General features: G+C 64.5%; 56 protein-coding genes, 1 other RNA gene and 1 pseudogene (1 of these 58 running past the window's edge). 19 read left to right on the top strand and 39 right to left on the bottom strand.

Going from position 1 to position 55061, the window contains the following annotated elements; genetic code table 11:
- Nucleotides 1-442: the 5' portion of an adenylosuccinate synthase gene (locus N5A92_RS19965; RefSeq protein WP_260905747.1), read on the bottom strand. The gene continues 857 nt to the left of window position 1, outside the view; only the first 442 of its 1299 coding nucleotides appear in the window; it begins with the start codon at nt 440-442; its stop codon lies beyond the left edge, outside the window.
- A 207-nt stretch (nt 443-649) separates the two neighbouring features.
- Here N5A92_RS19965 and N5A92_RS19960 point away from each other — a divergent pair, with 207 nt between their 5' ends.
- Complete coding sequence (locus N5A92_RS19960; RefSeq protein ID WP_260905746.1) at nt 650-1576, top strand: DMT family transporter; 927 nt, start codon at nt 650-652, stop codon at nt 1574-1576.
- A 37-nt stretch (nt 1577-1613) separates the two neighbouring features.
- Here N5A92_RS19960 and serA read toward each other — a convergent pair whose 3' ends face one another.
- The 18 genes from serA to ruvC all read right to left on the bottom strand — a co-directional run bounded on the left by serA (nt 1614) and on the right by ruvC (nt 20141).
- Complete coding sequence (gene serA / locus N5A92_RS19955) at nt 1614-3212, bottom strand: phosphoglycerate dehydrogenase (RefSeq protein ID WP_260905743.1); 1599 nt, start codon at nt 3210-3212, stop codon at nt 1614-1616.
- Between the two features lie 65 nt (nt 3213-3277).
- On the bottom strand, nt 3278-4450 hold the full coding sequence (locus tag N5A92_RS19950) for a phosphoserine transaminase (protein WP_260905741.1): 1173 nt from the start codon (nt 4448-4450) through the stop codon (nt 3278-3280).
- Between the two features lie 166 nt (nt 4451-4616).
- Nucleotides 4617-5312, bottom strand: a complete 696-nt coding sequence (locus N5A92_RS19945; protein WP_260905739.1) for an outer membrane protein — start codon at nt 5310-5312, stop codon at nt 4617-4619.
- A 174-nt stretch (nt 5313-5486) separates the two neighbouring features.
- Nucleotides 5487-6338: an outer membrane protein gene (locus N5A92_RS19940; protein WP_260905737.1), complete on the bottom strand. Its 852-nt coding sequence runs from the start codon at nt 6336-6338 to the stop codon at nt 5487-5489.
- Between the two features lie 237 nt (nt 6339-6575).
- Nucleotides 6576-7928: a phosphoglucosamine mutase gene (gene glmM, locus N5A92_RS19935; protein ID WP_260905736.1), complete on the bottom strand. Its 1353-nt coding sequence runs from the start codon at nt 7926-7928 to the stop codon at nt 6576-6578.
- Between the two features lie 250 nt (nt 7929-8178).
- A complete protein-coding gene (gene ftsH / locus N5A92_RS19930; protein WP_260905734.1) occupies nt 8179-10116 on the bottom strand; it encodes an ATP-dependent zinc metalloprotease FtsH in 1938 nt (645 codons plus the stop codon).
- Nucleotides 10117-10240: 124 nt separating this feature from the next.
- Complete coding sequence (tilS, locus tag N5A92_RS19925; protein ID WP_260905732.1) at nt 10241-11512, bottom strand: tRNA lysidine(34) synthetase TilS; 1272 nt, start codon at nt 11510-11512, stop codon at nt 10241-10243.
- Nucleotides 11513-11577: 65 nt separating this feature from the next.
- Entirely contained in the window at nt 11578-12531 is a 954-nt protein-coding gene (gene ybgF / locus N5A92_RS19920) for a tol-pal system protein YbgF (RefSeq protein ID WP_260905730.1), read from the bottom strand.
- A gap of 157 nt (nt 12532-12688) precedes the next feature.
- Nucleotides 12689-13201 carry a peptidoglycan-associated lipoprotein Pal gene (gene pal, locus N5A92_RS19915; RefSeq protein WP_260905728.1) on the bottom strand — a complete coding sequence of 171 codons (513 nt, stop codon included), beginning with the start codon at nt 13199-13201 and terminating at the stop codon, nt 12689-12691.
- 180 nt (nt 13202-13381) lie between these two features.
- On the bottom strand, nt 13382-14698 hold the full coding sequence (tolB, locus tag N5A92_RS19910; RefSeq protein WP_260905727.1) for a Tol-Pal system beta propeller repeat protein TolB: 1317 nt from the start codon (nt 14696-14698) through the stop codon (nt 13382-13384).
- Between the two features lie 38 nt (nt 14699-14736).
- Complete coding sequence (locus N5A92_RS19905) at nt 14737-15795, bottom strand: cell envelope integrity TolA family protein (RefSeq protein ID WP_260905726.1); 1059 nt, start codon at nt 15793-15795, stop codon at nt 14737-14739.
- 5 nt (nt 15796-15800) lie between these two features.
- Nucleotides 15801-16253, bottom strand: a complete 453-nt coding sequence (tolR, locus tag N5A92_RS19900; protein WP_260905725.1) for a protein TolR — start codon at nt 16251-16253, stop codon at nt 15801-15803.
- Nucleotides 16253-16981, bottom strand: coding sequence for a protein TolQ (gene tolQ / locus N5A92_RS19895; protein WP_260905724.1), 729 nt, complete (start codon nt 16979-16981; stop codon nt 16253-16255). The genes tolR and tolQ overlap by 1 nt, the downstream gene beginning before the upstream one ends.
- Before the next feature lie 259 nt (nt 16982-17240).
- Nucleotides 17241-17711: a tol-pal system-associated acyl-CoA thioesterase gene (gene ybgC / locus N5A92_RS19890; protein WP_260905723.1), complete on the bottom strand. Its 471-nt coding sequence runs from the start codon at nt 17709-17711 to the stop codon at nt 17241-17243.
- Between the two features lie 6 nt (nt 17712-17717).
- On the bottom strand, nt 17718-18758 hold the full coding sequence (gene ruvB, locus N5A92_RS19885) for a Holliday junction branch migration DNA helicase RuvB (RefSeq protein ID WP_260905722.1): 1041 nt from the start codon (nt 18756-18758) through the stop codon (nt 17718-17720).
- On the bottom strand, nt 18755-18961 hold the full coding sequence (locus N5A92_RS19880; protein WP_260905721.1) for a hypothetical protein: 207 nt from the start codon (nt 18959-18961) through the stop codon (nt 18755-18757). Before N5A92_RS19880 ends, ruvB begins: the two co-directional genes overlap by 4 nt.
- A gap of 47 nt (nt 18962-19008) precedes the next feature.
- Nucleotides 19009-19629: a Holliday junction branch migration protein RuvA gene (gene ruvA, locus N5A92_RS19875; protein ID WP_260905719.1), complete on the bottom strand. Its 621-nt coding sequence runs from the start codon at nt 19627-19629 to the stop codon at nt 19009-19011.
- Nucleotides 19626-20141 (bottom strand): crossover junction endodeoxyribonuclease RuvC, encoded by a 516-nt coding sequence (gene ruvC, locus N5A92_RS19870; protein ID WP_260905717.1) that lies wholly within the window; start codon nt 20139-20141, stop codon nt 19626-19628. The genes ruvA and ruvC overlap by 4 nt, the downstream gene beginning before the upstream one ends.
- Before the next feature lie 123 nt (nt 20142-20264).
- Here ruvC and N5A92_RS19865 point away from each other — a divergent pair, with 123 nt between their 5' ends.
- Nucleotides 20265-21041: a sulfite exporter TauE/SafE family protein gene (locus tag N5A92_RS19865; protein WP_260905715.1), complete on the top strand. Its 777-nt coding sequence runs from the start codon at nt 20265-20267 to the stop codon at nt 21039-21041.
- Nucleotides 21042-21049: 8 nt separating this feature from the next.
- On the opposite strand, the gene rcdA is transcribed toward N5A92_RS19865, so the two are convergent.
- The 3 genes from rcdA to N5A92_RS19850 all read right to left on the bottom strand — a co-directional run bounded on the left by rcdA (nt 21050) and on the right by N5A92_RS19850 (nt 24385).
- Nucleotides 21050-21580, bottom strand: a complete 531-nt coding sequence (rcdA, locus tag N5A92_RS19860; protein ID WP_260906031.1) for a protease adaptor protein RcdA — start codon at nt 21578-21580, stop codon at nt 21050-21052.
- Between the two features lie 339 nt (nt 21581-21919).
- Nucleotides 21920-23563, bottom strand: coding sequence for an acyl-CoA synthetase (locus N5A92_RS19855; RefSeq protein WP_260905714.1), 1644 nt, complete (start codon nt 23561-23563; stop codon nt 21920-21922).
- 48 nt (nt 23564-23611) lie between these two features.
- Nucleotides 23612-24385, bottom strand: coding sequence for a sulfite exporter TauE/SafE family protein (locus N5A92_RS19850; RefSeq protein WP_260906029.1), 774 nt, complete (start codon nt 24383-24385; stop codon nt 23612-23614).
- Between the two features lie 179 nt (nt 24386-24564).
- Between N5A92_RS19850 and N5A92_RS19845 the strand changes: the two genes are divergently transcribed.
- The 4 genes from N5A92_RS19845 (at nt 24565) to N5A92_RS19830 (ending at nt 27755) form a co-directional block, all read left to right on the top strand.
- Complete coding sequence (locus N5A92_RS19845) at nt 24565-25221, top strand: thiamine phosphate synthase (RefSeq protein WP_260905712.1); 657 nt, start codon at nt 24565-24567, stop codon at nt 25219-25221.
- Nucleotide 25222: 1 nt separating this feature from the next.
- Complete coding sequence (locus N5A92_RS19840; RefSeq protein ID WP_260905710.1) at nt 25223-26206, top strand: tetratricopeptide repeat protein; 984 nt, start codon at nt 25223-25225, stop codon at nt 26204-26206.
- A gap of 153 nt (nt 26207-26359) precedes the next feature.
- Nucleotides 26360-26923, top strand: coding sequence for an elongation factor P (gene efp / locus N5A92_RS19835; RefSeq protein WP_163265515.1), 564 nt, complete (start codon nt 26360-26362; stop codon nt 26921-26923).
- Nucleotides 26924-26960: 37 nt separating this feature from the next.
- A complete protein-coding gene (locus tag N5A92_RS19830; RefSeq protein ID WP_260905707.1) occupies nt 26961-27755 on the top strand; it encodes an inositol monophosphatase family protein in 795 nt (264 codons plus the stop codon).
- A gap of 22 nt (nt 27756-27777) precedes the next feature.
- On the opposite strand, the gene N5A92_RS19825 is transcribed toward N5A92_RS19830, so the two are convergent.
- A complete protein-coding gene (locus tag N5A92_RS19825; RefSeq protein WP_260905705.1) occupies nt 27778-28698 on the bottom strand; it encodes an NAD-dependent epimerase/dehydratase family protein in 921 nt (306 codons plus the stop codon).
- A gap of 235 nt (nt 28699-28933) precedes the next feature.
- Here N5A92_RS19825 and N5A92_RS19820 point away from each other — a divergent pair, with 235 nt between their 5' ends.
- The 3 genes and pseudogenes from N5A92_RS19820 to N5A92_RS19810 all read left to right on the top strand — a co-directional run bounded on the left by N5A92_RS19820 (nt 28934) and on the right by N5A92_RS19810 (nt 32693).
- Complete coding sequence (locus N5A92_RS19820; protein WP_260905703.1) at nt 28934-29950, top strand: MotA/TolQ/ExbB proton channel family protein; 1017 nt, start codon at nt 28934-28936, stop codon at nt 29948-29950.
- Complete coding sequence (locus tag N5A92_RS19815) at nt 29950-30981, top strand: peptidoglycan -binding protein (RefSeq protein ID WP_260905702.1); 1032 nt, start codon at nt 29950-29952, stop codon at nt 30979-30981. The genes N5A92_RS19820 and N5A92_RS19815 overlap by 1 nt, the downstream gene beginning before the upstream one ends.
- 54 nt (nt 30982-31035) lie before the next feature.
- A pseudogene (locus tag N5A92_RS19810) lies at nt 31036-32693 on the top strand (FAD-binding dehydrogenase).
- 3 nt (nt 32694-32696) lie between these two features.
- Here the strand turns inward: N5A92_RS19810 and N5A92_RS19805 are convergent.
- Nucleotides 32697-34502 carry an ABC transporter transmembrane domain-containing protein gene (locus tag N5A92_RS19805; protein ID WP_260905701.1) on the bottom strand — a complete coding sequence of 602 codons (1806 nt, stop codon included), beginning with the start codon at nt 34500-34502 and terminating at the stop codon, nt 32697-32699.
- A 194-nt stretch (nt 34503-34696) separates the two neighbouring features.
- Here N5A92_RS19805 and rpmE point away from each other — a divergent pair, with 194 nt between their 5' ends.
- Nucleotides 34697-34918, top strand: coding sequence for a 50S ribosomal protein L31 (gene rpmE, locus N5A92_RS19800; protein WP_260905700.1), 222 nt, complete (start codon nt 34697-34699; stop codon nt 34916-34918).
- 69 nt (nt 34919-34987) lie between these two features.
- On the opposite strand, the gene N5A92_RS19795 is transcribed toward rpmE, so the two are convergent.
- Nucleotides 34988-35263 (bottom strand): Rdx family protein, encoded by a 276-nt coding sequence (locus N5A92_RS19795; protein ID WP_260905699.1) that lies wholly within the window; start codon nt 35261-35263, stop codon nt 34988-34990.
- 10 nt (nt 35264-35273) lie between these two features.
- Nucleotides 35274-36023, bottom strand: a complete 750-nt coding sequence (locus tag N5A92_RS19790) for a YebC/PmpR family DNA-binding transcriptional regulator (RefSeq protein WP_260905698.1) — start codon at nt 36021-36023, stop codon at nt 35274-35276.
- A 181-nt stretch (nt 36024-36204) separates the two neighbouring features.
- On the opposite strand from N5A92_RS19790, the gene N5A92_RS19785 reads away from it, so the two are divergent.
- Complete coding sequence (locus N5A92_RS19785; protein WP_260905697.1) at nt 36205-36999, top strand: MBL fold metallo-hydrolase; 795 nt, start codon at nt 36205-36207, stop codon at nt 36997-36999.
- A 7-nt stretch (nt 37000-37006) separates the two neighbouring features.
- Here N5A92_RS19785 and N5A92_RS19780 read toward each other — a convergent pair whose 3' ends face one another.
- The 4 genes from N5A92_RS19780 to ssrS form a co-directional block, all read right to left on the bottom strand.
- Complete coding sequence (locus tag N5A92_RS19780) at nt 37007-37774, bottom strand: TerC family protein (RefSeq protein WP_260905696.1); 768 nt, start codon at nt 37772-37774, stop codon at nt 37007-37009.
- Between the two features lie 68 nt (nt 37775-37842).
- Entirely contained in the window at nt 37843-38667 is an 825-nt protein-coding gene (locus tag N5A92_RS19775) for a TIGR00282 family metallophosphoesterase (protein ID WP_260905695.1), read from the bottom strand.
- A gap of 9 nt (nt 38668-38676) precedes the next feature.
- On the bottom strand, nt 38677-39267 hold the full coding sequence (locus N5A92_RS19770) for a 5-formyltetrahydrofolate cyclo-ligase (RefSeq protein ID WP_425248614.1): 591 nt from the start codon (nt 39265-39267) through the stop codon (nt 38677-38679).
- Nucleotides 39268-39370: 103 nt separating this feature from the next.
- Nucleotides 39371-39526: non-coding RNA, 6S RNA (gene ssrS, locus N5A92_RS19765), on the bottom strand.
- A 731-nt stretch (nt 39527-40257) separates the two neighbouring features.
- Here ssrS and N5A92_RS19760 point away from each other — a divergent pair.
- Nucleotides 40258-40698, top strand: a complete 441-nt coding sequence (locus N5A92_RS19760; RefSeq protein WP_260905694.1) for a GNAT family N-acetyltransferase — start codon at nt 40258-40260, stop codon at nt 40696-40698.
- A gap of 43 nt (nt 40699-40741) precedes the next feature.
- Here N5A92_RS19760 and N5A92_RS19755 read toward each other — a convergent pair whose 3' ends face one another.
- The gene (locus N5A92_RS19755) at nt 40742-41536 is read right to left on the bottom strand and encodes a class I SAM-dependent methyltransferase (RefSeq protein ID WP_260905691.1); all 795 of its coding nucleotides are present in this window, start codon (nt 41534-41536) and stop codon (nt 40742-40744) included.
- 77 nt (nt 41537-41613) lie between these two features.
- Between N5A92_RS19755 and N5A92_RS19750 the strand changes: the two genes are divergently transcribed.
- Nucleotides 41614-42747: an AraC family transcriptional regulator gene (locus N5A92_RS19750; RefSeq protein ID WP_260905689.1), complete on the top strand. Its 1134-nt coding sequence runs from the start codon at nt 41614-41616 to the stop codon at nt 42745-42747.
- A 24-nt stretch (nt 42748-42771) separates the two neighbouring features.
- On the opposite strand, the gene N5A92_RS19745 is transcribed toward N5A92_RS19750, so the two are convergent.
- From N5A92_RS19745 to hemC, 6 genes are all read right to left on the bottom strand, one after another.
- Nucleotides 42772-43557 carry a glutamine amidotransferase gene (locus N5A92_RS19745; protein ID WP_260905687.1) on the bottom strand — a complete coding sequence of 262 codons (786 nt, stop codon included), beginning with the start codon at nt 43555-43557 and terminating at the stop codon, nt 42772-42774.
- Between the two features lie 8 nt (nt 43558-43565).
- A complete protein-coding gene (locus N5A92_RS19740) occupies nt 43566-44039 on the bottom strand; it encodes a tellurite resistance TerB family protein (protein ID WP_260905685.1) in 474 nt (157 codons plus the stop codon).
- Nucleotides 44040-44170: 131 nt separating this feature from the next.
- Nucleotides 44171-45784: a heme biosynthesis protein HemY gene (locus N5A92_RS19735; protein ID WP_260905684.1), complete on the bottom strand. Its 1614-nt coding sequence runs from the start codon at nt 45782-45784 to the stop codon at nt 44171-44173.
- Between the two features lie 12 nt (nt 45785-45796).
- Nucleotides 45797-47188: a COG4223 family protein gene (locus N5A92_RS19730; protein WP_260905683.1), complete on the bottom strand. Its 1392-nt coding sequence runs from the start codon at nt 47186-47188 to the stop codon at nt 45797-45799.
- A 92-nt stretch (nt 47189-47280) separates the two neighbouring features.
- Nucleotides 47281-47997 carry a uroporphyrinogen-III synthase gene (locus tag N5A92_RS19725; RefSeq protein WP_260905682.1) on the bottom strand — a complete coding sequence of 239 codons (717 nt, stop codon included), beginning with the start codon at nt 47995-47997 and terminating at the stop codon, nt 47281-47283.
- 3 nt (nt 47998-48000) lie between these two features.
- Nucleotides 48001-48930: a hydroxymethylbilane synthase gene (gene hemC, locus N5A92_RS19720; RefSeq protein WP_260905681.1), complete on the bottom strand. Its 930-nt coding sequence runs from the start codon at nt 48928-48930 to the stop codon at nt 48001-48003.
- Between the two features lie 97 nt (nt 48931-49027).
- Here hemC and tsaD point away from each other — a divergent pair, with 97 nt between their 5' ends.
- The 6 genes from tsaD to N5A92_RS19690 all read left to right on the top strand — a co-directional run bounded on the left by tsaD (nt 49028) and on the right by N5A92_RS19690 (nt 53209).
- Nucleotides 49028-50113, top strand: a complete 1086-nt coding sequence (tsaD, locus tag N5A92_RS19715) for a tRNA (adenosine(37)-N6)-threonylcarbamoyltransferase complex transferase subunit TsaD (RefSeq protein WP_260905680.1) — start codon at nt 49028-49030, stop codon at nt 50111-50113.
- Complete coding sequence (locus N5A92_RS19710; protein ID WP_260905679.1) at nt 50110-51099, top strand: NAD(P)H-dependent glycerol-3-phosphate dehydrogenase; 990 nt, start codon at nt 50110-50112, stop codon at nt 51097-51099. The genes tsaD and N5A92_RS19710 overlap by 4 nt, the downstream gene beginning before the upstream one ends.
- 268 nt (nt 51100-51367) lie before the next feature.
- Nucleotides 51368-51664, top strand: coding sequence for a YciI-like protein (locus tag N5A92_RS19705; RefSeq protein ID WP_260905678.1), 297 nt, complete (start codon nt 51368-51370; stop codon nt 51662-51664).
- Nucleotides 51664-52089, top strand: coding sequence for an EVE domain-containing protein (locus N5A92_RS19700; protein WP_260905677.1), 426 nt, complete (start codon nt 51664-51666; stop codon nt 52087-52089). The genes N5A92_RS19705 and N5A92_RS19700 overlap by 1 nt, the downstream gene beginning before the upstream one ends.
- Nucleotides 52044-52745 carry a class I SAM-dependent methyltransferase gene (locus tag N5A92_RS19695; RefSeq protein WP_425248613.1) on the top strand — a complete coding sequence of 234 codons (702 nt, stop codon included), beginning with the start codon at nt 52044-52046 and terminating at the stop codon, nt 52743-52745. Before N5A92_RS19700 ends, N5A92_RS19695 begins: the two co-directional genes overlap by 46 nt.
- A 56-nt stretch (nt 52746-52801) precedes the next feature.
- A complete protein-coding gene (locus N5A92_RS19690) occupies nt 52802-53209 on the top strand; it encodes a DUF1761 domain-containing protein (RefSeq protein ID WP_260905675.1) in 408 nt (135 codons plus the stop codon).
- Nucleotides 53210-53233: 24 nt separating this feature from the next.
- Here the strand turns inward: N5A92_RS19690 and N5A92_RS19685 are convergent, their stop codons facing one another.
- Both N5A92_RS19685 and ftsY read right to left on the bottom strand, forming a co-directional pair.
- Complete coding sequence (locus N5A92_RS19685; protein WP_260905673.1) at nt 53234-53887, bottom strand: septation protein A; 654 nt, start codon at nt 53885-53887, stop codon at nt 53234-53236.
- Nucleotides 53888-55061 (bottom strand): signal recognition particle-docking protein FtsY (gene ftsY, locus N5A92_RS19680; RefSeq protein WP_260905671.1); only part of this gene is annotated, 1174 nt, incomplete at its 5' end.

The following is a 55061-nucleotide window of genomic DNA, read 5'->3' as shown; positions in this document are numbered from 1 at the left end:
CGCGGCGACCCACCTTGTCCTCGTAGGCCGGCCCGATGCCGCGCCGCGTCGTGCCGATCTTGGTGCCCGAGTTGGAGGCCGCGTCCTCGCGGAAGGCGTCGAGTTCGCGATGCAGCGACAGGATCAGCGCAGTATTTTCAGCGACCTTCAGGCTCTCCGGCGATACCGACACACCCTGCTGCGCTAGGCGCTCGATCTCGGCCACGAAAGCGTGCGGATCGAAAACGACACCGTTGCCTATGACCGACAGCTTACCCTCGCGCACGACACCGGAGGGAAGAAGCGAGAGCTTGTAGCTCACCCCGTCGATCACCAGCGTATGGCCGGCATTGTGCCCGCCCTGGAAGCGCACCACCACGTCGGCGCGCTCCGACAGCCAGTCGACAATCTTGCCCTTTCCCTCGTCGCCCCACTGCGAGCCGACGACCACAACATTCGCCATCAGTGCATCCTTCTTGCCGGCCTTGCGCGGAACGCCCGGCTGCTCGTGAAAAACCACAGGCTCTATACCGTCATGCGCCTGGCGATGCGACTCCCTTTCAACGATACCGCCTGCGCTCCGCCGGTTTTCTTCGCGCCGTTCGATTTACGAAGCGCATTGAACCGGCTATTGCCTCCTACCGCCTCGAAGACTGCCCGGAAGCCACCGATGCACAACAAGGCCTACACCATCCTCCTGCTCACCACGCTCTTCTGGGGCGGGAATGCAGTTGCGGGGAAGCTGGCGGTCGGCCATGTCTCGCCTTTCGCCCTGACCTTCCTGCGCTGGATCGTGGCGCTTGCCATTCTCCTCCCGTTCGCATGGAAACCGCTCAATCGCGATTGGCCGCAGGTAAGGCGCAACCTGCCGCTTATGGCCATGCTTGGAGCGATCGGCTTCACCTGCTTCAACGCCGCCTTCTACAGCGCCCTCACGTTCACGTCGGCAGTCAACGTGTCGATCGAGCAAGCGGCCATTCCGATGGTCATAATCGTGCTGAATTTCTGTCTGTTCCAGGTAAGGGCGACAAGGCTTCAGCTTGTAGGCTTCGCGCTTTCCCTTATTGGCATTTCGCTGACAGCGAGCCACGGCGATCTATCGCGGCTTGCGGAACTCGACATCAATGTCGGCGATCTTCTGATGCTGCTCGCCGTCCTGTTCTACGGGATCTACACCGTGTCCCTACGCTTCAAGCCGGACATCCACTGGCTGAGCACGATCACCGTGCTTGCGACATCGGCCCTTTTAAGCTCGATCCCCTTCCTCGCCTGGGAATACGCAACCGGCAGCCTTATCTTGCCGGACCTGCGCGGCTGGATGATCGTGCTTTACACCGCTGCAATGCCGTCGGTCCTCGCCCAAGTCTTCTATATCCGCGGCAACGAACTCATCGGCGGCAACCGTGCCGGCCTGTTCGTCAACCTCGTGCCAATCTTTGGCACGCTGCTTTCGATCCTCATCCTGGGGGAGGACTTCTACCCGTACCACGCGTTCGCGATGGCGCTCGTCTTCTGCGGCATTGGGCTAGCCGAATACAGCGGCCGCAAGGCGATGGGCGCGCCGCCGCGCGTGCGGGCACCAGTCGACGGGTCGTGATCTCGAAGGCGCAGGTTTAACCTGCGCCTCCGTCAGACTACGCACTCACGTCGAAATGCAACGGCTTGGCCGAGATGATGGAATCCGTCGCCTTCAACTCCTGAAGCACGTTCTCAGGGAAAGGCGCGTCGAGATACAGGAGCGCAATGGCATCGCCCCCCGGCCGGTTGCGGCCGAGCTGGAAGTTGGCGATGTTCACGCCGTGCTTGGCACAGATGGTGCCGAGCAGTCCGATGATGCCGGGCGTATCGTAGTTGGTGGTGTAAAGCATGTGCTCGCCCACCTCGGCATCGAGGTTGATGCCCTTGATCTGGATGAAGCGCGGCTTGCCGTCGGAGAAGACCGTGCCGGCGATCGACCGTGTCTTGGCAGAGGTCTTCACCGTCAGCTTGATATAGCCGTCGAAGACGCCCGATTTGTCGCGCTTGACCTCCGACAGGATGACGCCGCGCTCCTTGGCCATGATGGGGGCGGAGACCATGTTGACGTCGGAGACCTGCGGCCGGATGAGGCCCGCCAGCGCGGCACTGATGAGGGCACGCGTGTTCATGGCGGCGGTGGAGCCGTCGAACACCACCTCCACCTCGCGGATCGCCTCCTCCGTCACTTGGCCGACGAAGGCGCCCAGCACCTCGGCCAGCTTGATGAAAGGCTTCAGCCGCGGCGCCTCCTCGGCGCTGATCGAGGGCATGTTAATGGCATTGGTGACCGCGCCCTTGATGAGGTAGTCCGACATCTGCTCGGCCACCTGCAGGGCGACATTCTCCTGCGCCTCGGTGGTCGAGGCGCCGAGATGCGGCGTGCACACCACGTTCGGCAGGTTGAATAGCGGGTTTTCCGTAGCCGGCTCGTTCTCGAACACATCGATGCCGGCGCCCGCCACCTTGCCGGATTTCAAGGCTTCGACCAGATCGGCCTCGACGACCAGGCCGCCACGTGCGCAATTGATGATGCGCACGCCGTCCTTCATCTTAGCGATCGCCGCGGCATTGATGATGCCCCGTGTCTTGTCGGTGAGCGGCGTATGCAGCGTGATGAAGTCGGCACGGGCGAACAACTCGTCCAGTTCCACCTTCTCCACGCCCAGTTCCTCCGCCCGCTGCTGGGAGAGGAACGGGTCGAACGCCACCACGTGCATCTTCAGCCCGATGGCGCGCATAGCCACCACCGAGCCGATGTTGCCGCAGCCGATGACGCCTAGCGTCTTGCCGGTGATCTCGACGCCCATGAAGCGATTCTTCTCCCACTTGCCGTTGTGGGTGGAGGCGTTGGCTTCGGGGATCTGCCGTGCCACCGCAAAGATCATGGCAATCGCGTGCTCGGCCGTCGTGATGGAGTTGCCGAAGGGCGTGTTCATGACGATGATGCCGCGGCGCGAGGCGGCGGGGATGTCGACGTTGTCGACGCCGATGCCGGCCCGGCCGACGACCTTCAGATTGGTCGCGGCGTTAATCAGCTTTTCCGTCACCTTGGTAGCCGAGCGGATCGCCAGACCATCATACTGGTCGATGATGGCAAGGAGCTTTTCCTTGTCCTTGCCGAGATCCGGCTGATAGTCCACCTCGATGCCGTGATGCTTGAAGATATCGACGGCCGTGGGCGAAAGCTTGTCGGAAACGAGAACGCGAGGTGCCATTTCAGGGGCTCCGTATAAAGCGAATGCGGTGGGAAGAGGCAGCGCCGACGTCGGCGCTGGACTGTTCAGGCGCTCTCTAGCGCCGCCTTCTGTTCCTGGAATGCCCAGTCGAGCCAAGGCATCAAAGCCTCCAGATCGGAGGTCTCGACGGTCGCGCCGGCCCAGATCCTGAGGCCTGGAGGTGCGTCGCGGTAATGGCCGATGTCATAGGCCACACCCTCCTTGTCGAGCCGGGATACCATGCCCTTGGCGAAGGCCGCCTTGGCGTCGGAATCGAGCCGAGCCACCGTCTCGTCTACGATCGACAGGCACACAGAGGTGTTGGAGCGCGTGGCCGGGTCCTGCGCCAGATGCGCGAGCCAATCGCTCCTTTCAACGAACCGGTCGATGACGGCGAAGTTGGCATCGGCGCGAGCGATGAGGCCTTCGAGCCCGCCCACCGACTGCGCCCAGGAAAGTGCGTCGAGATAATCTTCCACGCACAGCATGGAGGGGGAGTTGATGGTTTCGCCCTTGAAAATGCCCTCGATCAGTTTTCCGCCCTTGGTCAGGCGGAAGATCTTCGGCAACGGCCAGGGGGGCGTGTAATTTTCCAGCCGCTCTACGGCACGCGGGCTGAGGATGAGGATGCCGTGCGCGGCCTCGCCGCCCAGCACCTTCTGCCAGGAGAAAGTGACGACATCGAGCTTGGAAAAATCAAGCCGCTGCGCGAAGGCGGCGGAGGTGGCGTCGCAGATGGTCAGCCCCTTACGGTCGGCGGGGATGAAGTCGCCGTTCGGTACACGCACGCCGGAGGTCGTGCCGTTCCAGGTGAAAACCACGTCGCGGTCGAAATCGATCTGCGCGAGGTCCGGCAGCTGGCCGTAGTCCGCCTCGATGCGCCGCGCGTCAGCAAGCTTGAGCTGCTTGAGGACATCCGTCACCCAGCCGGCGCCGAAGGATTCCCAAGCGACCATGTCGACGCCGCGTTCGCCGAGCAGCGACCAAAGCGCCATCTCGACGGCGCCGGTGTCCGACGCCGGCACAATACCGATGCGGTAGTCTGAGGGAACCTGAAGAACCCCGCGCGTGAGCTCGATTGCCCGTCCGAGCTTTTCCTTGCCGATCTTGGCACGGTGGGAGCGTCCGAGCGCGGCATCCTTCAACGCCTCGGGCGTCCAGCCGGGGCGCTTTGCGCAAGGTCCTGATGAAAAATAGGGATTGGCCGGACGGATGTCCGGCTTGGGGAGTGTGCTCATGATGTTCTACCCTTCCAGATAGCTCGCCCCTCGGTGGGGAGGGGTGGCCCACGGAGGGGGTTATGCTGTCAGGGCCGCCGCGTCAAGCAGGTTCTTCACGAGACAGAGCAGCGCATGGCGGGCCCTTCCGCCCGCCACCGCGGAAACTTTGAGCCTTTGCCGGGACTTACCAGAGATCGTAGCGCAGTCCGACCTTGACCTGGTGATAGTCCACGCCGTCCTCGACGGTATTGGAGGATACGTCGAGATATTCCAGACTCGGCGAGTTGAGGTATTGATAACCCACGTCCAGAGAGACGTTTTTCGTGACCTGATAGTTGACGCCTGCGTTGAGTGTGTAGGCGAACTTGTATTGCCGATCCGATGGGGAGGGCGGAGTATTCAGCGTCGGTGAATCAACCTCCAGCTCGTGCTTGGAAAAGACGAGGCCGGCACCGGCACCGACATAAGGGGTGATGCCGACAAAGGTGCCGAGGTCGACGTAACCGTTGACGATCGCGCCCAACACCCGGTTCTCGCCCGATACCGAATCGACTCCGTTGTCGTAGTCAAAGCTGTCGTCCCCTATATAGGCGAGATTGACATCTGCCCGCAGCATGTCGGTGAAGTGATAGCCGACACCGATGCTGCCTCCAAAACGGTTGTTGTCCGCCTCTTCGCCGAAGAGGCTGAAATCATACACCGAATCGTTGACGCTGTAGGTGACGTCGCCGCGCAGATACCACCCCGAACCGAACTCCACCGGCACGTATTGCGGCGCTTCCTCTATGACGATGGGCGGGTCGTAATCGGCCGCGCCGGCGGATGTCGCCAGCGCGGCACCCGCAACGATCAGAATGAGAGTGCTGGAAAATTTATACATAACCTGCTCCGCGAAAATGCGACGGAGCAGTGCTTGCCCCCCGCCGCCAGTCGAGAGGCAGTGTTAACCATTTCGGTTAAGTCATGGTTAAGGATAACAGTGCGTGAACGAGCGATACGAAAAAGGCCGCCCGGCGGAAAGCCGGGCGGCCTACAGGTACGATGGAAGATATGTTTATTTGTAGACCGGCGGCTCGTACTTGAAAGGCGGCGGGTCGTAGGCCACCATCTGCGGCACGGCGCAGTTCGGATTGCCGCCGCCGAACGAATAGCGCAGGCCCGCACGCGCCTCGTGCACGTTGAAGCCGTCGTCGTAGCCGGGGCCAACGCCGAAGCCGGATTCTTCGAACATGCGCCCTCCCTCGATACGGCTGAAGCGATAGCCGGCGTCGAGCTGCAGGTTCTCGGTCAGGCAATAGGACGCACCCGCCATGAGCGACCAGGCAAAGCGCCAATTCTTGGCACCTCTGTGCACATCCGTTTCGCCGTCGATGGTGTTTTCGAGATCGTCCCACTTCACATATGCGCCGCCGATACCCGCGCCGACATAGGGTGTGACACCACGATAGGTGCCAAGGTCGACATAGGCATTAGCCATCAGGAGAAGCGCCGAATAAGCCGATCTGTCAGTCGACGTACAGGGCACGGGCGGATCGCCGCACACGCCCGAGGTCGTGCCGCGAAAGTCTGACTTGAACCAGTAGTCCGCCGTGAAGTCGGTGCGCAGATAACGCGTCATCTGATAGCCGACGCCCGCGCCAAGCGACATGGCGCCATCGAGATCCGTGGTGTCGAAATCGTCCGTGCCGGGCGGCGGACCATAGGTGATGTATTCGGTACCGCGCAGTTTCGACCAGTGATAGTTGATGTCCCCGCGCAGGTACCAGCCGCCCGCGGCCACCTCCTTTTCAACGTACTGCGGTGGCGGCATCTCCACCACCGGCGGTTCATAGATGTCGGCAGCGTAGGCGCCGGTGGCGAAGGCAACCGCGGCAGCCACGATAACCGGCTTCATCGTCTTCAGCATCTTTCCCCATCCCCCAAAAATACGACGGCCGCACGGTTTGGCGCCTCGCTTGGTTGAGTCATGGTGAAGATTGGAGCAAAAAAGTTAAACGCCGCTTAACCCTAACAGTTTGATTTCCGCGTTTTCATGCAGCGATAAGTTTGTTCTTATTCAAGTGGAAATTGGAGCCGCGTCAGGCACAGCCTGCGTGTCGTAGCCGGTTTTAACCAGTCTGGCAGGCTGAAGACCGACGGGTTCCTAGGCCGCCGTGCGAGCATTGGCGATGGCACCGATGATATCGTCGACCACGGCGTGCACCAGATCGGGATCGTCGCCTTCGGCCATCACACGGATGAGCGGTTCGGTGCCGGAGGGGCGGATGACGAGACGACCGCTCTCGCCAAGCCGTGACTGCGCCTCGGCGATCGCCGCCTTGACCGGCGCCCTCTCGAGCGGCTTGCCGCCGCTGGTACGCACGTTCTTCAAGACCTGCGGCACCGGCTCGAACTTGCGGCACACCTCACTGGCCGGGCGGTTCTCGCGCTTGATGCAGGCCAGAACCTGCAGCGCCGTGACCAGGCCGTCGCCCGAGGTAGCGAAGTCGGAAAGGATGACATGGCCGGACTGCTCACCGCCCACGTTGAGCCCGTTGGCGCGCATGTGCTCCACCACGTAGCGGTCGCCCACCTTGGTGCGGTGCAGATCGAGCCCGCGGCCCTTCAGGAAGCGCTCCAGGCCGAGATTGGACATCACCGTAGCGGCGATGCCGCCGCCGGCCAGCCGCTCGCTCTCATGCCAGGACTGCGCAATCAGCGCCATGATCTGGTCGCCGTCGACCACGGTGCCGTTCTCGTCGACGATCACCACCCTGTCTGCATCGCCGTCGAGCGCGATACCGATGTCGGCACGCACTTCGTGCACCTTCTTTGCAAGGCTCAAGGGGCTGGTCGAGCCGCAATCGCTGTTGATGTTGAGGCCGTCCGGGTCGACGTGGATGGCCACCACCTCCGCACCCAGTTCCCAGAGGGCAGCGGGTGCCACCTTATAGGCTGCACCGTTGGCGCAGTCGACGACGATGCGCAGCCCCGAGAGCGACATGGCCCGCGGCAGTGTGCGCTTGGCGAATTCGATATAGCGATCATGCACGCCGTCGACGCGCTTTGCCCGGCCGAGCATTTCGGCATCGGCCAGCGCCAGCTCGATGTCCTTGTCGAGCATCGCCTCGATGCGTCCCTCGATCTTGTCGGAAAGTTTATAGCCGTCGGGCCCGAACAGCTTGATGCCGTTGTCCTCGAACGGATTGTGCGAAGCCGAGATCATGACGCCGATATCGGCCCGAAGCGAGCGCACCAGCATAGCCACCGCCGGCGTCGGGATCGGCCCCAGAAGGAACACGTCCATGCCTGCCGCGCAGAAACCGGAAACCAGTGCGTTCTCGATCATGTAGCCGGAAAGGCGCGTGTCCTTGCCAAGCACCACGCGATGGCGATGGTTGCCGTTCTGGAAGGTCAAGCCGGCGGCCATACCCACCTTCATGGCCACCTCGGCTGTCATAGGAAATCGATTGGCACGACCGCGGATGCCGTCGGTCCCGAAGTATCTCTTCGTCATGTCTTTTTTTGCCCGCACCGGTTTGGAAATTTGTCGCAAAACTGCGGTCCCCATCTTCATTTGCCACAGGTTCGGGAGCTTGTGCTCATCACTTTATGTCAGAAATCGTAACCGATCTATATGAATAGGTGCTTGCCCACCATGATTAACGGTAGGTAAACAACCGTGATACAGGAAGCGATGCGCTAACAAAACTGCGGGGCGCCAAGGCCCCGCAGCACTGTGGATTTTTATGTCGCTGTGACGGTTCCTACCCTTGCGGTTGTGGTTCCATCCCGGCGTCGGGCTCTTCGCCGCCCTTCTTGTTTTCCTTGCGCGCACCGGCCTTGGGCACGGTGGAGCCGCGCGACGGCGGTGTATCATCGCCAAGGTCGCGCGCCGGCTTCTCGCCGCGGATGATGGCACGGATTTCGTCGCCCGACAGCGTCTCGTATTCGAGCAGGCCTTCGGCGACAGCGATCCATTCCTTCTTCTTCTTGGTCAGGATTTCGCGCGCCTTGGTATAGGCCTCGTCGATGAGCCTGCGCACCTCCTGGTCGATCTTCTGCTGCGTCTCCTGCGACATGTTCTGATGACGCGCCACGGAGTGGCCGAGGAATACCTCTTCCTGGTTCTCACCATAGGCGACCTGACCGAGCTTGTCGGAAAAGCCCCACTGCGTGACCATGGCGCGGGCAAGTTTGGTCGCCTGCTCGATATCGGAGGCCGCACCGGAGGTGATGTTCTCCTTGCCGAACTTGATCTCCTCGGCCACGCGACCGCCCATCATGGTGGCGAGCCGCGAGATCATCCACCTGTAGCTCATGGAATAGCGGTCGCCCTCGGGCAACTGCATGACCATGCCGAGCGCCCGCCCACGCGGAATGATGGTCGCCTTGTGCACCGGATCGGAGGACGGCGTGTGGAGCGCCACCACGGCGTGCCCCGCCTCGTGGAAGGCGGTCAGTTCCTTCTCCTCCTGGGTCATGGCGTGCGAGCGCCGTTCCGCGCCCATCATCACCTTGTCCTTGGCGTCCTCGAACTCAGCCATGGTGACGAGACGCTTGTTACGGCGCGCAGCCATCAGGGCGGCCTCGTTGACCAGGTTGGCGAGATCGGCACCGGAGAAGCCCGGCGTGCCGCGCGCGACGATCTTCAGGTCGACATTGGGCGCCAGCGGCACGTTGCGCACGTGAACCTTGAGGATCTTCTCGCGTCCGGCAATGTCCGGGTTCGGCACCACGACCTGCCGGTCGAAGCGGCCGGGACGCAGGAGCGCCGGATCGAGCACGTCGGGCCGGTTGGTGGCGGCGATCAGGATGATGCCCTCGTTGGCCTCGAAGCCATCCATCTCGACCAGCAACTGGTTCAGCGTTTGCTCGCGCTCGTCGTTACCGCCGCCAAGGCCGGCGCCGCGATGGCGGCCGACCGCGTCGATCTCATCGATGAAGATGATGCAGGGCGCGTTCTTCTTGGCCTGCTCGAACATATCGCGCACGCGCGAAGCACCGACACCGACAAACATCTCAACGAAGTCGGAGCCGGAGATCGTGAAGAACGGAACATTCGCCTCGCCGGCGACGGAGCGGGCAAGCAGCGTCTTACCCGTTCCCGGAGGGCCGACCAGAAGCACGCCGCGTGGGATCTTGCCGCCCAGGCGCTGGAACTTCTGCGGATCACGCAGGAACTCGACGATCTCCTCCAGGTCTTCCTTCGCCTCGTCGACGCCCGCCACATCCTGGAAGGTGACGCGGCCATGCGCCTCGGTAAGAAGCTTCGCCTTGGACTTACCGAAACCCATGGCGCGGCCGGAGCCCGACTGCATCTGCCGCATGAAGAATATCCACACGGCGAGGATGAGGATCATCGGCAGCCAGGAGATGAAGTAGCCCAATATGGAGTTGGAGCCGTCCGATTCCGGCCGTGCGTTGATGGTCACGCCACGGTCTTCCAGCCGCTGCACGAGGCTCGGATCTCCCGGAGAATAAGTCTGGAACGGCGTCTGGTTATCCGTGTAGGTGCCGGTGATGCGATCGCCGGTAATCGTCACGCTCTCAACGCGGCCGTTCGCCAGTTCCTGAAGGAACTGCGAATAGGCGATGTCGCGCGTCGCTCCACGCTGCTGCGGCGCCTGGAAGAGGTTGAACAGCGCGATGAGCAGAACGGCGATGATCGCCCACAGCGCGAAATTTCTGTAATTCGGATTCATGTGCGTCCTGTAAGTGCGCCGAGGCCGGCATCATCCCAAAGCACGGGTTTCAACTAACATAGGGAGCGTGCGCAATATTGCCAAGCGCAAGCCCGCTATTGCGCTCATATCCCAGCCGATATGGTTATCTGTTATCCCCTTTGTGGCCGCGCCATGGCGAAGGCTGAATAGTCGCACCGCCTATCACCTTGGCGACCGCCCGTGCTGGAGCGAGATCGAACGTGGGCAAAAACCGCGCCCACGGCCCCGCCACCGACTGCAGAGACACCGCCGCTCCCTCGCTTGCACGACCGAGAAACCGCCCATCGCGCCAAAGCGCCGGTTCGGCGGCAAGCGCCGAGCGCGCAAGACCGGCGGGTGCATCCAGATCGGCTAGCTCGGATGCCCGCACGTTCTCGGTGCCGAAAGGAGCGAGCATCAAGTCGCTTGGCGTTTCACGCACCTGGACGCGGTATCGCCCGTCCCAGATCATACCGCCGGCGACGGCGAGCCGAGGCAGATTACGCCTCTCCCGATGAATATAGAGACCTCCACGCCTTGCGGCGATAACCGCCCGCGACAAGGTGGCGCGAAAGCCTTCGTCTCCCGCACGCGCCAGAATAGCCGCGGTCCGTGTCTCGTCCGGCAGATGCTGCGTGCCGCCGGCGACCGCCAGAAGGATCCGGAGCGTATAGAGGGCCACGCTCTCCTCCGCCTGTCGTAGCGCTGAATGCGGCAGGCAAAGGAGTCCTGGCACAACAAGCCGCGTCGTGCCGGAGATGAACGTGGCAGCGTGTTCCCCTGCCTCCTCCCGCGCAAGGCCCGTTTCCCGCGCCCGGTCGACGAGCCGCTCGACATCCTCTTCGTCCAGCGTCTGTCGCACGCGCGCCCGTTCGAACCGCCGGTCCTTGTTGCTGGGGTCTTCGAACCAGCCGATGCCTTGCGCCTGAAGAAGGCGGCGCAGCGCGCTTCGGCGCGCGCCGAGAAGCGGCCGTACGAACCAGACGCGGCCGTCGTAGAGCGTGGCGGGAGCGATGCCTGCGGTTCCACGCCCGCCTCCGCGCTTCAGCCGCATGGCCAGCGTCTCGGCCTGGTCGTCCGCCGCGTGGCCAGTCAACACGAGATCACTGCCCGCCTCGTCCGCCGCGCCCGCCAGAAGCCGCAGCCGGGCTTCCCGCGCCGCAGCCGAGAGCCCGGTCGCCGGTTTCCGCCCCTCCCATCGAAGAACACGATGCGCAATGCCGTGCGCTGCGCACAGCCGGCCTACCGCACGTGCCTCCTCCGCGGCCTCGGGGCGAAGGCCGTGATCTACCGTCACGGCCAGAAGCGATGGTCCGCTTTGCGCGCTTTTCAGATAGTCGTGGAGAAGGAGCAGAAGGGCAAGCGAGTCGCCGCCGCCTGAGACTGCCGCAATCACGCATCTGCGCCCGGCAAGATCGATCGCGGAAAAGAGAGGACCCGCCGCGGGCGGGGAAACCTGGCTCAGCAACCGGCAGAAGCCTGTTCCCGCCTGACCCGCTCCCTGAGCGCGTCGGAGGCCTGCGGATAGCGCTGGCCGATTTCGGTAAAGGTTGCGCAGGCGACGTCGATCTGGTCGAGCGCGGCGAGGGAGACGCCGAGCTTCAGGAGCATTTCCGGCGCCTTGCCGGCGTTGGGGTGGTCGCGGTTGGCCTGCAGGAAGACCTCCGCCGCCTCGCGGTGGCGGTCCTGCCCCAAAAGCGCCTCGCCCAGCCAAAAACTGGCGTCGGCGGCATGCTGCCCGTCTGGAAAACGCTCCAGATACTGACGGAACCCAGCCTCCGCCGTACCGTAGTCGCCGGAAAGAACGAACTCGTAAGCATTGCGGTAGATCTCATCCGGATCATCGGAGGGCGGCACAGCGGCGACGATGGAGCCGCCATTGCCGGTGTCCTGGTTGCCATGCAAGAGATCCACCGGCCCGCTGGTACCGTTGGAGACGAGATTGCCGTTCTCGTCGAGGGTCAGGGTGCCAAGCGTACGCGGCGGCTCTCCCTGGGTCGGGGCAGTGGTATCCGCCGTGCTGGTCGTGCCTGTCGCGGGATCGCCAGAGGGGACTGCGGGACGCTCAGCCCTTTCTAGCGGTTCTTGGCCCGTCGCCTCGGAGCGCTTGCCCTCCAGCTCCTGGAAACGGAATTCGTTGTCTTCCTGCATGCGGCGCAGTTGGTCCTGCATTTCCAGGAGTTGGAAGTTGAGCTCCTCCACCCGGCCGTTCAGCCGCCGCACCTCTTCCTCAAGGCCGACAAGGCGCGGGTCGCTCGCCTGGGCCAAGATAATGGGTGCTTCATGACGGCGTTCGTGGCCGATGGAGGGAGCGTCGGACAGACGCGGCTGGAATCCCGCTTCGCCGATCCCCACCGTAGCGGCGAGGGAGAAGGCTACAACGGACAGACCGGTCAAAAATGTTCGGAACTGCATTCCTGTCTCGCTCTCGAAAAGGACATGATAAAGGCGGCGGCAGCGGCCCCGCCTTCCCTTTATCAGGCCGTGAGACTTCGGCCAAATTTTGATTGTGTGCGCCATGCAAAAAGGGCGGCATCGTTTGCCGCCCTCGTGAACCACTCTCGCTCGGGCGTCAGCTTCCCGCCCCGTTCAACACTGTGACGGCGCGCCGGTTCTGCGACCAGCAGGAGATGTCGTCGCAGACGGCCACCGGCCGCTCCTTGCCGTAGGAGATCGTGCGGATGCGGTTGGCTGGCACGCCCTGCGACACCAGGAAGTCGCGAGCGGCAGCGGCACGGCGGGCGCCCAGCGCCAAGTTGTATTCACGCGTGCCGCGCTCGTCGGCATGGCCTTCCATGGTGATGGAGTAGGACGGGTACCTGTTCAGCCACTGCGCCTGACGAGTAAGCGTCGCCTGCGCGTCGGAGCGAATGACGGAGGAATCCGTATCGAAGAAGATGCGATCGCCGACGCTGACCGTAAACTCCTGCGTGGAACCCGGCGTCGCCGACCCCGCGCCGCCTCCCAGGCCGAGATCGGCCGCCGTGTTGGGAACCTGTTGCTGAGACCGACATCCCGCGACCGCGAGAGCGGCGAAAAGGGCGATGGCGACGGGATTTCTAGTCAGGGCTGCGATACGGCGCATTGCCGTCACTCCTTGGCATTTGAGTGGATTTCTTCAACACCTAGTAACCATGGTGCGGTTAACGCGCGTTCAAGAAACGAGGTTAACGTTTCGTTGTTTTCGCACTGTCCCCACCCGCACCACATTACAAAAACCGTGATTCGGACGGTAGTGGCAAATGCGGCTGAAAGGCGGCGGAAATCACTTCAGCAGTGGAGACCAGGCCGGATCCGAGCCGAAAGTCGGTGTCGGCACCGGCTGCTCGTTGCGGCCTGTCAGGTCGATTGAATAGAGTTTCGGCCCTGCCGCGCCTGCATCCTGGCGGAAGAACATAATAACCCGACCATTGGGCGACCACGTCGGCCCCTCCTGCAGAAAGCCCGACGAGATGATCCGCTCGCCCGAACCGTCCGTGCGCATCACGCCGATCTGGAAATTCCCTCCGCTCTGCTTCGTAAAGGCGATGAGATCGCCGCGCGGCGACCAGACCGGTGTCGAATAGGCGCCGTCGCCGAAGGAGATGCGGCGCTGGTTGCTGCCGTCGGCACCCATGACGTAGATCTGCGCCCTCCCGCCCCGGTCGGAGGTGAAGACCACCTGGCTGCCATCTGGCGAATAGGAAGGCGAGGTGTCGATGGCATTGGTGTCGGTCAGCCGCGCCGTGTTCCGCGTCCTCAGATCCATCGTATAGATGTTGGAGTTGCCGTCCTCGCGCAGCAGGCTCATGATGACCTTGTCGCCGTTGGGCGAGAAGCGCGGGGCAAAGGTCATGCCCGGGAAGTTTCCCACCAGCTCGCGCTGGCCTGTTTCAAGCTGCAGCAGATAAACCTGCGGATTGCCGCTCTCGTAGGACATGTAGGTGATTTCCTGACGCTGCGGCGAAAAGCGCGGCGTCAGCACGATCGAGCGGCCGTCGGAGAGGTACTCGTGCCTGGCTCCGTCCTGGTCCATGATGGCAAGCCGCTTGACGCGGTTGTCCCGCGGCCCGGACTCGCTGACATAGACAATGCGGCTGTCGAAATAGCCCTTCTCGCCGGTGAACTGCTCGTAGATCGTGTCGGCGATGATGTGCGCGACGCGGCGCCAGTTGTCCTTGTTGGCGAAGAGCTGCTCCCCCGCGAGCTGCCGCCCCGCAAACGTGTCCCATACACGGAACTCCACACGCAACCGGCCGTCCGGCTCCTGCGTCACGCGCCCCGTCACCACGGCCTGGGCGTTGATGACCTTCCAGTCCTCGAAGCGAGGCGTCACGTCGGGATTGGATATCTTTTCGATGAAGGCGTTCTTCTCGATCGGCGCGAAGAGACCTGAGCGCCTGAGATCGGCGGAGATCACGCCGGCGATCTCGGTGCCCATCGCATCGCCCGACAGAAAGTCGGTGATGGCGATCGGTACCGGCTCGACGACACCCTTGTTGATGTCGATTTCCACCAGCGCCCGCGCCGGGACGACAGCCAGCGCGGCAAAGCCCGCGACAAGCGTCACGATGGCGAGGGTCGTTTTCACGAATTTCCGCATCAGCTCATGCCTCTTGAATTCTCGGTCGGGTGTTCGTGTCAGAACATGTCGGTGGGATCGAAATTGACGATGACGTCGGCCCAGGCGCTGTATTTCTCAGCCGGCAGATTGTAGGGCGCGCACTGCAAGATAGCACGCTGCGCCGAGAGGGCCGCTGCGCGCTCCACGGTGGAGCCGCTGCCGCCGGATATGATCTCGGGGCTCCCCTCGACGGCGCCGTTCGGATCCAGCTTGAACTTGAGCGACACTTTGAGGTTCTCCGCGTCGATCGCGCCCGCCGGCACGTTCCAGCAGCGCTGGATCTGGCCGCGCAATGCATCCATCTCGCTCTGCGTCAGCGTCTCACCGGCAGTCGTGCGCTCGCCGCCGAGCGCAGCTTCCTCCGTGGAGCGCTTGGCACCGCCGCCGGAGGCCTTCTGCTTGTCCAGGAGCGCCGCCACCTGATCAAGCAGCTCCTCATCCTTCTCCTCGCTCTTCGCCTGCTCGCGGGCGGTCGGCTTTTCCGTCTCCTTGCGTTCCGGCGCCTTGGCGGTCTGCGCCTTTGGCGGCTGCGGACGCGCTCGCGGCACGGGGGCTGATTGGGGCAGTCTCACGCTTTCATCTTCCGCATTCTCCGCCACCACGGGCTCCTCGGCCGGTTCCGGCGTGACTTCCTGTCGGGGCTGCGGCTCGGGCTCGCGCTCGGTGGCCGGCGCAGGCACATTTTCAGCTTTTGCCTGCTCCGTCTCTTCGGCGGGCTTCTCCACGGGCTTCGGCTGGGGCTTGGGAGCGGGGGCCGATTCGGCCGTACGCTCCTCCACCGGTTTTGGCCTCACCTCCGGCGTCGGCGGCGTCTTCTGGTCCGTATCCGCCTCGCCTGTCTTCTGCGCGTTTTCCACTATGTCCGGACGCTCCGTCGGCGTCGGAGTGGGCTTCTGCCGCAACGGCGCCTTTTTGTCGCCTTCCTGAACCTGTGACAAGCTATCGACAGGAACGATGTCGACCGGTAGCGCCTCGACATCGGCCACTTCATAGGCGCGTGGCGCCGACAACGAGAAAATCCCGAAGCCGAGAAGCACCGCGTGCATCGTGACCGATGTGACGAGACCGGTCTTCATGAAGATCAGCTGTCCTGTTCCTGCAGGGTGACGAGACCGAGATTGCGGAAGCCGGCGGCCGAGATGCGCGCCATTACCCGCATCACCGTGCCGTAGTCCGCCGACTTGTCGCCGCGCACATAGATGCGCTCGTCATAGCCGGCCTGGGCGATAGCCTCCAGCTTCGGCACCACCTCGTCGATCGGGATCTCCGTTTCCTGGAGATAGATCAGCCCCTCATTGTTGACCGATATGGTGATCGGCGTCGTTTCGGAGTTCAGCGCCCGTGCTTGCGTCTCGGGGAGGTCGATGGGAACGCCGACCGTCAAGAGCGGAGCGGCCACCATGAAGATGATGAGCAGCACCAGCATCACATCCACGAAAGGCGTGACGTTGATCTCCGACATCAGCGCGTGCCGGCGCCCACGGCGCCTGCGCCCGTTCCCAACCCCATTGGCCGAGGAAACCGACATGCCCATCAGGCGTACTCCTCTGCCCTTTGCTTCGGTACAGCTCTCTCATCAATTTGCCGCGACAGTATGGCAGAGAACTCATCGGCAAAGCCCTCCATTCTGGAGGCCAGCTTGCCGGCATCGGATGTCAGTTTGTTGTAGGCAATGACAGCGGGAATGGCCGCCAGGAGCCCCATGGCGGTGGCCAGCAGCGCCTCGGCGATGCCCGGCGCCACCACGGCGAGATTTGTGGATTTGGAGCCGGCGATGGCCTGGAATGAGGTCATAATGCCCACCACCGTGCCGAAGAGGCCGATGAAGGGTGCCGAGGAACCAATCGAAGCGAGGAAGCCGAGCTTGCCCTCCAGCCGCTCCATCTCCCGCGTCAGCGCCAGGTCCATCGCTTTGTCGACGCGCGTTTGCAAGCCGAGCGGCGAGCGCGCACCCTTCTCAAAGCTCTTTTTCCATTCACGCATGGCCGCCACGAAAATGGAGCCCATGCCCGAGGTTTTGCGCTCCGACAGCGAGCGGTAGAGCTCCTCCAGCGACTGTCCGGACCAGAACACCTGCTCAAACCGGTTGAGCGCGACGCGCATTCGCGCATAGGCAACCGTCTTGTCGACGATAATGGCCCAGGTCCAGATAGAGACGGCCAGAAGGCCGATCATCACCAGCTTGACGACCCATCCCGCCTGCCAGAACAGCGCCCAGATGGACAGATCCCCACCCGGCGCGGTGAGCGCTACACTTTCCATGGACAAACATCCTCGTAAAATCTGGGCAGCATCTTAATGCCGATCCGTCCCGCCCGCGTGGCTGCATCACCCCAACGAAGTCGCAGCGCCCCCCCGCGAGCTTTCATTCGCGCCTTTTTCCGGGAAATTTTGGTCAAAGGAAGGCGCGCGTAACGCTGGTTATACCTAGATCATATGGGGAATCATGGTTAACGGTATATTACGACGACACCAATAATTGTCGGAAACCGTAATTATTCAAAACTCTATGCGCAGCACCTTACGCAGGACGGCGCAGAAAAGCCGCCGCCCACTCCTTGGGAAAGCGCCGCGGCTTGCCTGAAACGCCGATGATCGCCGCCTCCACCCGCGCCTCCACCAAGCGTTCGCCATCGCGCGAAAGCTGCTGCGCCATGAAGATGCGCGCCCCGGAAATCCGTTCCAAGCGCGTATCCACGGTCACGATATCATCGATGCGGGCAGGCTGACGGAACTCGATATCCATGCGCCGCACCACCCAGGAAAGCCGCTCCCCATGCTTGCCGTCGGCAAGCTCTGTGTGATGGACGCCGGCCAGGCGCAGGAAATCCGACCGCCCACGCTCCAGGAACTCGAGATAGCGCGCGTGGTAGACGACGCCGGTGAAATCCGTATCGGCGAAATAGACCCGCGCCATCAGCCGGTGGCCCGTGGGTGTAAGCTGGCCGCTGAGCCCGGCGGTCAGCGCATCGTTGCGGTCGGCATCGGCCAATGACTGCTATTCCTCTTCCTGGAACAGGCTGATCTGCGCCTGTGTCAGCTCTTTCGGCGCCGTCAGCCCCAGATGTTTCCATGCCCGCGCCGCCAGCACACGCCCGCGCGGCGTGCGCTGGATGAAGCCTTGCTGGATGAGATAAGGCTCGATGATGTCCTCGATGGCGTCGCGCGGCTCGGAAAGCCCCGCCGCGATGGTATCGATACCGACAGGCCCGCCGCCGAAATTCTCCACGATCATGGTAAGGTAGCGCCGGTCGAGCTGGTCAAGGCCGAGCGCGTCAACTTCCAGCCGCGACAGCGCTTCATCGGCCACCGTGCGCGTTACCTTCTCCGCACCCGCAACCGAGGCGAAGTCGCGCACCCGGCGCAGGAGCCTGCCGGCGATGCGCGGCGTTCCGCGGGCGCGCCGGGCGATCTCCTCTGACCCATCTTCCGTGAGGGGCAGACCGAGGATGCGCGCTCCGCGGGTGACGATCGCCTGCAACTCCTCCACCGTATAAAACTCCAGCCGCACGGGAATGCCGAAACGGTCGCGCAGCGGTGTGGTGAGCAACCCGAGCCGCGTCGTCGCCGCCACCAGGGTGAACTTCGCAAGATCGATCTTCACCGAGCGCGCCGCTGGCCCCTCGCCGATGATCAGGTCGAGCTGGTAGTCCTCCATCGCCGGATAGAGGATCTCCTCCACCGCCGGATTGAGCCGGTGGATCTCGTCGATGAAGAGAACGTCGCGCTCTTCCAGATTAGTGAGCAGCGCCGCCAGATCGCCCGCCTTGGCGATCACCGGACCGGACGTCGCGCGGAAGTTGACGCCGAGCTCGCGCGCCATGATCTGCGCCAGCGTCGTCTTGCCGAGCCCCGGCGGCCCGACGAACAGCACATGGTCCAGCGCCTCTCCGCGCCCACGCGCGGCTTCAACGAACACCTTGAGGTTCGCCCGCGCCGCTCTCTGCCCGACGAACTCGTCGAGCGTCTGCGGCCGCATCGTGGCGTCGACATCCTCGCCGCGCTTGTCGGAGGAGATGAGGCGGTCGGCCTCGCTCATGAAAGCAACTCCATGGCTTTACTTCGCTTGCCCGCATGGCGGTCGAATGCCACCGCACGCGCGCAGCCGGTGCTGAGATTGCCCGACGCAACCATCACATCTGAAAACCCGGTTCTGTTTTTCCTCGCCTGTCCGGCCGCCTCGACCATCGGCTCCCGCTTCTCAACGACCAGATCATCGACGTCAAGGATCTCGCCAGCCACACTTCACCACGCGCATACTCGAACGTCCGGATCCAAGGACGGGAACACTACCGCGCCAACTCCTTCAGCCCCAGCCGGATCAGCGTCCCCGTATCCGCGCCTTCCCCCGCCGACCTCATTGCCGCGGCCACCGCGTTCGCCGCCACGTCGCGCGAATAGCCGAGATTGGCCAGCGCCGAGACCGCGTCGGAGACAGGTGCGACCGCCACTCCCTCTCCCAGCTCCTGCTTCAATCCGATGGTGCCCGTTGCTTCGCCCGCATAGGCCGGCACCTTGGTCTTCAGCTCCGTGACGATCCGCTCGGCCACCTTGCGGCCCACGCCCGGCGCCCGTGCCACCATGGCTACGTCCTTGAGTGCGATGGCGTTGGCAAGCTCTGACGCCGAAAGCGTCGAAAGGACCGACAGCGCCACCTTCGCCCCCACGCCCTGCACATTGTTCTGCAACAGGCGAAACCACTCGCGCTCCAGCACCGTGCGGAAGCCGTAGAGGCGGATCATGTCCTCGCGCACATAGGTCTCGATGAACAGCGTCACCGCCGTCCCCACGCCCTCGAGGCTCGACAGCGTACGCGCCGGGCAATAGGCGACGTAGCCGACGCCGCCAACGTCGACGATGCAGTGATCCTCGCCGATCTCGTCGACGATGCCCTTCAGCTTGCCGATCATTTCGCCGTTTCCAGGGCCAGACGGGAGGTGACCGACTGTCTATGGTGCGCATGGCAGATGGCGATGGCTATGGCATCCGCGGCGTCGTCGGTATCGAATTGCGCTTTCGGCATCAGCACCTTCACCATCATGTGGATCTGCTTCTTATCGCCATGGCCGACGCCGATCACCGCCTTCTTGACCGCGTTCGGCGCATATTCGGCCACCCGCAAGCCGGCGCGCGCCGGCACCAACATGGCAATGCCGCGCGCCTGGCCGAGCTTCAGCGTTGCCGCCGCATCCTTGTTGACGAAGGTCGCTTCCACCGCCGCCTCCTGCGGCGTGTGCGTATGCAATATGCCGGAAAGGCCATCGTGAAGCTGGCAGAGCCGCGTGGCGAGATCGGTTTTCTCGTCCGAGCGCACTGTGCCAGCCGCCACAAAACGCAGCGAATTGCCCAGCGTCTCGATGATCGCCCAGCCGGTGCGTCTCAGCCCGGGATCGATGCCAATGATGCGAATCGCGCCTGCCATGGCACTACCATAGCCGCAGGCAGGCCTATTGCCATCAGCCAACAGCGCGAACAGGAACAATGGGAAGAAAAATCGCACAGCGGACGGCATGGGCCGCAGCACGAAGAAGGCCTACGGCGCGACGTGATCCTTCCCGTCCTCGATCAGAATCTGGCCCTGCTTCTGGCGGCTGTCGCCGTGGCCGGCGTCGCGCGCGGCCTATCGGGTTTCGGAACCGGCATGATCGTCACGCCGATCGCCGCCGCGCTCTATGATCCGATCACCGCCGTTGTGCTCATCGTCATCATAGATTCGCTGCCCATGCTGCCGGTGACGATACCCGTCCTCAAGATCGCACGATGGCGCGAAGTGCTGCCCATCCTGGCAGGCCTCGGCGTCTTCGTCCCCGTTGGCATCTATATCCTGAAGCACGGCGACCCGGCGCTTCTGCGCTGGTTCATCTGCCTGACGATCCTCGTCTGCGTTCTCGCCCTCTGGCGCGGCTGGCGCTACCGCGGTCCGCGTTCGCTTCCCATTTCCTTCTCAGTCGGCGGTCTGGCCGGCGTTCTCTCGGGCATCGCCTCGCTCCCCGGCCCGCCAGTCATCGTCTACTGGCTCGCCACAGCGCTTCCGGCGGCGATCGTGCGCGCCAACCTGCTGGCACTGTTCTTCCTGAGCGAATTCCTGTCGATCGGCAATCTCTGGGCCGCGGGGCTTTTCGAAATGCCCCGCCTGATGTTGGGGCTCACCGCAACGCCTTTTTATCTGACCGGCCTGCTCCTGGGCTGGGGCCTCTACGGCCGCTCCAGCGAACAGGTTTATCGCCGGTTCACCTTTGCACTGGTCGTTGCGGCTGCGCTCATTGCGATGCCGACATCGGAATATGTCGTGAGGGCGGCAATAAGCGCCCTAGCCGCGTAAGGATCAGCTCAGCCACGCCCGAAGGCGGTTTGCAGCAGGGTGATCTGGTCCGAGACAGGATTGACCGCGAACGGCTCGTCCAACGTCCGCTCCGCCTCCGGACCGTAGATTTGCTCGTCCATGCGCCGCACCAGCGCCTCCAGCCGCAGCGAACGCCGCACCAGACTGCGGAAAGCCTCCGGCAGTTCGGCCCATCCGGGCGCATCCTCGTGGGCGGAGGCGGTGTCGAGCCGCACCTTCGCCTTCTCGACCGCGACCTGTTCCCGCGTCATCTCGCCGGAATTGGCGGCCCTTTGCAGCAAGAGCCAGGAAGCGAGCTGCATGAGGCGCGTCGTCAGGCGCATCGATTCGGCCGCATAGAGCCCCGCCGCCACCTGCGGCAGCTCCTTGGCGGCCAAGCGCCCATCGCCATCGAGATATTCGGCCGCCTCTTCGACCAGCCCCATGCCCTCATTGTAGAGCGGCTTAAACGAATGAGAGAAAACCCGCCTCTCCGCCAACTTGACCATATTGGCGCTACCCGTACTGCCCGTGACCATGCGCATCACGCCCCAATCCCACTGCGCCCAATCCGGCGCATGTCCATTGTTGTAGCCTTCTTGAGGGCGGCAAAATGCGCTTTGAGAAGCCTGAACGCAAGCCCTAGCTTAACAAAGCGTTAACGGCCGACTTTGGCAAAAACATCGACGGCTGAAAAAAAAGAGCCGCGGTTGCGGCTCTCAGGAGTTTAACAGGGAGGCGTCAAACAGAATGGCTCCAGCCACTCGGTAAGAATCCAGATCACTGGATAAACACAGTAAACACCCGTAAAGCTTAACAGAAGGTTAACGAAATCGCGGATCTTCGACTAAAAACCGCGAAAAATGCTTCACTTCCTCTCACATCGCCTTTGCCAGGTCGCGCAGCTTGAACTTCTGGATTTTCCCCGTCGACGTCTTCGGGATTTCCACAAAAAACACATGGCGCGGGCACTTGAACGATGCGAGCAGCCGCCGGCAATGATCGATGATCTCCTCCGCACTTGCCTGCTTGCCCGGCTTTAATTCGACGAAGGCCACCGGCGTCTCGCCCCATTTGTCGTCCGCGCGCGCCACCACACCGCATGCGGCGATGGCCGGATGCTTGTAGAGCGCGTCCTCCACCTCGATGGAGGAAATGTTCTCGCCGCCTGAGATGATGATGTCCTTTGAGCGGTCCTTGAGCTGGATGTAACCGTCCGGGTGCAGCACACCGAGATCGCCGGAATGGAACCAGCCGCCGGCAAAGGCTTCGTCCGTCGCCGCCTTGTTTTTCAGGTATCCCTTCATGACGATGTTCCCGCGGAACATCACCTCGCCCAGCGTCTCGCCGTCGGGCGGAACGGGCTTCATGGTCTCGGGGTCCATCACCGTCAGGCCTTCCAGCGTCGCGTAGCGCACGCCCTGCCGCGCCTTGCGCGTCGCCTGCTCCGGCCCGTCGAGGCCGTCCCAAGCCATCTTCCACTCGTTCACCACTGCGGGGCCGTAGGTTTCAGTCAACCCGTAGAGGTGAGTGACGATGAAACCGGCATCTGCCATCGCCGCCAGAACGGATTCGGGCGGCGGTGCAGCGGCTGTGTTGAAGATGACGGTCTGCGGGAAGTCGCGGCGATCCGCCTCCTCGGCATTGACCAGCGTTCCCATGACGACGGGCGCCCCGCAAAGATGCGTCACGCCATGATCGGTGATCGCATCGTACATGGCTTTCGCGCGCACCCAGCGCAGGCATACGTGAGTTCCCGCCTGAAGCGCCAGCGTCCAGGGAAAGCACCAGCCGTTGCAATGGAACATGGGCAACGTCCACAGATAGACCGGATGCCGCCCGAGGCCCGCATGGACCGTATTGGCATAAGCCATCAGCGCCGCGCCGCGGTGATGGTAGACCACCCCCTTGGGATTGCCCGTCGTGCCCGAGGTGTAGTTGAGCGAGATGGCGTCCCATTCATCGTCCGGCATCGCCCAGGCGAAGTCGGCATCGCCCGAGGCCACGAAAGCCTCGTATTCTGCGCTTCCAATCGGTTCCCCCTTGGGATGGGGTGCGTCGGCGGGATAGTCCGGATCGTCGTAGTCGATCACCAGCGGCTCCACCTTGGCCCTGGCCAGTGCCTCCTTCATGACGCCGGAGAACTCGCGGTCGACGATCACCACCTTCGCATCAGCATGGTCGAGCTGGAAGGCGACGACGGCGGCGTCGAGGCGCGTGTTGATAGAGTGGAGCACCGCCTTCGTCATCGGCACGCCGAAATGCGCCTCCAGCATGGGCGGCGTGTTCGACAGCATCGCCGACACCGTGTCGCCCTTGCCAATGCCGTGGCGGGCAAGGGCGGACGCAAGCTGCCGCGAACGCTGCCAGAATTCCCGGTATGTACGCCGGGTCTCGCCATGGATGATGGCCGTATGGTCAGGAAAGGTCATCGCCGCCCGCTCCATCAGCGTCAGCGGCGTCAGCGGCTGGTGGTTCGCGGGGTTTCTGTCGAGATTCTGCGCGTAAGGATTGTCGCTCACGTTTTCCTCCCAGGCTTTTCCTCCATTCTTAAGACAGGAGGAATTGTCTCACCAGCCCCAAAGGTTTGCCGTGCCGTCGTGGATGAGCTTGAGCGAAACGATCAGCACCATCGTGTACATGAAGGGATAGAAGACCTGCGGCTTCATGCGCTTGACGATCCACACGCCGGCGAGCGTAGCGAGTGGCGCCAGCGGCACGAGGATTAGGGAAGCTGTCAGATTGGTCGCATCGAACTGACCGAGAGCGAAATAGGGAATGAGCTTCACCGCGTTCACAATGGCGAAGAAGACGACGCTCGTACCGGTATAGAGCTTCGGGTCCTGCTTCAGCGACAGGGCGTAGACCTGGTAAGGCGGGCCGCCCGCGTGGGCCACGAAACTGGTGAAACCGGAAACCGTGCCCCAGAAGAACCCTTTGTAAGGACTGTGATTGGCAATGCGTTCGCCGCTGCGCACCTTATCCACTACCCAGCGCATGAAGAAAAGGAAGGTTACGACGCCGACGATGAGCCGCACGTGTCCTTCGGTGACGACAGCCGCCGTCAGCCAGCCGATGGTGATGCCGATAAGCGCGCCGGGCAGCATGATGGCGAGCAGCCGCCGATCGAAGAAGCCGCGCCAGGCCCACAGCGAAACGACATCCATGACGATGAGGATCGGCAGCAGGATGGCCGCTGCCTGCACCGGCGGCACCACCAGTGCGATCAACGGCACGCCGAGCAGCGCCATCGCCCCGCCGAACCCGCCCTTGGACAGGCCAACCAGGATGACGGCCGGGATCGCGGCCAGATAGAAAAGCGGGTCGCTGAGAATGGGAGCCATGTCGAGACGTCGATTGTGCGGTAGCGGCATAACCCCATTCCCACCGCTTGACGAGGGGCGGCAGCGAAGTTTCCGATTTCTCTTGTGGGCTTACCGCCCCTTCGCTATGCCCCAATCAAACCAAAAACGGCAGGCAGTACCGGCTGCCCGCCAGAGCCGGAAAATGATGTCGGAACGCCATGAGTGAAGAGGAAACGCCTAACCGCTGCCGCATCGTGCTCATCGCCCCGCCAGCAGGTGCGGGCGACGCGGCCCGTATCGAGGCCGCGCTGTCGGGCGGCGACATCGCATCCTTGATCTTGCCCGACTATGGCGCCGACGAGGCGGCCTTCCAGGACTATGCCGAACGGCTGACGCCGCTGGCCCAGGCGCGCGGTATCGCCGTTATCATCGCCGGCGAGCCGCGCACGGCCGCCCGCGTCCAAGCCGACGGCATCCACGTCGAGGGCTCGAAGTCGGAACTGGCAGACGCTGTCCGCAAATATCAAGACCGAATGGTGGTCGGCTGCGGCGGGGCGAAAACCCGCGACGACGCGCTGGAACTCGGAGAGACGCAACCTGACTATATCTTCTTCGGCCGCTTCGGCTACGATAACAAGCCGGAGCCCCACCCGCGCAATCTCACACTCGGCGGCTGGTGGTCGCAGATGATTAGCGTTCCCTGCATCGTGCTTGCCGGCACCGATATCCGCTCCGTGCAGGCGGTGGCCGAGACCGGCGCGGAATTCGTCGCCCTCGGCGCCGCCGTCTTCGCCGATGGGGCGGACCCGGCGCGCATGGTGACGGGAGCCAACATGCTGCTCGACCTGCACGCGCCCGCATTCGAAGACAGGTGACATGAACGAAGCCGCCAAATCCTGTCTCGTGATCCTCTTGCTTGCGCTCGCCATGGGGCCCCAAGCTGCTTGGGCGCAGGAGGACGGCACCACGGCTGCGGAGACGCAGCCCAGACCGGGCCCCCAGGAGCCATCGTCCAGAGAAGTCGACCCGAAGCGCTTCGGCAAGGTGCCGGACCCCGCTTTCGGCGCCTATCAGCGTGGACACTATCTCACCGCCCTGGAACTTGCCCGCCCCCGCGCCGAAGCAGGGAATTCTGCCGCGCAGACGCTGATGGCCGAGATCTACGCCCGTGGCCTGGGCGTCGCGCGCGACGCCCAGGAAGCGGCCAAGTGGTATGCCAAGGCGGCGGAGCAGGGCGATCCCGAGGCACAGATGCAGTACGCGCTCATGCTCATCGACGGCCGCTTTGTGAAAGAGGATCGGGAAAAGGCCTACACCCTGATGCGGAGCGCGGCCGAAGCCGGGAAGCCGCTCGCCCAGTTCAACCTCGCGCAGATGATGATTGAAGAGGGCGCTTCCATGGAGGAGGCGGTTGGCTGGTACGAGCGCGCCGCCAGGGCAGGTTTGCCCGACGCGCAATATGCTATGGCGCAGGTGCATGCCAACGGAGTCGGCGGCAAACCGGAAGACGCTGCCGCGGCACTGCGCTGGCTGCTACGGGCCGCCCGTCAGAACTACGACACGGCGCAGCTCGACCTCGGCACCTGGCTCGTCGAAGGCCGCGGCGGTGAGGCGAAGCCTGAGCTGGGTTTCGCATGGCTGAAGCGCGCCGCCGAAGGCGGCAACGTCGCCGCGCAGAACCGCGTCGCCAAGCTCCTTCGCGCCGGCGTCGGCGTCGAGGCAGACCCCGTCCAGGCCGCGGCCTGGTACATCCTGGCGCGCCGCGCCGGCCTCACGGACAGCGAAATGGAAGATTTCCTGGATGGCCTGACGAGCGAACAGTTGAAGGATGCGCTGGAACGCGCCAACAGGTTGCGATAAGGCAGTACGGCAGTAAGAGAGCGCTTTGCCTTAGTGCCTTCTTGCCTCACTCACCTGTTCCCTTCCCGCCTGTCTTGCTTAGTTGGGTGTTTTGTGGTCTTGGAGGCGCCGGCTCGCGCCCATGCGACGCGGACACGTATCAGGACAGTCACGATGAAGATCAACGGCAACGAAATCCGTCCCGGAAACGTCATAGAGCACAATGGCGGCCTGTGGGTCGCGGTGAAGACGAATGCGGTCAAGCCCGGCAAGGGCGGCGCCTATAACCAGGTCGAACTTAAGAACCTCATCGACGGCACCAAGCTCAACGAGCGCTTCCGCGCCGCCGAGACGGTCGAGAAGGTGCGGCTGGAACAAAAGGACTTCTCCTACCTTTACGAGCAGGGCGAAGCGCTGGTCTTCATGGATACGGAGACTTATGAGCAGCTTGAACTGCAGAAGGATTTTGTCGGCGACCGCGCTGCCTTCCTGCAGGACGGCATGACCGTGACGGTGGAGCTCTATCAGGAAAAGCCGATCGGCATCTCGCTGCCCGACCAGGTGACGCTGCAAGTGGTCGAGGCTGACCCCGTGGTCAAGGGCCAGACGGCGGCGTCCTCCTATAAGCCGGCTGTCATGGAAAACGGCATTCGCGTTATGGTACCGCCGTTCGTCACGTCCGGTGAAAAGATCGTCGTCGATACGAACGACATCACCTATATACGCCGCGCCGACTGAGCGCGCGTCTCGCAACACAACTCCAGGGACATTTTCCATGCCGCGTTCGGCCATCATTAACGTCATGGTTCAAGCCGCCATGAAGGCCGGGCGCTCGCTGGCGCGCGATTTCGGCGAGGTGCAAAACCTGCAGGTTTCGCTCAAGGGACCCGGCGACTACGTCAGCCAGGCCGACCGCCGCGCCGAGGAGATCGTCCACGCCGAGCTTTCGCGCGCCCGCCCGGGCTACGCTTTCCTCATGGAGGAGCGCGGCGTGGTGGAAGGCGAAGACGCCCAGCACCGCTGGCTGGTCGACCCGCTCGACGGCACCACCAACTTCCTGCACGGCATCCCCATCTTCGCCGTCTCCATTGCGCTCGAAAGGCAGGGCCAGATCGTGGCCGGTGTCATCTACAACCCGGCTATGGACGAGCTCTACAGCGCCGAGCGCGGCGGTGGCGCCTTCTTCAACGACCGGCGTATGCGCGTGGCCGCGCGCATGCGGCTGTCCGACACCGTCGTCAGCACGGGCATCCCTCATCTCGGCCGTGGCCACCACGGCCAGGCGCTCCTCGACCTGCGCAATGTGATGGCCGAGACCGCCGGCATCCGCCGCATGGGCGCGGCTGCGCTCGACCTTGCCTATGTCGCCGCCGGCCGCGTGGACGGTTTCTGGGAAGATGCGTTGCAGCCCTGGGACACCGCGGCGGGCATCCTGATGGTGCGCGAGGCCGGCGGCTTCGTCACCGACAGGTCCGGTGGCCAGGACATGTTCGGCACCGGCTCCATTGTCGCCGGCAACGAAACCATCCACCGCGCGCTCCTCAAGACGCTGCAGAAGCCGGTCCGCTAATCCGTGAGGCATGCTTTCACCCTCATGGCTCGACAAGCTCACCATGAGGGCGGGACTGCTTCACGTAGGACTGGCCGGACTGCAGGATCGCATCCTGCGCCGTCTCAGGCGGGTTCCACTCGAACGTCCGCATGAAATCGGACGGGTCGAGCGTTAGATCGTCCAGCAGCGCCGCAGCAAGTTTCCGCCTGCCGCTCGCGCGAGCGGCCAAACGCAGGAGGCCCGGAGGGACCGGCAGGAGCCGCCTCGGCCGCCCCATCCCCGCGCGGAGCAATGTGAGCATCTCGCAGAGCGATACCTGCTCCCGGTCCGCCACCTCGTAGACCCCGCTGCCGATACCTAGCAGCCCCGCCTCCGCCGCGACGGCGATCGCATCACAGAGGTTTCCCACCGAGCACAGGGAGCGGTGGTTGGAGACCAGCCCGAAGGGCAAGGGTACGCCCGTGGCGGCAAGCCGCTGCAGCCGTTGCCAGTTGCCCGGTGCGTCGTGTCCGTAGGCGAGCGGCGGGCGCAGCGCGATGCCCGTCTTGCCGTCCATCGCGGCAAAACGTTGCACATGGGCCTCGCCGGCACGTTTCGACAGTCCATAAGCGTTGGCGCCCTCCCGCGCGGCGATGCTGCTGACGAAAACGACCGCATGCACGCCGGCGGCCGCACAAGCCTCGACAAGCCTCCCCGTCCCCGCCTCGTTGATGGCGAAGTACTCCGCCTCGCATGCATCTTCTCGGTGCGCCACTCCGGCAAGGTGAACAACGGCGTCGACCCCGGCAAGCGCCGCCTGCCAGTCGGTGGCGGCGTTGATCTCACCAACTGCGAAGAACCGCCTCGCCCCCGCGCGCGGGCGCCTGCCCGCCTCGGCGACATCGTGCCCGCGTGCCGCCAGCAGCGGCGCGAGATGGCGACCGATGAAGCCGGACGCGCCGGTGACGAGCACTTTCGCCATGGAACTTGCCCTCGCTGGTTGGCTGCGTGTACGTTTCCCGGGATGGAGAGGCAATAAGGCTTATTTCAATTTCGTCACAATTCCGTTTAGAGTCTCGGCCAGTCTCAGGCGGAGGTCGGGTGATAAATAGTATTTGGTGCCCCCGGGGCGGGCGATATAGGCTACATTCATGTCGGGCGGCGCTCCGTCACCGCAACACGATCCGCCCACACGGCCTAACGAACTCGAGGAACATATGGCCTTGCTGAAATCGCTGGGAGCGGACGGTCTCACCGAAGAAGAGAGATACGACCCGCGGAGCCTTTCCAGCCCTCATGTTTTCCTCTATTCGATGCTGATCTTCCTGGCGATCGCCGGCTTCGTGGCGGCAATCCTCTATCGCCAGATCTCCTCCGCATTCCAAAGCAACCCGGGGCTCAACGGGCTCATTCTCGGCGTGCTCGCGGTCGGCATCCTGCTGGCCTTCGCGCAGGTCATCCGGCTTTTCCGCGAGGTGCGCTGGATCAATTCATTCCTGGCCGGGACCGAAGCGACGGAGCCGGTCCTGCTGGCCCCCATGAAGGCGCTGTTGAGCCGCTCTTCCGCCATGGCGCTGTCCACCAGCTCCATGCGCTCCATCCTCGATTCCATCGCCACCCGCCTCGACGAGAGCCGTGACATATCGCGCTATCTGATCGGCCTGCTCGTCTTCCTCGGCCTGCTCGGCACCTTCTGGGGCCTTTTGCAGACTATCAGCTCCATCGGCGACACGATCCAGTCGCTCGATCCGGGCACGGGCGACGCCAACGACATCCTCGATTCGCTGAAGGCGGGGCTGTCGGCGCCGCTGGGCGGCATGGGAACGGCCTTCTCGTCCTCGCTCTTTGGCCTGTCCGGCTCGCTCATCCTCGGCTTTCTCGACCTGCAGGCCGGCCGCGCCCAGAATCGCTTCTACACCGAACTGGAAAACTGGCTGTCCACAGTCACCGACTTGAGCTCCGATCTTACCGAAGGCGCAAAAAACGGCACGTCTGAGGAGTTGCGCGCATTGGCGGAGAAGTTGCGCACGGTGCAGGAGTCCGGCGGCAGCAATCCGCGCACAGCCGCCGCCATGGCGTCGCTTGCCACCGGCATTTCGGGTCTGGTGAAGAACATGCGCCAGGAGCAGCAGATGATGCGCGACTGGGTGGAGGCGCAGGCCGAGGATCAGAAGGCGCTGCGCGAAACGCTCGATAAGATCGCCGCCTCCTTGAAGAAACGGGAAAATAACTGATGGCGCTGGCACGCGCGCGTCGCCGTGAGAGGGGAGTCGACTACTGGCCGGGCTTCGTCGACGCCATGGCCACGCTGCTGCTCGCCATCATGTTCCTGCTGTCGGTCTTCGTGCTGGCGCAGTTTCTCCTGAGCCAGGAGATCACCAGCCGGGACGCCGTTCTCGACCGTCTCAACGCGCAGGTGAACGAGCTGACGCAGCTCCTGGCGCTGGAGCAGGCCAATGCCCAGGATGCCGAAGATCAGCTTGCCAGCCTGCGCGCCTCGCTGGCCGAGGCCGAGGCCGAGCAGTCGCGCCTCCAACAGCTTCTGGCGAGCGATAGCGGTCGCAGCGAAGAGGCCCAGCAGCGTATCGGCACGCTCACTGGCGAGCTCGAAGAAGAGCGCCAGGTCAGCCAGCGCGCGCTGTCCCAGGTGGAGCTCCTGAACCAGCAGATCTCGGCGCTGCGCCAGCAGATCGGCGCCCTTGAGGCCGCGCTTGAGGTATCCGAGCAGCGTGATGTCGAAGCCAAGGCCAAGATCGCCGACCTCGGCCGCCGGCTCAACGTGGCGCTGGCCCAGCGCGTGCAGGAACTGAACCGCTATCGCTCCGACTTCTTCGGTCGCCTGCGCGAGATTCTCTCCGACCGCGAGAACATCCGCATCGTCGGCGACCGCTTCGTCTTCCAGTCGGAGGTGCTATTCGCCTCCGGCGCCACGGAGATCAACGAGAATGGTCGGGAGGAGATGCGGAAGCTCGCCAACGCCATTCTCGACCTGCAGAAGGAGATCCCGCCGGAGATCGACTGGGTGCTGCGTGTCGACGGCCACACGGACGACGTGCCGCTGTCCGGAACCGGGCGCTATCGCGACAACTGGGAGCTTTCCACCGCGCGCGCCACCTCCGTCGTTAAGTTCCTGATCGAAAACGGCGTTCCGGCGAGCCGGCTGGTCGCTGCAGGCTTCGGAGAGTACCAGCCGCTCGATCCCGCCGACACGCCGGAGGCACGTGCCAGGAACCGCCGTATCGAGCTGAAGCTCACCGAGAAGTAAGCGGCTTCCCCTTGTCCGCGGCTCCAATTACTCTGGCCGAAACGGAGGGGAATCATGGCCGACGATACCGACGCAATCGTCATCGGTAGCGGGCTTGCCGGTCTGACGGCGGCGGCGGAACTGGCGGACGCCGGTAAACGCGTCCTCATTCTCGAACAGGAAGGCGAGAATTCGCTCGGCGGCCAAGCCTTCTGGTCGCTCGGCGGGCTCTTCATGGTCGGTAGTCCCGAGCAGCGGCGCATGCGCATCCGCGACAGCCGGGAGCTTGCGCTTCAGGACTGGATGGGCTCGGCTGGATTCGACCGTGAGGAGGATCACTGGCCGAGGAAAGTCGCCGAAGCCTTCGTCGACTTCGCCGCCGGCGAGATGCGCTCCTGGCTCTATCAAATGGGCATGCGCTGGTTTCCCGTCGTGGGATGGGCTGAGCGTGGAGGGGCGCAGGCTCACGGCCACGGCAACTCCGTCCCCCGCTTCCACATCACCTGGGGCACCGGCCCCGGCGTGGTCGAACCGTTCGAGCGCCGGGTGCGTGCGCATGCCGAACATGGCTTGGTCACACAGAAATTCCGCCACCGGGCGACCCGGCTCGTCAATCGAAGGGCGCCATAACGGGCGTCGCCGGCGACATCCTGGAACCCTCCACGGAAAGGCGCGGCGAGAAGTCCGGCCGCACCGTCATCGGCGACTTCGCTTTCAAGGCACCTCTGGTCGTCGTCGCATCAGGCGGCATCGGCGGCAACCTGGACCTCGTGCGCAAGAACTGGCCCTCGAACCGCCTAGGCCCGCCGCCCAAATCCATGGTCTCCGGCGTGCCCCACCACGTCGACGGCGCAATGATCGAGATTGCCAGAAAGGCAGGGGCGGCCACCATCAACACCGACCGTATGTGGCACTACACCGAAGGCGTGAAGAACTGGTCGCCCATCTGGCCCTACCACGGCATCCGCATCCTGCCCGGCCCCTCCTCCATGTGGTTCGATGCCCTTGGCAACCGCCTGCCCGCCCCCTGTCTCCCCGGCTTCGACACGCTGTCCACGCTGAGGCATATTCTTTCGACGGGATACGATTATTCCTGGTTCGTGCTGACGCAGAAAATCATCGAAAAGGAGTTCGCGCTTTCGGGCTCCGAGCAGAACCCCGACCTGACCTCGAAGAGCTGGCTCCAGGTGCTGAAAAGCCGCCGCGGCAAGGGCGCGCCGCCGCCCGTCGAGGCTTTCAAGGAAAAGGGCGAGGATTTCATCGTCCGCGACGATCTACGCGATCTCGTGGCGGCGATGAACGCGCTTGCTGGCGACAGCCTGCTCGACCACGACCATATCGAGGCGCAGATCGCCGCCCGTGATCGCGAACTCGACAACCCGTTCGCCAAGGACGCGCAGATCGTCGCCATCCGCGGCGCCCGCGCCTATCTGGGCGATCGGCTCATCCGCACGGCCAGGCCGCACAAGATCCTCGATCCGGACAACGGGCCGCTGATCGCCGTAAAGCTCCACATCCTGACTCGGAAGACGCTGGGCGGGCTGCACACAAATCTCGACGCACAGGTGCTGGACGCTCAAGGCGAGCCGGTGCCCGGCCTCTACGCGGTGGGCGAGGCCGCCGGTTTCGGTGGTGGCGGTTACCACGGCTACAACGCGTTGGAAGGAACGTTCCTCGGCGGTTGTCTCTTCTCAGGCCGCAACGCGGGCCGGCACGCCGCAAAGGCGCTGTAGTCGTTATTCCGCCGCGCCCTTGAAGACATCCGCACCTGCATCGAACTGCAGGCTCGCAAGCCGTGCGTAGACACCACCCCGCCCGACCAATTCAGCGTGCGTGCCTTCCTCCACGATCTTTCCATCCGTCATCACCAGGATGCGTTCGGCCTTCAGGATCGTCGCCAGCCGGTGTGCGACAACGATGGTGGTCCGCCCCTCCATCAGCCGCTCCAGCGCCTTCTGCACCAGCGTTTCGCTCTCGGCGTCGAGCGCCGAGGTCGCCTCGTCGAGGAGCAGGATTGGGGCATCGCGCAGGATGGCCCGGGCAATCGCCAGCCGCTGGCGCTGCCCGCCGGACAGTGTCACACCGCGCTCACCCACCTGCGTATCGTAGCCGTCTTCGAGCGCCATGATGAAATCATGCGCGAGCGCTGCCTGCGCGGCCGCTTCCACCTCTTCCCGCGTTGCGCCCGGCCGGCCGAAGGCGATGTTTTCAGCCGCACTCTCGGCGAACACCGTCACGTCCTGCGGCACGATGGCGAGCCGCTCACGCACCGCCTGCGGGTCCGCCTGTCTTATATCGACGCCATCGACCAGCACCTGGCCCTCGATCGGGTCGTAATAGCGCAGGATCAGCGAGAAGATCGTGCTCTTGCCCGCCCCGGACGGTCCGACGATGGCCACCGTCTCACCCGGCGCGACGTCTAAAGACAGCCCGTGCAATGCGGAGCGCTCCGGCCGGGTAGGGTAGGAAAAGCTCACATTGCGGAAGGAGACGGCACCGCGCGGCGGCGATGGCATGGCGACGGGCGCCTCCGGCACTGCAACCGCCGGCTCCTCATCCAGAAGCTCGCCCATCCGCTCGGCGGCGCCGGCCGCCTGTGAGAGTTCACCCCACACCTCCGACAACGCGCCCAGCGCCCCGGCCGCCAGCACCGCATAGAGCAGGAACTGGCCGAGCGTGCCGGCGGTCATAGTGCCGGCAAGCACATCGTGCGAGCCGACCCACAGCACCGCGACCACTGAGGAGAAGGTGGTGAAGATGGCGAAGAAGGTGAGGAAGGAGCGTGCGAAGATGGAGGAGCGTGCCGCCGCGAATGCCGCCTCCACCGCTGCGCCGAAGCGCCCCCTCACGCTTTTCTCACTGGTGAAGGCCTGCAGCACCCGCACGGCGCCGATCTGCTCGCTCGCATAGGCCGTCGCCTCGGCAAGCTGGTCCTGCGCGTACCGCGAGCGCCGCCGTACAGAGCGACCGAACGCGACAAGCGGCAGGACGATGAAGGGAATGGCGACGACGACCAGCAGCGAAAGCCGCGGGCTCGTGATCACCATCATGACGACCGCTCCAAGACCCATGATGACGTTTCTGAGGGCCGACGAGGCCGTGGAGCCGACCGCCGCCTTGATCTGCGTGGTGTCCGCCGTCAGCCGCGACACGATCTCCCCCGACTGCGCGCGGTCGAAGAAAGCCGGTGAAAGACACGTGACATGGCCAAAAACATTGCGCCTCAGATCCGCCACCACCCGCTCACCGAGCGTAACGACGAAATAGTACCGGCAGGCTGACGCCACCGCCAGCACGGCTGCCACGACGATCAGCATGGAGAAATAGTTGGCGATGAAGGTGCTGTCGGCTTCCGAGAAACCGTGATCGATCATCCGCCTGACAGCGAGCGGCAGCGTCAACGTGGCGCCTGCCGCCAAAAGCAGGAAGAAACATGCACCGACGACGAGGCCGCGGTAGCGGCCCACATACGGCGCCAAGCGCCGGAGCGGATGGAGCGAACGCCGCGCCTTGCCGTCCGATACCGCACTGATCTCTGCCATTACCTGCCCCTCCGGCGCCCGTCGAAGATTCGAACGGTGCCGGCCTTGTATCCACCGGACGCCTGATGTATAGGCACGCGAACCTTTTCGAAGCCGTAGCGGTCAATGGCCGCGGCTTCAAGTTTTCAGCATGGGCGAGATTGCCGCAGCGCAAGTGCAGCGCCTCGATGCGGATACAGATTCAGGACAGATCGATGAAAGCCGACATTCATCCCAACTACCACATGATCAAGGTCGTCATGACAGACGGCACCGAATACGAGACGCGCTCGACCTGGGGCAAGGAAGGCGACACCTTGCATCTCGACATTGATCCCACCACGCACCCCGCCTGGACGGGCGGTCAGCAGACGCTGGTGGATCGCGGCGGCCGCGTCTCCCGTTTCAAGAAGCGCTACGAGGGCCTGGGCATCTAAGCCCGCTTTCACGCACAATAAAAAGCCCGCCGTACCGGCGGGCTTTTTATTTGTCCGGTTGCACACCCGCTATTTGTCCAGATGCCCCATATCGCGCTCTGGATCGATCAGATCGCGCACGCGCCGCTTGAGTTCGGCCGCATCGGGAAAGCCGCCATCACGCTTGCGCTCCCAGATGAGTTCGCCGTCGCAATGGACCTCGAAAATACCGCCAGTGCCCGGCTTCAGGCTCACCTCGGCCAATTCCGTGGAAAAGGTGGATAGCAGTTCCTGCGCCATCCAGCCGGCGCGTAAGAGCCACTGGCACTGGGAGCAATAGGCGATGGTCACGCGGTGATCGGTCATGCCCGTGTCCTCAGGCCGCGCTCAGCTTGGCCATGGTCTCGTCGTCGACCTCGAAGTTGGCGTAGACGTTCTGCACGTCGTCGTCGTCCTCGAGCACGGCGAGAAGCCTCAGCACGGACTGCGCGCGATCCTCGTCCACCGGCGTACCGGTCTGCGGCCGCCACACTGCCTTTATCGATTCCGCCTCGCCGAGCGTCTTTTCCAGCGCTGTGGTCACGTCGCCGAAATCCTCGAACATGCAGGTGATCACGTGGCCGTTGTTGTCCGACTGCACATCCTCGGCGCCGGCCTCAATCGCCGCTTCCATCACCTTGTCGGCGTCACCGGCATCCGCCGGATAGACGATCTCGCCCACCCGGTCGAACATGAAGGACACTGAGCCGGTCTCGCCCAATGATCCGCCGGCCTTCGTGAAGGCGGCGCGCACGTTGGAGGCGGTGCGGTTGCGGTTGTCGGTGAGCGCCTCGACGATCACCGCCACGCCGCCGGGCCCGTAGCCCTCGTAGCGCACTTCCTCGTAGTTCTCCGCATCGCCGCCCGAGGCCTTCTTGATGGCCCGTTCGATATTGTCCTTGGGCATGGACTGGGCCTTGGCGTTCTGCACGGCAAGCCGCAGACGCGGGTTCATGTCCGGGTCGGGCAAGCCCGACTTGGCGGCGACGGTGATCTCGCGCGCCAGCTTGGAAAAGACCTTCGATTTGGCCGCGTCCTGGCGGCCTTTGCGGTGCATGATGTTCTTGAATTGGGAATGGCCGGCCATGGGGCTCCTTCGTCGGAATATTCCTGCGCTTTCACGGATTGGCGGCCTTATAGTGAAATTGGCCGGCAACGTCCAGAAGGTGCACAGCCGAGCATGCTCACGCAATGGTTACGGTGCCCTCCGTGGCGGGAGGCGCGATCATCGGTTAGGATGCACGCCTTGCCAATCCCGGGAGATGCCGATGTCCGCCTTCCGCCTGATTGCCTCTATGTTCGCCTTTCTTCTGATGCCGCTTGCCGCTCATGCGCAGGAGACGCGGCCAAGCACCTGCCTTGCCATGGCCGAGGCGCTGCCAAACGTGACCTTTGTCAACCTCCAGCTGGCAGCCGGCGAGGACGTGACGATCACCTATGCCGGTCATTCCACCTATATCATCGAGACCCCCGCCGGCGTGCGGATCGCTACGGATTTCTCCGGCGCCTACGGAACGCGCCCGACGCCCGACGTCATCACCATGAACAAGGCGCACACCACCCATTTCACCTCCAGTCCCGACCCGGCGATCGAGCACGTGCTTCGGGGTTGGAATCCCGATGGTGGCCCTGCCGAGCACTCGCTGATGGTCGACGACGTCTACATCCGCAACGTGGCGACGGACATCAACCGTTACGGCGTCATGGAGAAGGACGGAAACTCCATCTTCATCTTCGAGGTTGCCGGCCTGTGCATCGGCCATCTGGGGCACCTGCACCATCGGCTGGAGGATTCCCATTATGCCGCCATCGGAAGGCTCGACGTGGTCATGGTGCCGGTGGACGGGGGGCTTACCATGTCGCTCGATGGGATGAGCGAGATCGCGCGAAGGCTGTCCTCATCGGTCATCCTGCCCATGCACCGGCACACTACGCCGCTCGATGCCTTCACCCGGCGCATGGGTGAAGGCTTCGACCTGGACTTCCGCGATTCACGCTCGCTCACCGTCTCGCTGACGACGCTGCCGCAGCGGCCGACTATCGTCGTTCTGGAAGGGGTGTAGGTCTTTCCTACGCCTCTTCCTCCCGCATGGCCTTCTCCCGCGCACGCTTGCGCCGCGCCAGCATGTTGAGCGCCTCGACCAGTGCCGAGAAGCCCATGGCGACGTAGACGTAACCTTTCGGCACGTGGAAGCCGAAGCCGTCGGCGATGAGCGTCATACCGATCATCAGGAGGAAGCCGAGCGCCAGCATGACCACGGTTGGATTGGCGGCGATGAAACGCGACAGCGGTTCGGCTGCCAGCAGCATCACCGTCACCGCGCTGATGACGGCGATGAACATGATGGCGATCTCGTCGGTCATGCCGACGGCGGTGATGATGGAATCGATGGAGAAGACGAGGTCGAGCAGCAATATCTGCACGATCGCCCCGCCTATCGACATCGTTACCGCACCGCCGACCATATCCTCCTTCAGATCCACCGGGTCGACCGAGTGGTGGATCTCCTTCGTCGCCTTCCAGACGAGGAACAGGCCGCCGGCAATCAGGATGAGGTCGCGCCAGGAGAAGCCATGGTCGAAGAGCGTGAACAGCGGCTCTGTAAGCTGCACGATGAACGAGATGGTGGCCAGCAGTGCCAGCCTCAGAATGAGTGCCGCGCTGATGCCCAGCTTGCGGGCGAATGCCTGGCGCTCCTTGGGCAGCTTGTTGGTGAGGATGGAGATGAAGATCAGGTTGTCGATGCCGAGGACGATCTCCAAGACGACGAGGGTCACCAGTGCGACCCAGGCCTCGGGACTCGACACGAATGCGAAGTGGGAAATCAGCCAGTCCATGGCGGCAACCGTCTCTCTTGATGAAAAAGCAAAAAGCCTCGCACAGGTAGGCCCGCCTCCCGCCGCCGTCAACGCCAGAAGGCGGGAATCGTCTCCTCCAGCCTCGGCCCCAGCCTGAGCGGTGCTATCCTTTCGGCAAGTCCCGTACGGTCGGAGATTTCCAGGCCGACGCCGCACAGCGTCGCCGGCCCCGTCGCCGCCTCGAAGCGTCCCTTGGGCACCTTGGTGAGGAAGCGGTTAAGCGGTTCCTCCTTTTCCATCCCCAGCGAGGAATCATAGTCGCCGCACATGCCGGCATCGGAAATGTAGGCGGTGCCGCCGTCGAGAATCTGATGGTCCGCCGTCGGCTGATGTGTGTGTGTGCCGATCACCGCGCTCACCCGCCCGTCGACGAAATGACCGAAGCACATCTTCTCCGACGTCGCCTCGGCATGGAAATCGATCAACACGGCGTCCGCCTGCTCGCCGAGCGGGCATGCGGCAAGCGCCTCCTCGGCGGCGCGAAAGGGATCGTCCAGATCGGGCTGCATGAAGACGCGGCCCATGATGTTCGCCACCAGCACGCGGGCGCCGTTCCTGGCCATGAAAAGCCCCGAGCCCCGGCCGGGCGTGCCCTCGGGGAAATTGGCCGGCCGCAGGAAGCGCTCTTCGTAGGGGGCGAAGCTCAGCGCCTCGCGCTGGTCCCAGACGTGGTTGCCCGTCGTCACCACGTCGGCGCCGGCATTGAGCGTTTCGCGGAAGATTTCCTCGGTGATGCCGAAGCCGCCGGCCGCGTTCTCGCCGTTCACCACCACGAAGTCGAGCTTGAAGTCGGAGATCAGGCCTGGCAGCCGCTCCCAAACCGCGGTGCGGCCGGTCCGCCCCACCATGTCGCCAAGAAAAAGAAGTCGCATTTCCCGCTCTTACAGGGGTGGGGGGAAGCGGCGCAAGCCGCTTTCGGTGAGTATTTCCGGAATGATGACGTCATGCATTTCGTCCGGCACCTGGGGCACCTCCTGGCAGTCGAAGGCGATGCCGACGAGGCGTGGCGCGGCGGTGCCATTCTCCTGAATTCGCGCGATCGCCCGGTCGTAGTAGCCCGCGCCATAGCCGATACGGTGGCCGCGCCGGTCGAACGCGGCCAGCGGCACAAGCATCAGCTCCGGCTCCAGCACTGCCGCGTCCTCGCCCGGCCCCTGCGTGCCGAAGCCCATGTCGACGAGCGGCGCCCCGCGCTTGAGCTCACGGAAGACGATGGTGGTCTTGTCGAGGATCGCCGGCAGACAAAGCCGCGCGCCCCTGTCGGCGAGTGCCGCCATCAGCGGCCGCACATCGACCTCCGAACGCATGGGCCAGAAGCCCGACACCACCCTGCCGGGCCCCGGCGCAAGCTCGTCCACCCACTCGGCAAAGCCGAGCGAGGCTTCCACCCGCCAGTTTGGATCGAGCGCGTCGCGCCGCGCCAGCGCCTCGCCTCGAAGCGCCCTCTTCATCTCACGTGCCGTCATTGTCATCCGCCGGTCCTTCGTCAACGCCCGGACAATAGGGGGCACTCCGCCCGGCGGGAAGGCTGGGAGACGACATTGAAGCGAAGGAGGACGACTGAAAGAGGGAAAGATGCGATCCACGACAACCGATGGAATGTCGATCCCGGGAACCTACAAAGTAGGTGGGCGCCGTATAGCCAAGCCCACGAGCGAGGCCAGGGACAGCTCCCTTAAGGATCGATAAGGCCCCGGGGAAATGATTTCCTGTCGCGAGGCGCAGACCGCAGCCGCAATATAGGCCGCGCGCACGGGCCGCGCCAGTGGCAGGTGATTGCAATTCAGGCTGCGTAGTCAGATTCATGATCGATATGCCTCTTTCGGTCTTGCCAGTGCGGGAGGTAAGGACGCGCCTCATCGTCGCCACGCCCGCCGAAGCGTCTGGCCGTTGATTGGGTGGGAAGCGGGGCGCGTTGTCCGTGCCACTCTATTAACTTTAAGGCGCGAGCAACGCGCCCCGCCGGCCGCTGTCCCGACATTCGACCGGTCTAAGGGCTCTTTCTGGCTCCGGACGGACACACGCAGTGAAGCGCCTTTGCCGAAACCCCGCGGCTTTTCCGCATCCGGCATTGCCATCTTGCGATGGGCCTGCCGGACTCCGGCCCGTTCGCGGGCCCTCACATGCCTCCGGAACCGACCCGGAGGGGGAGGCTGCCGCCGCTATCCCGAACACCCGGTGCGCATCCGGTTCCCGCGAGAGCGATGAGGCTATGATAGGGGCGGCGTGAGGTGGGGGGCGAGTTTTCCTGCGAGAAAAGTTTGCAGGTTGTGGGGGATCAATGGGTTGGCGGGAACGAGGGGCGGAATTTATCCCCACTTTGGATCAACATTGGGCCAGCCGGCGCCTGTGATCTATCTCGTCGCCCCTTCATCGCCCAGGTACAACGGCCGCAGCGGCGCTGGTCCTTGCCGCTCTTGCTCACAGCGGCAAGATCGCCGCGACAAATCTGGAAAGCACCCATGCCCGAAGCCATCATCCGCCGGTTTTCAGCCATCGACCGCAAGCGCTGGAACGCACTTTGGCAGGACTACAACATCTTCTACGAACGCAGCGTCGAAGATCGCGTCACCGAGCGCCTGTGGTCGCGATTGCTCGAGAACAGCGGCGAGCCCTATGGCTTCGCCGCTGAGCTTGACGGCGTTGTGGTCGGTTTTGCCCACTACTTCTTCGTTTTCTCCACCTCCGACTGGAACCCGCGCTGCTACCTGCAAGATCTGTATGCCGAGCCGGCGGCACGTGGGCGGGGTGTCGGCCGTGCGCTTATCGAGGCGGTCTACGCGGAAGCGGACCGGAAGGAAGCCGCACAGACCTATTGGCTGACCCAGGAATTCAACCACACAGCCCGCAGGCTTTATGACCGCGTGGGCAAGCTCACGCCCTTCGTCAAGTATCAGCGATAGTTTGTGTTGTCCCGGTTTTGCTGCGCCCTCACCTAAATTTCGATCAGAACTTCTGTGCCTTTATGACGAGCGACGGCATGTCGAATTCGACCGTGCCGCCGTCGATCACGAAGGGTCTGAGCGCCGTCTCCGACTCCGTAAGAAGCCGCTCGAACTGCTCGTCGGTCAGCACGCCGCCGAGGGTCCACACACAAGCGCGTTCGGTGGACACCAACGCATCGATCGATTTGAAGCGAACCTTTCCGTTGCGCTGGACGACCTCGGCATCCGCGATGCCGGCTTCGTTGCAGATTGCATGCAGCCGCCCGGCATCACCGAGGCTGAACGGCGCGCGGAAGGCATCCCCCACCTCCTTACCGAACAGCCGGTCGAGCAGCAGCGCGAAAGCGCCGTAGCCCGGCGAGTTTTCGACCGCATCGCACACGGCGACCGCCAATCGACCGCCCGGCTTCAAGACCCGCATCATCTCGCGAAGCGCCTGCGGCTTATCCTCGAAGAACATGAACCCGAACTGACTGACAACGGCATCGAAGTCGTTGTCCGGTAAAGGCAGCGCCTCGGCCGTTCCTTCCATCCATTCGATCTGCACGGGCTTGCGACGGGCGACCGCCAGCATTTCCGGATTGGCGTCAAGCCCGACAATCGAGCCCGATGGGCCGGCGATCTCGGCTGCGGCGAGCGTCAGAGCGCCGGTGCCGCAGGCCACGTCGAGCACGCGGTCTCCCTTCTGCACCCCAGCTTCCGCAGCGATCACAGGGCCCCATTGGGCAAACAGCGCCGGCACGAAACGGGCATCGTATATCTCCGCCGGACTGCGCACTTCCTCAAGCGTAGTCATGGTCTTGTCTCCAGCCTGATCTTCAGTTTCCGGTACATCCGGTGGATATGCCGGTGCGCAAAGAGTATGCTTCGAGGATGGTTCAGGCCCATGATCGTAAGTCTTTATCGCTTGCCGCATCGTCCATAGCGCTCGATGCGGAGCGGGCGGACGACACTTCAGCGGTGGTGCCGCCTGCCCCGGACAGGACGCATGGCACCGATCCGCTTTCAGACGTCCTGCGCACGGTCAAGCTGACGGGGGCGCTCTTCTTCATGGTGGATGCGTCCTTCCCCTGGGGCGTGGAGGTGCCGCACGCGGATGAGTTTTCCTCCATCATCCTGCCAGGCGCCCAGCATATCGTGTCCTATCACGTCATCTTGAAGGGCTCGGGCTGGGCCGGCATTCCGAACGTCACCTCCACGTCGTTCGAGGCCGGTGACGTGCTGGTGCTCCCGCATGGCGACCCGTATTTGATGCTCAGCGAGCCCGGACAGCCGCCGGAGTTCGATGCTGAAGCGACAATGGACTATTTCCGGGACATGGCTGCGGGCAGGTTGCCCTTCGTATCGAAGGAAGGTGGCGGCGGCGAGCCGCGCAGCGAATTCGTCTGCGGCTTTCTCGGCTGCGACATGCAGCCCTTCAACCCCGTGCTCTCGACCCTGCCGCGCCTCCTGCGGATCAAGCAGTCCCACAACGGACGCGAGAACCTTTTGGGCCGTCTCATCGATCTCACGCTTGCCGAGGCGCGCTGCCCGCGGGTGGGCGGCGAGTCGATCCGACTGAGACTGAGCGAGCTGGTTTTCGTCGAGGTGATGCGACGATATCTGGAGACCCTGCCGGCCCACGAAACCGGCTGGCTTTCGGGCCTGCGCGACCCTGCAATCGGCAAAGTCCTGGTGATGCTCCACAAACAGCCCGCATATCCCTGGACCCTGAACGAGTTGGCGAGTCGTGCCTGCATGTCGCGAGCAGCACTTGCCGCACGCTTCACCCATGTCGTCGGTCATCCCCCGATGCAGTATTTGACGCTCTGGCGCATGCAGATTGCCGCACGTCTTCTTGCGGATGACTCCATGAAGGTAGCCACGGTGGGCCGTGAGATCGGCTACGAATCCGAGGCAGCCTTCAGCAGGGCTTTCAAAAAGGCCGTAGGCGTTTCACCCGCAGCGTGGCGTGACGGCACGGTTGGAACCGATCAATCCCCAGACCGGGCCGAATTTAGACGCTAGCGGTATTCCCACCGCCGGCCGGGTCTACGCCACACCCCGCCGCCCAACCTGGCGCCGTCCGACGGGTTTGCGAGCCTCGGCTTCGTCTCCCGCCGTCACGCGGGCTTCCATCCCGGCGCCAAAGACGATGTCGAGGAAGCCTACCAGCCACTGCTTCAGGTGCGTGTCCCAGATGAGCCGGCCGCCCAGATGGTCGCGGCCCTGCTGGGCGCCGGGGAGCACGAAGCGGTGCGCGCCGTGCACCACCCAGCGCTGCATCATCGCCCGCGTCAGCTCTGCATGGAACTGGATGCCCCAGGCGTTGCGGCCGTAGCGGAAGGCCTGGTTCGGATAGTGGTCGGCGGTGGCCAGCAGCGTGGCGCCGGAGGGCAGCGAGAAGCCCTCGCGGTGGAACTGGTAGACCATCTCCGGCCAGTGCATGAGGTGCCGCCCCTCCTCCGTGGGTTTGAGCGGATACCAGCCGATCTCCACCAGCCCGTCGTCGTGGCTCGTCACCTGGCCGCCCAGATGGTTGACCAGCATCTGCGCGCCCAGGCAGATGCCGAGGAAGGGTTTTTCCTCCTTGAGCGGCACGGAAAGCCATTCCGTCTCGCGGCGCACGAAGTCGTCATGGTCGTTGGCGCTCATCGGCCCACCGAAGATGACCGCGCCCTCGTGCTCGGCAAGGGTTTCGGGCAGGGGATCGCCCAGCGGCGGGCGGCGGATATCGAGCGTGAAGCCGTTGCGTTGCAGAAGCTGGCCGACCCGGCCAGGGCTGGACATCTCCTGATGCAGCACGATCAGGATCTTCTTGTCGGTCCCCCTGGCCATCTTCGCGGCTACTCGTCCCCTTCCCCGTCTTCCGTCTTCCGCACGCGCTGTCGCATGGTCACGCGTGTACGCGTGTCGACGCCGATCAACTCGGCCACGCGCCAGACCAGGTTGTCCTCTAGTTCATGCATCTCGCCGTCGGCGAAGACGATCTCCCACATCAGCCGGATGAACTCGGCCCGCGCATCGTGGTCGAGGTGCCGCTTCAGGACGCTGGTGAAAGTGTAGAGATCGACGGCATCGGCCTCGGCTTCCTCGCCGGCCTTCATCAGCGCCTTGAGCTCCGCCCCGTGCAGGTCGTAGGCCTGCGACAGCGTCTCCTTCAGCCGCGCCTGCTCCTCGTCGCTGCGCTCGCCGTCGGCCGCCATCACGTGGATGAGGAGCGCGGCGGCGGCTACGCGCGGGTCGTCCGCGTCCAGATGTCGCGATGTGTCGCCGCCTGCCGGCAAGTCTTTCAGGAATGAGAGGATGCGTTCGAACATCGAGATCCTATGGAATCATCGCGGATATGTTGCGGACGGGCGGCAGGCCGCACAAGCGCCTTTTTTTGCGCCTGCTACGACTGTAAAGAAAAAATAATCGCCAGGGTTCCCCAACCGTTCCGGCCCGTTCATCAAAACAACCGGAAACGGGACGCCCCGTTTGCCTTTTCCTCGTCCGGTTCGACACCGGGATCATCGGGAATCGGCGGCCGCTCCTCGGCGGGCTCGTCCGGCGCCGGCGGCCCTTTTTCACCCTCGCCGTTTCCTTCGGCTTTTTCCGGCAAAGGCTGCGCTTCTTCCGGCTCGGCCGGCGCTTCCTCTTCGGCCGGCGGCGGAGGAACAGGCTCGGCATCGACCGTGACGACTGTCTCTTCCTCTGCAGGTTCTTCGGCAGGCGGCTCCTCGGCCACTGCCGGCAGTGCCGCCAGCGCCTCTTCGCCTTCGATCACCTGGCCCAGCCGCTCCACCGGCACACGCCATTCGAAGGCGTCCAGCTGCCCGGTCACGGGCGAGGCGGGCGCCCAGTGTTCCGACACGACGCCGTCGGCCACCCAGGCGGGATCGCGCGGCGCGCGCACCGCCTTGGCGAGCCAATGGCGCACGCGGCCCTGGTCTCCGGTCTCGGCCTCCTCGATATCGGCCAAAAGCAGAAAGGCGCCCTCGCGCGGGGCAATCCGCACGGCGGCTTCTGCTGCCGCGCGGGCCTCCTGGAACTCGCCAGCGTCGAGCGCGGCGCGGGCCACCACCAGCTCGGACTCCACATGATTGAGCTTCAGACGCGCAAGCCGCTTGGCCCGCTCCAGACGGTCATGGGTGGAATCGCCCGAGCGTGCATGGACGTAAAGGTCCGCCACCTCCGGATGGGGCTCCTTCTTCCATACCGCTTCCAGCACCTTGGAACCGCGACGCAGGTCGCTCTCCCGGAAAAGAGCGCGCGCGGCCGTCACCGCCGCCGGCACGAAATCCGGCTGCAGGCGGTGCGCCTCCAGCGCCGCCGCGCGCGCGGCGGCTGTGTCGGTGTCGAGCTGCTCCATCGCCTGTGCGGTGAGAAGCACGGCACGGCGGCGGGTCTGCGCCTCGCGGTCGGCCTTGTGCGTCGCCTTCTGCGCCTCGACGAGCGCCAGCGCGCCCGGCCAGTCGCCCTCCTCGGTCTTGGCTTCAAGCGTGGCATTCACCGCCCAGTTTAGCTGCGGCGCCTGGCTGGCCGCCCGAGCGGCGTAGTGGCGGGCCGCCTCCCGCTCGCCAAGCCGCTCGGCCTCCAGATAAAGCCCGCGCAGACCCAGAAGGCGCGTTTCCGGGTCGTCCGCCATGGCGGCGAATTTCTTTCGCGCCGTCTCGTGGTCGCCTTCCAGCAGGGCCGCCTGCGCATCGAGCAGGTGGATGAGCGGCTCCTGGTCCGAGGAGATCATCTTCGCCGCCTGCTTGCCCATGCGCTGGGCAAGCCCGCCGTCGCCGGCGCCGGCGGCGATCATGCCAGTGGAAAGCGCCTGATAGCCCCGATCGCGCCGCCGCACGCGGAAGTAGCGCGCCACCGCGTAAGGGCTGTTCCAGATGCTGCGGATCAGCCACCACACGATCATCACCGCGGCGACGACCGCCACCACCAGCACCGCCGCCACCATCAGCGTCACCTCGTAGCGGTATCCGGCGAAGGTGATCACCAGATCGCCCGGCCGCTCCGCCAGCCAGGCAAAGCCGAGGCCGAGCAGGAAGACAACGACGAGAAAGAAAAGAATGCGAAACATGGGCGTCCTTCCTCAAGCCGGCTTCAGCGCATCGGAAAGCGCCTGTTCGAGAACCCCGTCCGCCGCCTGTCTGGCGCGCAGCCTCTCGGCAAAGCTGTTTGCGGCCTCCTGCGCCTCGGGCGGCAGGGCCTCATATTCGGCGAGTGCCTGGGCGTAGTCGCCCTCGATGACGGCCGCTTCCAATCGCGCGGCGATCGCCTGCGGCGTCTCGCCCTCGACCTCGCCCACCGGCCGCACCGTGATTGCCGAGCGCGCGCTTGCCATCAGCCGCTCGAAGAAACCGGCCCCCTCAGGCGGGGCGGACGCCACGGCGGCGATGCGCGAGGCCACGCCCGGCGCCTCCTCGGCGAGCTCAGCGTGGGTGGGGATGCCCGTATCGGCATATTGCCGCAACGGATCGAGTTCGGGCGTGTCGGGCGCCAGCGCAGAATAAGTTTCCAGTTCGCTGGCGAAGGGCTCGCCTCGCTCCACCGCCGAGCGCAACGCCGACGCCGCGACCACCAGCGCCAGCCGCGGCCCCTCGTCCTGGCTCGCCACCTGTTCGGAAAGGGCTTGCACCTCACCGGAGAGGGTATCGAGCTGCTGCGCGTTGGCGGACGCTGCCTCCTGCGCGGCTAAGGCCGATTCGAGAGCCTCGAGGCGTTCGGCCGATGCACCGTTGGCCCCGGCCTGCCCGGCCGTTTCGGAAAGGCTTGCCAACTGGCTTTCCAGATCGGAGAGGCGCGCGTCGAGTGCGTCGAGGCCGGCGGTCTCGCCCGCCCCGCCGGAGGAGACGGACTCCTGTAGCGAAGACACCATCTCGCGAAGCTCGGCGATCTGTTGCCGCGGCTCGGCCAGCGCCTGCTCCACCGTCTCGTCGGACGGGCCCGCCGAAGCAGTCTCGCGCAGCTGCGATATCTCGCCACGCATCGTCTCGACCTCCTGGCGGAGGCCTTCCACAGCCGCATCCGGAGCGTCCCCTGGCGCGCCCGGAACGGGCAGTACGTTCGCCCATTGCAGAGCGCTGGCCAGAACCAAGCCGATGACACCGCCGGCGACACCCGCCGCCAAGGCGCGGCCACCCCCGCCGCCCGAACGCGGCTCGGCAGGCGCGGGTTCCGAAACGGGTTCATCCTGTGCGCCGGCGTCGGCCGTTTCGGCGTCACCCGCTTCGTCGGTCGGGCCTTCGCCCTCAGCCTCGGAAGCTGCGTTCTCCTGCTCGTTCGAGGCGTGTGCTTCTTCCTTCTCTGCCGCCTCCGATGTCTCCGCCGCAGCCGCCTCCTGAGCCTTGCCTTCCTCGGCGGGGGCGGGGCCGGTCGTGTCCTCGGCCTCTTCCGATTCGCGCTTCACTTGGTCGGCTTCGAGATCGATCGTCACCGGCTCCCGTTTCGTTCTGGAGTGGCGCGTCCTCGGTGTCTTGGCCATCAGGCAGCTCCGCTGGCAGTTCCAGTTCTTGTCCGCTTGTGCGGCGCAGCACCTTCCCTAGCACACGGAAAGGGCATGAGAAGAGGCAGACGTCACATTCCTACCTCAAGCAAAGAAAACATCGCCTCCTCGGTCGGTTCCGCGGCAACGCGCACCCTGGCCCGAGGCACATGGGGCAGGCGCTCGGCGACGCGCGCGGAAATGGCAATGAAGACAGTACCTTCGAACAATCCCGCAGAGGCACGCTCGTGGAGCCGTCCGAACGCCTCCACCGCGAAAGCCGAGTAGAAAAGCGCGGCGTCGATGGGGGCGGCGCCGAACGCCGCGTCGATTTCGCCTGGAGAGGGGGAGAGCGGCAGCGTCTCGTAGGTCTCGACGACATCGACCGCGAATCCGGCTCCGGAAAGCCCCCATTCCAGCGTCTCGCGCCGCACCAGCCCGGCGAGGACGAGCACACGCCCACCGGGCGCCACGCCGCCGGCGATGCGTTCTACGAGCCTCTCCGCATCGCCCGCGCCGGCGTCTGCGACTGTGAGTCCCGCTTCCCGCGCTGCCCCCGCCGTCCTTTCGCCAACCGCATAGGCCGGCAGATGCGCGATGTCCCGCACAAGATCGGCCGGCGCGTGGCGTACGGCATTGGCGCTGGAGATCGCCACCGCGCTCGATTGCGCGGCCGCCGGCCACGCGCCCGGCCGCAGGGGTTCTATCTTCGTCAGCGGCAGGACAACCGGCACGAAGCCTCTGGCCTTCAGCCGCGCCGCCGTCCGCGACGCGCCGGGCTCAGGCCGTGTGACGAGGACGCGCCGCATCCCTTATTCCCAGGCCTGAAAGAAAGTGCTTCCAGCCTTCTCGCGGATGCGCGCGCCTGCGTCCGCGCCGATCTTCGCCGCCTCGGCAAAACCGCCCTCGCCGGAGATCTCGTGCGTCTCGCGCCCGTCCGGCGTCAGGATCATTCCGGTGAAGCTGACCCTGTCGCCTTCAACCGTGGCCTGCCCGGCAATCGGCGTGCGGCAGGAGCCGTCGAGCGCGGCCAGGAATGCCCGTTCGCATGTGAGGGCGATACCCGTCGCCTTGTGGTGGATCGCCCGCACCAGCGGCAGGATGCGCTCATCGTTCGCGCGGCTCTCGATGCAGATCGCTCCCTGCCCCAGCGCCGGCGGAAAGGTCGCCGGATCCATGACGGCGCTTGCCACATGCTCCAGTTTCAGCCGTTTCAACCCGGCGAGCGCCAGGAGCGTGCCTTCCGCCACGCCTTCTTCCAGCTTTTTGAGCCGCGTCTGCACGTTGCCGCGGAACATGCCGACGTCGAGGTCCGGCCTGATCCTCAGCGCCAGCGCCTGGCGGCGCAGCGAGGAGGTGCCGAGCTTCGCCCCATGAGGCAGATCATCGAGCCGCTTCACCGACCGGCCGATGAAGACGTCGCGCACGTCCTCGCGCTCCAGGAAGGCGGAAATCTCCAACCCCTCCGGAAAGAGGGTCGGCATGTCCTTGGAGGAATGCACGGCGAGGTCGATACGTCCATCGATCAGCGCCTCCTCGATCTCCTTGGTAAAAAGCCCCTTTCCGCCGGCCTGCGAGAGCGGCCGGTCCTGGATGAGGTCACCCGAGGTGCGGATGACGACGATCTCGAACGCTTCCTCCGGCAGCCCATGCGCCGCCATCAGCCGCGCCCTGGTCTCCGCCGCCTGGGCCAGCGCGAGGGCACTGCCGCGCGTTCCAATCCTCACCACATCCGTTTGCATGCCGCCATGTCCGTGCTAACCCGCATCTCCTGAATTCAGGATAGTTCCCTACCTATCGGGGATAGCACTTATCGGCAACAAAGGCAGGCTGGACCGAATGACGCGCGTTCTGGGCATCGAGACGAGCTGCGACGAGACCGCCGCCGCCGTTGTTGTGCGCGCGGATGACGGCGCGCCGGCGATCCTGTCCAACGTCGTGCTGAGCCAGATCGAGGCGCATGCGGCCTTCGGAGGCGTGGTGCCGGAGATCGCCGCCCGCGCCCATGTCGAGGCACTCGACGGGGTGATAGAGGCGGCCCTTGCCGAGGCCGGGCTTGCACTCGATGACATAGATGGCATTGCCGCCACTGCCGGCCCCGGCTTGATCGGCGGCCTGATCGTCGGCCTCACGACAGCCAAGGCCATCGCCGCGGCCGCCGACAAGCCACTCCTGCCGATCAACCACCTGGAAGGCCACGCCCTGACGGCGCGCCTGACCGACCGGCTCGACTTTCCCTATCTCCTGCTGCTCGTCTCCGGCGGTCATACGCAGCTCGTGCACGTTGCGGGCCTCGGCCGCTACGAGCGCTGGGCGAGCACCATCGACGATGCGTTGGGTGAAGCGTTCGACAAGACGGCGAAGCTCCTGAGCCTGCCTTATCCCGGCGGCCCCAACGTCGAAAAGGCTGCGCTGGCGGGCAACCCGAAGCGCTTCACCTTCCCGAGGCCGCTCAAGGGCGAGGCGCGGCCTGATTTCTCCTTCTCCGGCCTCAAGACCGCGGTGCGCCGTGCCGCCACGGAACTTGCACCTTTGTCCGAGTCAGATATCGCCGACATCTGCGCGTCCTTCCAACTCGCCGTCACCGAGACTCTTGCCGACCGCGTGGCGCTGAGCCTCAAGCGCTTCCGCAAGGCGCACCCGAAGCCGAAGCGGCCGGCGCTGGTGGTGGCCGGCGGTGTGGCCGCCAATGCCGCCATCCGCACAGCGCTGGAAGCCCTGTGCGAGCGCGAAGGTTTCCGCCTTGTGGCGCCGCCGCTGAACCTATGCGGCGACAATGCCGCCATGATCGCCTGGGCCGGGCTGGAGCGGCTGGAAGCGGGGCTCCCGGAGGATGATGCGCTTGCCTTCGCGCGTCCGCGCTGGCCGCTCGACACTGCATCAGAGCCGCTTTTCGGCGCCGGTAAGCGAGGGGCCAAGGCATGAGCGAGACGTGGAACATCGCCGTTCTCGGCGCTGGCGCCTGGGGCACGGCCCTTGCGCTCACCGCGCGGCGCGGCGGCCATAAGGCGACGCTGTGGGCGCGTGACGCCGAGACCGCCCACGCAATCAACCGCACGCATGCGAACAGCCGCTATCTGCCGGGCGTGAAGCTCGATCCCAGCCTTGCTGCGCTCACCGACATCACTGCCGTTCTCGACGGCGCGCACTGCGTGCTTGCTGCCACGCCGGCGCAGACCCTGTGCGCGGTGCTGGGCACAGCCCACGATGCGCTCGCGCCGAATGTTCCCGTGGTGCTGTGCGCCAAGGGCATCGAGCGCGAGACCGGGCGGCTGATGTCGGAGGTTGCCCGCGAGGTGCTGCCGCAGAACCCGCTCGCCGCCCTTTCCGGCCCCAGCTTCGCCGCCGACGTGGCGGCCGGCCTGCCGACGGCCGTTACCATTGCCGCCCATGACGGTGCGCTGGCGGCGGAACTTGCAGCGCGCCTCTCCGCCCCCAACCTGCGCTGCTATTCCAGCGGCGATCTTGTTGGCGTGGAGATCGGCGGGGCGCTGAAGAACGTGCTTGCGATCGCCGCCGGCGCAACCAGCGGCGCCGGCTTCGGCGCCAGCGCCGTTGCCGCCATCATCACCCGCGGCTTCGTGGAACTGAGACGAATTGGTGCGGCCTTCGGCGCCCAACCAGAGACGCTGATGGGCCTGTCCGGCCTCGGCGATCTGGTTCTCACCTGCAGTTCCGCACAGTCGCGCAATTTCTCCTATGGCCTGGCGCTGGGCCGGGGCGAAAGCGTGGAGGGCCTGCCGCTTGCCGAGGGCGTTTATACCGCCGGCATCGCCGCCAAGATTGTGCGCGAGCGTGGGCTGGAGGCGCCGATCATCGGGAGCGTGACGGAGATACTCGAAGGTCGCCTCACGGTGGACGCCGCCATGAAGGCCCTGCTTGCGCGGCCGTTGAAGAGCGAGGTTGAGTGAGGGGGATGGCGGTGCTCCGAGGTTGTGTAAAGGTGCGAGGCTGGCATCCCGTCGCGCCCCCTCTGCCCTGCCGGGCATCTCCCCCGCGAGGGGGGAGATTGGCCGTCATCGGTTGGTTCGCCAATCGCCAGCGTTGCAGGAAAGGCGCTGGAGCAAGCTGCCAGTGTAATCTCCCGCCTCTTGTGGGGGAGATGCCCGGCAGGGCAGAGGGAGGCGCGAAGGGTACAAACGCCGCCGAACAACCGATTTGAAGGAGGGAAAGCTGAAAATGATCTTCGTCATCCTGTGCCAGGACAAGCCCGGCCACCTGCAGGTGCGCATGGATACGCGCCCTGAGCATGTCGCCCATCTGGAAAAGCTTAACGCCGCAGGCACGCTGAAATTCGCCGGGCCTTTCCTTGACGACGAAGGGAAGCCCTGCGGCAGCATGGTGGCCGTCGAGGCGGAGGATAGCGCCGCCGCGGAGGCCATTGCCAAGGCCGACCCTTATGCCCTTGCCGGGCTCTTCGAATCCGTTGAAATACGCCCGTGGAACTGGGTCTTCAACAAACCGGAGAACGCGTGATGGCTTATTGGCTGTTCAAATCGGAGCCAAGCTCCTGGTCCTGGGAGATGCAGAAGAAGAAGGGCGACAAGGGCCAGGAATGGGATGGCGTGCGCAACTACCAGGCGCGCAACAACATGCGTGAGATGAAGATCGGTGATCTCGGCTTCTTCTATCACTCGGTGAAGGAGACGAGTGTGGTCGGCATTGTTGAAATCTGCGCCACCGTCCATCCCGACTCAACCACCGACGACCCACGCTGGGAATGCGTCGATATCCGCGCCGTCCGCGACGTGCCGAAGCCTGTTTCGCTGGAGGATATCAAGGCCAACCCGAAGCTGAAGGACATGGTGCTGGTCAACAATTCGCGCCTTTCCGTGCAGCCGGTGAGCGCGGCGGAATGGCAGGAAGTCTGCCGCATGGGGGGCCTCGACAGGGCGCCGTGATCCGAAAGCTGACACCTGAAGGCGCGGAAGCTTTCATCCGCGCCAACACCACGCTTCGACCCCCGCCCCATGTGCCGGAAATCCGCCTTCATCTCGCCGACGAGGCGCACGACCTTTGGCAGCGCACGGAGGAGGAGCTCGACGCGATAGGCTTGCCGCCGCCCTTCTGGGCCTTCGCATGGGCCGGCGGCCAGGGGCTCGCCCGCTATATCCTCGACCATCGAGAGGCGGTGCGCGGCCGCACCGTCTTCGACTTCGCCACCGGTTCCGGCCTCGTCGCCATCGCTGCCTGCAAGGCGGGTGCGACGCGGGTGACGGCTGCCGACACCGACCCCTTCTCCGCAACCGCTTGCGGCCTCAATATGGCGGCAAACGGGGTCACCTTCGGTTTGACAGCCGACGAGCTTGTCGGCAGCGATCCCGGATGCGAGGTGCTTCTTGCCGGTGATGTCTTCTACGACCGCACCCTTGCTGAAATGGTCGCGCCCTGGTTTGCGCATCTGGCCGCCAGCGGCATCACCGTCCTCGTCGGCGATCCGGGCCGGGCTTACCTGCCGAAGGCGCAGATGCAGCCGCTCGCCACCTACTCCGTTCCCGTCACCCGCGCCTTGGAAGACGCGGAAGTCAAACGCACCACGGTCTGGCGCTTCTCTTGACGCTGGAAGCGCGCGGGCGTTCAATCCTGCTGTGCATCAATATGCGGAGGGGACTGATGGATTTCGCAGGAATTCAATATCTGGCGATTCTTACCGCAGCCGTCGCCGCCTTCGCCTTCGGCGCAGCCTATTACGGCCTGCTCGGCAGGTTCTGGATAAGTGCGGCACGCCTGAAGCCCGAAGAGATGCAGATGAGCCCGGTGCCGTTCATCACGTCTTTCGTGGCCGAGCTCATCATGGCCTGGGTGCTGGCTGGCGTCATCGGCCATCTGGGCACGGGCCAGGTGACCTTGTGGAACGGCCTCGTCTCCGGCGCTTTCGTTTGGCTCGGCTTCATGGCCACCATCATCTCCGTCAACCACCGCTACCAGGGCTTCGGCTGGGACCTCACCATCATCGACGCCGGCCACTGGCTGGGTGTGGCGCTCATCATGGGCGGCATCATTGGCTGGTTTGGGGTTTAGGCTGGGAAGGAAAGCGTCTGAGGCCTACTCCCCCGGCTGCTTCTCTTCCAGCGAATGCCGCATGATGAGCGGCATCTGGCTCATGGTGAAGATGAGGGTGATAGGCATGATGCCCCACACCTTGAACGCCACCCAGGCGTCGGTAGAGAAGGTGCGCCAGACGATCTCGTTGGTGACGGCGAGAAAGAGGAAGAACAGCCCCCAACGCAACGTCAGCTTCCGCCAGCCTTCCGCGTCCAGCTTGAAGGCCGAATCGAATACGTAGCCCAAGAGCGACTTGCCGAAGGCGAGCCCGCCGAGAAGCACGGCACCGAACAGCGTGTTGACGATGGTAGGCTTCATCTTGATGAACATCTCGCTATGCAGATAGAGCGTCAGCGCGCCGAAGACGAAGACGACGATGCCGGAGACCAGCGGCATGATGGGCAGCGTGCGCGTCAGGAGCCATGAGGCGCTGAGCGCGGTCGCCGTCGCCACCATAAAGAGCGCCGTGGCGATGAACAGCGGACCGCCGAGGCTGCCGAGCGCCGGGAACCGCTCCGCCAGCCACTCGCCGCGCGCATTGGCGAAGAAGAACACCAGGAGCGGGCCGAGCTCCAGCACCAGCTTCAGGAGCGGGTTGATCTCCTTGCGCTTCGGGTCCGACGGATCGCGTTCGAATATTGTCTTGTCAGTCACTCAGGCAACTCCCGCGATCGCTTTTGCGAAATCGCTCGCCGAAAAAGGTTCCAGATCGTCGACCTGTTCGCCGACGCCGATGAAGTAGACCGGCAGCTTGTGCTTTGCCGCGATGGCGACGAGGATGCCGCCGCGGGCCGTGCCGTCGAGCTTGGTCATGACCAGCCCGTTCACCCCCGCAACATTGCGGAAGATTTCGACCTGATTAAGGGCGTTCTGCCCGGTTGTCGCGTCCACCGTCTGCAGCACGGTGTGCGGCGCCTCCGGATCGTGCTTGCCGAGCACGCGGACGATCTTTTCCAGCTCAGCCATGAGCTCGGCCTTGTTCTGCAGCCGGCCTGCCGTGTCGATGATGAGCACGTCGCTGCCGGCGCGTTTGGCCTGTTCGTAGGCATCCCACGCAAGCCCCGCCGCGTCGGCCCCGAGCTTGGAGGCGACCACGGGCGAATTCGTCCGCTCGCCCCAGATCTTGAGCTGCTCGATCGCCGCGGCGCGGAACGTGTCGCCCGCCGCCAGCATCACCGACAGGCCGCCTTCCCTAAGCTTCGCCGCCAGCTTGCCGATGGTCGTCGTCTTGCCGGTGCCGTTGACGCCGACGACGAGGATCACGTGCGGCTTGTGGCCAAGGTCGAGCTCCAGCGGCATCGCCACGGGCCCCAGCACCTTCTCGATCTCCTCGGCCATCACCGCCTGCACTTCGGCGCCGGAGATGTCCTTGCCGTAGCGGCCGACCGACAGCGCGTCTGTCACGCGCATCGCCGTCTCTAGCCCCAGATCGGCGCGCAGCAGAACATCTTCGAGGTCCTGCAGCGTGTCCTCGTCGAGCTTGCGCTTGAGGAAGATGCCGGAGATGTTGTCGCGCAGTTCCCTGGAGGAGCGTGACAAGCCTTCGCGCAGCCGCTGGAACCATGGCTTGCGCGGCGCCTCCTCGACCGGGAGCGGCGCTTCTTCCGCCTTGCGCTCGACGGCCCTTGAAACCGTGACTCTGGCGGCACGCAAACTTTCATCGCCGGCACCCGCTTCACCTCGCCCTTCAACAAGCTCAGGATGAGTGTCGAGCGCTGCAACCTGCCTGTCTGGCTCTGGCTCTGGCTCTGGCTCTGGCTCTGGCTCTGGCTCTGGCTCTGGCTCTGGCTCTGGCTCTGGCTCTGGCTCTGGCTCTGGCTCTGGCTCT

The sequence above is a fragment of the Chelativorans salis genome (genome assembly GCF_025336525.1).
Taxonomy (GTDB): domain Bacteria; phylum Pseudomonadota; class Alphaproteobacteria; order Rhizobiales; family Rhizobiaceae; genus Chelativorans; species Chelativorans salis.
The sequence above is the reverse complement of the archived record's forward strand: the minus strand, read 5'-3'. Positions and strand labels throughout refer to the sequence as shown.

What these genes read in the sequence shown, in the direction of transcription:
- N5A92_RS19905 (WP_260905726.1), bottom strand. Translation starts at nt 15,795, where the DNA reads ATGAAGACCGGTCTCGTCACATCGGTCACGATGCACGCGGTGCTTCTC.
- rpmE (WP_260905700.1), top strand. Translation starts at nt 34,697, where the DNA reads ATGAAAGCCGACATTCATCCCAACTACCACATGATCAAGGTCGTCATG.
- N5A92_RS19830 (WP_260905707.1), top strand. Translation starts at nt 26,961, where the DNA reads ATGCCGCGTTCGGCCATCATTAACGTCATGGTTCAAGCCGCCATGAAG.
- N5A92_RS19705 (WP_260905678.1), top strand. Translation starts at nt 51,368, where the DNA reads ATGATCTTCGTCATCCTGTGCCAGGACAAGCCCGGCCACCTGCAGGTG.
- N5A92_RS19745 (WP_260905687.1), bottom strand. Translation starts at nt 43,557, where the DNA reads ATGGCCAGGGGGACCGACAAGAAGATCCTGATCGTGCTGCATCAGGAG.
- glmM (WP_260905736.1), bottom strand. Translation starts at nt 7,928, where the DNA reads ATGACGAAGAGATACTTCGGGACCGACGGCATCCGCGGTCGTGCCAAT.
- N5A92_RS19755 (WP_260905691.1), bottom strand. Translation starts at nt 41,536, where the DNA reads ATGACTACGCTTGAGGAAGTGCGCAGTCCGGCGGAGATATACGATGCC.
- N5A92_RS19750 (WP_260905689.1), top strand. Translation starts at nt 41,614, where the DNA reads ATGGTTCAGGCCCATGATCGTAAGTCTTTATCGCTTGCCGCATCGTCC.
- N5A92_RS19840 (WP_260905710.1), top strand. Translation starts at nt 25,223, where the DNA reads ATGAACGAAGCCGCCAAATCCTGTCTCGTGATCCTCTTGCTTGCGCTC.
- N5A92_RS19850 (WP_260906029.1), bottom strand. Translation starts at nt 24,385, where the DNA reads ATGGCTCCCATTCTCAGCGACCCGCTTTTCTATCTGGCCGCGATCCCG.
- tsaD (WP_260905680.1), top strand. Translation starts at nt 49,028, where the DNA reads ATGACGCGCGTTCTGGGCATCGAGACGAGCTGCGACGAGACCGCCGCC.
- N5A92_RS19825 (WP_260905705.1), bottom strand. Translation starts at nt 28,698, where the DNA reads ATGGCGAAAGTGCTCGTCACCGGCGCGTCCGGCTTCATCGGTCGCCAT.
- N5A92_RS19730 (WP_260905683.1), bottom strand. Translation starts at nt 47,188, where the DNA reads ATGGCCAAGACACCGAGGACGCGCCACTCCAGAACGAAACGGGAGCCG.
- N5A92_RS19845 (WP_260905712.1), top strand. Translation starts at nt 24,565, where the DNA reads ATGAGTGAAGAGGAAACGCCTAACCGCTGCCGCATCGTGCTCATCGCC.
- tolQ (WP_260905724.1), bottom strand. Translation starts at nt 16,981, where the DNA reads ATGGAAAGTGTAGCGCTCACCGCGCCGGGTGGGGATCTGTCCATCTGG.
- N5A92_RS19815 (WP_260905702.1), top strand. Translation starts at nt 29,950, where the DNA reads ATGGCGCTGGCACGCGCGCGTCGCCGTGAGAGGGGAGTCGACTACTGG.
- hemC (WP_260905681.1), bottom strand. Translation starts at nt 48,930, where the DNA reads ATGCAAACGGATGTGGTGAGGATTGGAACGCGCGGCAGTGCCCTCGCG.
- ftsH (WP_260905734.1), bottom strand. Translation starts at nt 10,116, where the DNA reads ATGAATCCGAATTACAGAAATTTCGCGCTGTGGGCGATCATCGCCGTT.
- N5A92_RS19945 (WP_260905739.1), bottom strand. Translation starts at nt 5,312, where the DNA reads ATGTATAAATTTTCCAGCACTCTCATTCTGATCGTTGCGGGTGCCGCG.
- N5A92_RS19770 (WP_425248614.1), bottom strand. Translation starts at nt 39,267, where the DNA reads ATGACAATGACGGCACGTGAGATGAAGAGGGCGCTTCGAGGCGAGGCG.
- rcdA (WP_260906031.1), bottom strand. Translation starts at nt 21,580, where the DNA reads ATGGTCACGGGCAGTACGGGTAGCGCCAATATGGTCAAGTTGGCGGAG.
- N5A92_RS19960 (WP_260905746.1), top strand. Translation starts at nt 650, where the DNA reads ATGCACAACAAGGCCTACACCATCCTCCTGCTCACCACGCTCTTCTGG.
- N5A92_RS19790 (WP_260905698.1), bottom strand. Translation starts at nt 36,023, where the DNA reads ATGGCCGGCCATTCCCAATTCAAGAACATCATGCACCGCAAAGGCCGC.
- N5A92_RS19725 (WP_260905682.1), bottom strand. Translation starts at nt 47,997, where the DNA reads ATGCGGCGCGTCCTCGTCACACGGCCTGAGCCCGGCGCGTCGCGGACG.
- ruvC (WP_260905717.1), bottom strand. Translation starts at nt 20,141, where the DNA reads ATGGCAGGCGCGATTCGCATCATTGGCATCGATCCCGGGCTGAGACGC.
- N5A92_RS19950 (WP_260905741.1), bottom strand. Translation starts at nt 4,450, where the DNA reads ATGAGCACACTCCCCAAGCCGGACATCCGTCCGGCCAATCCCTATTTT.
- tolB (WP_260905727.1), bottom strand. Translation starts at nt 14,698, where the DNA reads ATGCGGAAATTCGTGAAAACGACCCTCGCCATCGTGACGCTTGTCGCG.
- efp (WP_163265515.1), top strand. Translation starts at nt 26,360, where the DNA reads ATGAAGATCAACGGCAACGAAATCCGTCCCGGAAACGTCATAGAGCAC.
- N5A92_RS19690 (WP_260905675.1), top strand. Translation starts at nt 52,802, where the DNA reads ATGGATTTCGCAGGAATTCAATATCTGGCGATTCTTACCGCAGCCGTC.
- ybgF (WP_260905730.1), bottom strand. Translation starts at nt 12,531, where the DNA reads ATGCAGTTCCGAACATTTTTGACCGGTCTGTCCGTTGTAGCCTTCTCC.
- N5A92_RS19710 (WP_260905679.1), top strand. Translation starts at nt 50,110, where the DNA reads ATGAGCGAGACGTGGAACATCGCCGTTCTCGGCGCTGGCGCCTGGGGC.
- pal (WP_260905728.1), bottom strand. Translation starts at nt 13,201, where the DNA reads ATGCGCCGTATCGCAGCCCTGACTAGAAATCCCGTCGCCATCGCCCTT.
- N5A92_RS19740 (WP_260905685.1), bottom strand. Translation starts at nt 44,039, where the DNA reads ATGTTCGAACGCATCCTCTCATTCCTGAAAGACTTGCCGGCAGGCGGC.
- N5A92_RS19735 (WP_260905684.1), bottom strand. Translation starts at nt 45,784, where the DNA reads ATGTTTCGCATTCTTTTCTTTCTCGTCGTTGTCTTCCTGCTCGGCCTC.
- N5A92_RS19775 (WP_260905695.1), bottom strand. Translation starts at nt 38,667, where the DNA reads ATGCGACTTCTTTTTCTTGGCGACATGGTGGGGCGGACCGGCCGCACC.
- N5A92_RS19695 (WP_425248613.1), top strand. Translation starts at nt 52,044, where the DNA reads ATGGCAGGAAGTCTGCCGCATGGGGGGCCTCGACAGGGCGCCGTGATC.
- tolR (WP_260905725.1), bottom strand. Translation starts at nt 16,253, where the DNA reads ATGGGCATGTCGGTTTCCTCGGCCAATGGGGTTGGGAACGGGCGCAGG.
- N5A92_RS19780 (WP_260905696.1), bottom strand. Translation starts at nt 37,774, where the DNA reads ATGGACTGGCTGATTTCCCACTTCGCATTCGTGTCGAGTCCCGAGGCC.
- N5A92_RS19700 (WP_260905677.1), top strand. Translation starts at nt 51,664, where the DNA reads ATGGCTTATTGGCTGTTCAAATCGGAGCCAAGCTCCTGGTCCTGGGAG.
- N5A92_RS19805 (WP_260905701.1), bottom strand. Translation starts at nt 34,502, where the DNA reads ATGGCAGAGATCAGTGCGGTATCGGACGGCAAGGCGCGGCGTTCGCTC.
- ruvA (WP_260905719.1), bottom strand. Translation starts at nt 19,629, where the DNA reads ATGATCGGCAAGCTGAAGGGCATCGTCGACGAGATCGGCGAGGATCAC.
- N5A92_RS19940 (WP_260905737.1), bottom strand. Translation starts at nt 6,338, where the DNA reads ATGCTGAAGACGATGAAGCCGGTTATCGTGGCTGCCGCGGTTGCCTTC.
- serA (WP_260905743.1), bottom strand. Translation starts at nt 3,212, where the DNA reads ATGGCACCTCGCGTTCTCGTTTCCGACAAGCTTTCGCCCACGGCCGTC.
- ruvB (WP_260905722.1), bottom strand. Translation starts at nt 18,758, where the DNA reads ATGAGCGAGGCCGACCGCCTCATCTCCTCCGACAAGCGCGGCGAGGAT.
- N5A92_RS19760 (WP_260905694.1), top strand. Translation starts at nt 40,258, where the DNA reads ATGCCCGAAGCCATCATCCGCCGGTTTTCAGCCATCGACCGCAAGCGC.
- N5A92_RS19785 (WP_260905697.1), top strand. Translation starts at nt 36,205, where the DNA reads ATGTCCGCCTTCCGCCTGATTGCCTCTATGTTCGCCTTTCTTCTGATG.
- N5A92_RS19795 (WP_260905699.1), bottom strand. Translation starts at nt 35,263, where the DNA reads ATGACCGATCACCGCGTGACCATCGCCTATTGCTCCCAGTGCCAGTGG.
- N5A92_RS19820 (WP_260905703.1), top strand. Translation starts at nt 28,934, where the DNA reads ATGGCCTTGCTGAAATCGCTGGGAGCGGACGGTCTCACCGAAGAAGAG.